Raw genomic sequence first — 40957 nt, 5'->3', positions numbered from 1 at the left:
CCATCGTGGACGCCCTGGGGCGGCGGTTCGCCGAGGATCCACAGTGGCGGCGACTGCTGAGCCCCGACGACACGAAGGCGCGAAGGGCCCGGCGCGCACTGTACGAGGACGTGCGCGGGGCCAAGGAGAGGCTGTCGCGTCACACCAATGTGGACTTCCCGATTCCGCTGCTGGACGCCGACGGCCGCCTCACCCGCGATGAGCTGGAGTCGGAGACCCGTCCGCTGCTGGAGCGGGCGGTGCGCCTCACTCGGGCGGTGATCCGCGCGTCGCGTTTGGACTCCGACCGGTTGTCGGGCGTGTTCCTGGTCGGCGGGGCCAGCCGCATGCCGCTGGTGGCCACCATGCTGCATCGGGAACTCGGCACCGCTCCCGTAGTGCTGGAACAACCCGAACTCGTGGTGGCCCAGGGGGCGACGCTCGCGGCCGCCGAGCCGACGGCGGACCTGCCGCCTCCCGTGCCAACGCCCCCGCCGTCGCCGATCCCCCCGTCCGAGACGCCGCCCGAGCCCGTCACTCCCCCGCCGTTCGTCGCGACGCTCCCGCCACCGACGACAGCCGAGCGGGTCCCCTGGCAGGTGCGGTGGGCTCGCGGCATCATGTGGGCGTATCTGTTGTGGACCATCGTCGCCGCCACGAACGCCTACACCGTCTCCGAATACCTGGTACCGCAGTCCACCTCGGCAATGGAGGTCGCGCTCCTGCTGCTGGCGGGTTGGATCGGACTCATCGTGACGCCGTTCGCCATGGGGCTCAGCGCTTTCCTGCTGCGCAGGCGCAGCTTCGCCGTGTGGGCACTGGCAGTGGCGACATTGGGCGCCCTCGCCGCGGGCGGGGTGTTCTACCTGGTCGCGGCCACTCCGTCCATGCTGGACACGGCTCGGACCAGCACCTCGGGCGCCACGGCGAATATCGTGATGACCCTGATCCTGCTGACCCCCGCGATCGCGGCGATCGTCCTGCTTTCGCGCCCCGACGCTCGACAATGGTTCCGCGGGCCCGGCGCCGCGCTTCCTCCGCTGCCCGCGGGCGCCAGGATGCCGTCGACGGCGCGAGCGGCGAGTGTCCTCATGTGGGTGTCCATCGGACTCGGGGCGGTGCTCGGCATCGCCGTCGTCGTCATGATCGTCAACGACCTGAACTCCGCCTACCACAACCCCGATCCGATCGACTACGTCATGGACTTCGGGTACACGCCGCTGTTCTGCCTCCTGGTGCTGGTGGCGTTGCCGATCGGCGCGGTGCGTCTACACAGTCGTCGCGAGGCGGCGCGACGGTACGCCCTCGGCATCTCCTGCGCCGTGGCCGCCTACTACGGCATCACCGTCGTGCTGATTCTGAGCGACGGCCTGCTGTCGCCCATGGGATTGACGATCACCCTCGTCTACATCCCGCTGGGCCTGGTGACCGCCTACCTGCTGGACCGCCCGTCGGCACGTCGCTGGTTCACCGCCGCGCCGCGCTCCTTAGGCGTCCAGTTCGGCCATGACCTCGTCGGACACGTCGAAGTTGGCCCAGACGTTTTGCACCTCGTCGCTGTCCTCCAGCGCCTCGATCACCTTGAGGACCTTGCGGGCGCCGTCGGCGTCCAGCGGCACGGTCACGCTCGGGACGAAGCTGGCGTCGGCGGAGTCGTAGTCGTGCCCGGCGTCCTGAAGCGCCGTGCGGACCGCGACCAGGTCGGTGGCCTCGCTGATGACCTCAAAGGACTCGCCAAGGTCGTTGACCTCCTCGGCGCCCGCGTCCAGCACCGCCATCAGCACGTCGTCCTCGGACAGGCCGTCGGCCTTCGGCAGGATCACCACGCCCTTGCGGGTGAAGTTGTAGGCCACCGAGCCCGGGTCGGCGAGCTGGCCGCCGTTGCGGGTCAGGGCCGTACGGACCTCGGCCGCGGCGCGGTTGCGATTGTCGGTGAGGCACTCGATGAGCACCGCGACGCCGCCGGGCGCGTAGCCCTCGTAGGTGATCGTCTGATAGTCGGCGCCGCCGCCCTCGGCGCCCGAGCCGCGCTTGAGGGCGCGCTCGATGTTGTCGTTGGGGACCGAGTTCTTCTTGGCCTTTTGAACGGCGTCGTAGAGGGTGGGGTTGCCGTCGATGTCACCGCCGCCCGTCTTGGCCGCCACCTCGACGTTCTTGATGAGCTTGGCGAAGAGCTTGCCGCGCTTGGCGTCGATGGCGGCCTTCTTGTGCTTGGTGGTCGCCCATTTGGAGTGGCCGCTCATCGGTCCCTTGTGTCCTTATCGTCGTCGGATTGGTCGCATGCGGCTCGCACCAGCTCGGCGAAGGCGCGGTGAATCCGCTCGTCCCCCGTCACCTCAGGGTGGAACGCGGTCGCCATCACGTTTCGGGCGCGCACCGCGACGATCTTACCGTCCGCCTCTCCACCGCTGATTCGGCCGATCACCTCGACGTCGGGGCCGACCTTCTCGACCCACGGGGCGCGGATGAACACCGTCCGGAAGGGGCCGCCGTCGATGCCGTCGAGGACCACGTCGGTCTCGAAGGAGTCGACCTGGCGCCCGAACGCGTTGCGGCGCACGGTCATGTCGATGGCGCCGAGGCTCTCCTGATCGCCGCGTCCGTCCAGGACGTTGGACGCCAGCATGATCATGCCCGCGCACGAACCCAGCGCCGGCATGCCCGCGGCGAGGCGGGCGCGCAGCGGCTCCAGCAGCTCGAAGGCCACCAGGAGTTTGCTCATGGTGGTGGACTCGCCGCCGGGGATGACCAGCGCGTCGACCGCGTCAAGTTCACGGCGGCGGCGCACCGCCCGGGCGTCGGCGCCGAGGCGGCGCAGGGCGGCCAGGTGTTCGGCGACGTCGCCCTGCAGCGCCAGTACCCCGATCACCGGCATCGGCTTCTCACTTCGCACATAGGGAAAATTTAAGCCACTCTTCACTTACTAACTTGTCAGTAAGCATGCTAACGTGACGGAAACCTCATCGTTTCGAAACGGTTCCCCCACCAAATTCATATCGAAACTTATGGAGGCTTCGATGGTTTCCCGTCGTTCCCTGCTCGCGGCCACCGGCGTGACCGGTGTGGCCGCCGCCACCTCGCCCTTGTGGGCGCGGCCCTTCATCGCCCACGCCGACGAGGCGACCCCCGACACCTGCGAGCTCGTGCTGGAGAACTCCGGCGGCGGCAATCTCAACGCGTACATCACCGGCCACGAATTCGGCACCGACAAGTGGCTGCTGGTCAAGGCCGACAGCTCCAAGTATTACCTCCAGGACACCTCGACGCCGCAGACCCCGCTGCCGGAGGACTGTTCGATCCCGGTCGGCGCGTCCACCTCGGTGACCCTGCCACGGATGTACGGAGCGCGCATCTACTTCGTGCGCGACGACAAGCTCGAATTCTTCGTCAATCCCGGCCCCGCCCTGGTGGAGCCCGCCTTCGCCACCTCCGCCGACGCCAACTTTCACAAGGTCTGGTCGTTCTGCGAGTTCACCTTCAACGACCAGCAGCTGTTCGCCAACATCAGCTACGTCGACCTGGTGACCGGGCTTCCCATCGGCATGACCCTGGAGGGCGACGGCTCCCACACCGTCGACCCGCTGCCGGGCGACGCGCTCGACAAGATCGCCTCCGACCTGAAGGCCCAGGCGTCGGCCGACGGCAAGCCCTGGGACAAGCTGATCCTGACCGGCGACGGCGGCGGGCTGCTGCGCGCCGTGTCGCCACAGGGCCTGGGCTCGGACAACTTCGGCGACTACTGGAACTCCTATGTGGACCAAGTCTGGCAGAAGTACGCCGGCGAGGACCTCAAGGTCGACATCCAGGGCGGGGGCGGCGTCTTCACCGGACGGGTCAGCGGCGACACCCTGACCTTCAACGACGGCTACGCCTTCGGCAAACCCAACACCGCCGACATCTTCACCTGCAACTCGGGACCGTTCGCCAACAACCCGTCCGATCCGGACCCCAAGAAGGGCATCCTGGCCCGGCTGGCGGCGGCGTTCAACCGCTCCACGCTGCTGGACTTCCCCGACCAGCCGGGCGGCCCGGCGCCGTCCGACTTCTACAAGGGCGACATCACCAACCACTGGGCCCGCATCGTGCACGCCCACTCGCCGATCGGCTACGCGTTCCCCTACGACGACGTGGTCGGCGACGGCGACCCCGACCAATCCGGCGCTGCGAACGACGGCAACCCCCGCCGTTGGACGGTCAAGGCCGGGTGAAAGGAAAAGTCATGAACATATTGCCCAAGAGGAGACGACGGTGGCTGATCGCCGCCGCGACCGGACTGGCCCTTGTGGGCGGTCTGACGATCGGCGGGTCCGCCTTCGCCGACGACCACGCCAAGGCCACCTGGGCCGACGACTTCGACGGGGCCGCCGGTACCGCCCCCGATGGCGCGAAGTGGAACCACGAGGTCAACGGTGACGGCGGCGGCAACCAGGAGCTGCAGTACTACACCGACTCCACCGACAACGCCGCGCTCGACGGCAACGGCAACCTCGTGATCACCGCCCGCAAGGAAAACCCCAACAACTACCAGTGCTGGTACGGCACCTGCACCTACACCTCGGCCCGGCTCACCACCGCCAACAAGTTCACCCAGCAGTACGGACACGTCGAGGCGCGCATCAAGATCCCGCGCGGCAGCGGCATGTGGCCCGCCTTCTGGATGCTGGGCTCCGACATCGGCTCCAACCCGTGGCCCAACTGCGGAGAGATCGACGTCATGGAGAACATCGGCTCCGAACCGTCCACCGTGCACGGAAGCCTGCACGGGCCGGGCTACTCCGGAGGCAACCCGCTCACCGGCAGCTACAACCTGCCCGGCGGCGGCGTGTTCGCCGACGACTTCCACACCTTCGCGGTCGACTGGGCGCCCGACCACATCGCCTGGTCGGTGGACGGCCAGGAGTACGAGCGCCACACCCCGGCCGACACCAACGGAAATCCGTGGGCCTTCGACCACCCGTTCTTCATCATCCTGAACGTCGCGGTCGGCGGCGGCTGGCCCGGTTCGCCCGGCGGCGACACCCAGTTCCCGCAGACCATGGTCGTCGACTACGTGCACGTCAGCGACTGATCCATTGACTCGAGGGGGGCGGGCTACCGGCAGCCCGCCCCCTTCGGCATGAAATTTTAAGGAATCTAAATGTTTCGAAATCGAATTGTGATCTCCACCGCTTACTGACAGGTCAGTCACCTGCTAGCGTGTCGTGCATCCGGCATGAGACGCGTATCCCATTCACCCTTCGGCGATCGGAATCGGCCCTCATGAACCACCCCGACGCGCTCATCGAGCGCCAACTGCGAGCACTGTCCCTCGGTGACAAGGTCCGGTTGCTGACCGGAGAGACGCCCTGGTCACTGTATGCCCTGGACGACATCGGCCTGCGGCCGTTGGTGATGTCGGACGGACCCGCCGGGGTGCGCGGGGTGAGCGAGGGGGAATCCGAGACCGGGGCGTCGATGCCGTCGCCCAGCGCGCTGTCGGCCACCTGGGACGAGGACCTGGCGCGCCGGGTCGGCGTGTTGTTCGCCGCCGAGGGGCACCGGCACGGGGTGGACGTGGTGCTGGCGCCGGTGGTCAACCTGCAACGCACGCCGGTGGGCGGGCGGCACTTCGAGTTCTTCTCCGAGGACCCGCTGCTGTCGGGGACGATCGCGGCGCGGCTGGTGGAGGCCATGCAGGCCAACGGGATCGGCGCCTGCGTCAAGCACTTCGTGGCCAACGACTCCGAGACGATGCGCACCGAGTACGTCGCCGCGCTCGACCCGCGCACGCTGCGCGAGGTGTATCTGGCTCCCTTTGAGACGGTGGTGCGCGAGGCCGGGGCCTGGATGGTGATGGCCTCCTACAACGGCGTCGACGACGGCGTGGAGGCCAGCCCCGCCACCGAGCACCGGCGGCTGTTGACCGGCCTGTTGAAGGAGGAGTGGGGCTTCGACGGCGTCGTGGTCAGCGACTGGACGGCCGCGACCACCACGGTGGCCACCGCCCGCGCCGGTCTGGACCTGGTGATGCCGGGCCCGGGCGGACCGTGGGAGGAGACGCTGCTGAAGGCGGTGCGCTCCGGGGAGGTCGACGAGGAGACCATCGACGACAAGGTGCGCCGCCTGCTGCGGCTGGCGGCCCGGCGGGGGGCGCTGGAGGGGACCGACGCACCCGCCGCCCCGCCCCGGGTCGACTCCGAGGTGCTGCTGCGGGAGTTCGCGGCCCGGTCCACCGTGGTGATCAAGGATCGCCAGCGGATGCTGCCCGTCGCGGCGCGGACGGTGTCGTCGGTGGCGCTGGTCGGCCCCAACGCGGCCGACGCCTTCCTGCAGGGCGGCGGGAGCTGCTTCGTGCGGCCCGACCACGTCGTGTCCCCCCTGGAGGGACTGCGGGAGTTTCTCGGCTCCGACGTGCCGGTGTCGCTGCATCGCGGCGGCTACGCCCGTCCCCACCTGCCCGAGCTGGACCTGAACCGCTGCGCGCAGCCCGACACCGGCGAGCCCGGGGTGCTCATCGAGTTCCTCAACGGCGACGGCCGCGTGCTGGATTGCCTGCGGGGCATCGACTTCAACGGCTGGGTGCGGCACGTGGTCCCCGAGGGCGCCGCCACCGCCCGGCTGTCGGCCCGGGTGCGGCTGGACGAGGTGGGAACCCACTACCTGGGCGTGGGAACCGTTGGGGTGCATCGCATCTGGATCGACGGGGACGAGGTCGCCAGCGGCGACGTCCCGGCCGGCGGCGAGGTGGTGCTGAACTCCAGCGTCAACGCCCCGCCGTCCGTCGACCATCCGGTGAACGCCGAACAGCCGCGCGACGCCGACATCGTGGCCGAGCTTCAGGTGCTGGACGCCTACGGCTGGGGGCGTTTCGTGCGCGCCGCGCTGCGCCACTGGCTCCCCGGCCCCACGGTGGACGCCGAGATCGCCGAGGCGGTGGCCGCGGCGCGCGACGCCGACCTGGCCGTGGTGGTGGTGGGCACCAACAGCGAGGTGGAGTCGGAGGGCTGGGACCGGCCCAACCTCGACCTGCCCGGTCGCCAGGACGAGCTGGTGCGCCGGGTGGTCGCGGCCAACCCGAACACGGTCGTGGTGGTCAACGCCGGCGCCCCGGTGCTGCTGCCCTGGCTCGACGAGGTGGCCTGCGTGCTGTGGACCTGGTTCCCCGGACAGGAATGCGGCCACGCGCTGGCCGACGCGATCTTCGGGGTCACCGAGCCGTCGGGCCGGCTGCCGTGGACCCTGCCGCGCGACGCCGCCGAGGTGCCGGTGCCGCACGCGATCCCCGACGACGGGGTGCTGGAGTACCACGAGGGAATCCACATCGGATACCGCTCCTACGAGCGCGACGGGATCACGCCCGCGGCCTGCTTCGGGCACGGCCTGGGCTGGACCGACTGGCGCTACGACGATGTGGAGGTCCGCACCGGCGACGACGGCGGGGCCGAGCTGCGGGTCGGCATCACCAACACCGGCCCGCGCGCCGGGCACGAGGTGGTGCAGGTGTATCTGAGCGCGGCCGACGCCTCCCCCGAGCGCCCCGCGCGCTGGCTGGCCGGCTTCGCCGCGGCCGCCGTGGATTCCGGGGAATCGCGCACGGTGACGGTACGGGTGGCGCCGCGGGCCTTCCAGGTCTGGGACGAGGCCTCCGCCGCCTGGCAGACCCCGAACGGAACGTATACCCTCCACATCGGACGCTCCATTGGTGACGTCCGCCTCACCTCACTGATCGCCCAAGGAGACACAAGATGAAACGACGCTCGGCCTTCCAGCTGATGGGCGCCGCAGCCGCGACCGCGATGGTCGGCGCGGGTTGCGGCGGCCCCTCCTCGTCCTCCAATGTGCTGACCGTCGGCATGCCCAACGGCCCGCTGACGGAGAACAACAACCCGTTCAGCCCCACCTCGACGTCCAACTCGCTGGGCTACCGCTGGGTGATATGGGAGCCGCTGGCGCAGGTCAACCTGCTGGACCCCGACGGTGAGCCCACACCGTGGCTGGCCAAGAAGTGGGTGTGGGCCGAGGACTACAAGTCGGTGGAGCTGACGATCCGCACCGGGGCCAAGTGGTCGGACGGCAAGCCGCTGAGCGCCGAGGACATCGCGTTCACCTTCAACATGATCAAGGACAACGAAGCGCTCAACCTCGACGCGGTGTCCTACAAGGACATCAAGGCCTCCGGCGACAAGGTGACCCTGACGTTCGACTCCTCGGAGTTCGTCAACAAGGGACGCGTCCTGGGCACCATTCCGATGGTCCCCAAGCACGTCTGGTCGAAGGTCAAGGACCCGGCGAAGGACCCGGTCAAGAAGCCGATCGGCAGCGGTCCGTACACATTGTCCAACTGGTCCTCCCAGGCGATCACCCTGAAGCCCAACGACGGGTACTGGGGCGGCAAGCCCCAGGTGCCGCAGCTGCGTTACACCTCCTACAACGACAACAGCGCCCAGTCCACGGCGCTGGGCAACGGCGAATGCCAATGGGCGTACGTCTTCCTGTCCAACTACAAGAAGGTCTTCATCAAGAAGGACCCGGAGCACAACCGGCTGTGGTTCCCCTCCGGCCTCGGCATCCACGTGTTGTTCATCAACACCGAGCGCAAGCCCTTCGACTCCGTGGAGCTGCGCCAGGCCATGAACCTGGTGATCGACCGCGAGGCCGTGTACAAGCAGGGCGAGTCGGGGCTGTACCCCATGGTGGACAGTCCCACCGGGATTCCGCGCCCCGTTGGCGACAAGTTCATCGCCAAGAAGTACGCCGACGCCAAGCACAAGGTGGACGTCGCGCAGGCCAAGAAGCTGCTGAAGGGGGCGGGCTTCACCCTCTCCGACGGCGTGCTGTCCGATCCGGACGGCAAGCCGGTGAAGCTGAAGCTGGTCGACCCGTCGGGCTGGAACGACTACCTGGCGAGCCTCCAGATCATCTCCGACGACCTGAAGCAGATCGGGATCGACGCCACGGTGGACACCATGACGGTTGACCGGTGGAACAACGCCATGGCCACCGGCGACTTCGACGCGAGTCTGCACTGGACGAACACCGGCGCCACCCCGTGGGACATGTACGCCGGGGTGATGGACGGCAAGCAGTACAAGAAGCTCGGCAAGAACGCCTCGTGGAACTTCGGGCGCTTCAAGAACGACGACGCCACGGCCGCGCTCGCCAAGTACGCCAACACCTCCGACGACGCCGAGCGGGCCAAGGCCCTGGAGACCCTGCAGGACGTCATGGTCAACGAGGTCCCGGTGATCCCGCTGGTGGCCGGGCCGATCGGCGCGGAGTACTCCACGAAGAACTGGACCGGCTGGCCCAATGAGGACGATCAGTACGCCATGCCGCAGCCGACCCAGCCCAGCGCTTCCCAGATCCTGATGAAGCTCAAGCCCGCGAAGTGACTGTCACCCCATGACCGCGATCGACAAGAACGACACTCCCGCCGCCGCGCGGACCGGCGGCGCGGTGTTGGCCGCGCGCGCCCTCACCAAGCACTTCAAGGTGCGGGGCGCGCGGGGTCGACGCCGCGAGGTCCACGCGGTCGAGGGCATCGACCTGGAGCTCCACAGGGGACGGGTGGTGGCGCTGGTCGGCGAGTCCGGCTCCGGCAAGTCCACCGTGGCGCGCCTGCTGGCCCAGCTGTATCCGGCCACCGACGGGCAGGTGTTGCTGGAGGGCGAGCCGGTGCGGGTCTCCTTCGGCAAGAGGTTTCGCGCCTACTGCCGCGACGTCCAGATGATCTTCCAGGACCCCTTCGCCTCGCTGAACCCGATCCACACGGTGGGCTACTCGCTGCGACGTTCGCTGCGCATCCACCAGGGACTGAAGGGCGGAGAGCTGGAGAGCGGGCTGGGGGCGCTGCTGGAGATGGTGCACCTGACGCCCGCCGCCCGCTACGTCGACAAGTTCCCGCACGAGCTGTCGGGCGGCCAACGGCAGCGGGTGGCGATCGCGCGGGCGCTGGGCGCCCGGCCGAAGGTGCTACTGGCCGACGAGCCGGTGTCGATGCTCGACGTGTCGATCCGTCTGGGGGTGCTGAACCTGTTGGCGGAGTTGAAGGACGAGTTCAATCTGGCCATCTTGTACATCACCCACGACATCGCCTCGGCGCGATACTTCGCCGACGAGACCGTGGTGATGTACGCCGGGCGGATCGTGGAGCGCGGCGGCAGCGAGGACGTCACGCAACGCCCCACCCACCCGTACACGAAGCTGCTGTTGGCCTCGGCGCCCAATCCCGACAGCCAGGAGACGCCGGAGGCCGGAAACGGTCCCGCCGAGGCGCCCAGCCTGGTGTCGCCGCCGTCGGGCTGCCGCTTCCATCCGCGGTGTCCACAGGCGATGGACCGCTGCCGCGTCGAGGTGCCGCCGTTCTTCTCCGCCAACGACGACCAGCTCAGCGCCTGCTGGCTGTACGCCGGGGAGGACGCGTCGTGAAGTATCTGTTGCGCCGCGCGGCGTTCTACCTGGTGACGGCGTGGGCGGCCATCACGCTGAACTTCTTCATCCCGCGGATGCTGCCCGGCGACCCCGTGAAGGCGCTGTTGAACCAGTATCACGGGCAGCTGAGCAGCGACGCCACCCACTCGCTGTACGTCCTGTTCGGACTCGACAAGCAGGCCGGACTGTGGCAGCAGTACCTGGAGTACTGGGGCAACATCCTCCACGGCGACTTCGGCCTGTCGTTCTCGTTCTTCCCGACCCCGGTGTCGGAGGTGATCTCGCAGTCGCTGCCGTGGACCCTGGGCCTGGTCGGACTGTCCACGGTGATCAGTTTCGTGCTGGGGACGCTGGCCGGGGTGTACGCCGGTTGGCGACGCGGCAGCTGGCTGGACGGGATGCTTCCGGTGTCGACGTTCTTCTCGGCGGTGCCGTACTTCTGGATCGCGCTGATCGCCATCGCGGTGTTCGCCGAGGGCGCCCAGCTCTTCCCCGCCAGCGGCGGCTGGGACCCGGCCCTGATCCCGTCGTTCGACGGCGCGTTCATCGGATCGGTGGTCTCGCACGGCATCCTGCCCGCCCTCACCATCGTGGTGAGCTCGGTGGCGGGCTGGATCCTCGGCATGCGCAACATGATGGTCACGGTGTCCAGTGAGGACTACGTGACGGTGGCGCACGCCAAGGGCCTGAAGGAGCGCACCGTGATGTTCGGCTACGCCGCCCGCAACGCGGTGCTGCCCAACGTCTCCAACTTCGCGTTGTCCCTGGGCTTCATCGTGTCGGGGACGCTGGTGACCGAGATGGTGTTCTCCTACCCCGGCATCGGCTACGTGCTGTGGAAGGCGGTGGGGTCCAAGGACTACCCGCTGATGCAGGGCGTCTTTCTGATCATCACGCTGTCGGTGCTGGTGGCCAACATGATCGCCGACGTGGTGTACACCATGCTCGATCCGCGCATCCGCAGGGAGGCCTGAGAAGATGGTTACCACCACAGTGGAGACAACCCCGGCTCCGGCCCGCCGCGCCTCCAGTCGGCTGCTGTTCTTGAAGAACCGCAAGACCCAGGTGGGTCTGGCGATCCTCGGGTTCTTCGTGCTGCTGGCGCTCGTCGGCGACCTGCTCGCCCCCTACGACCCCGGCCACACCGGGCCGGACGTCCTGCGACCCCCGTCGGGGGCGCACCTGTTGGGCACCACCAACACCGGCCAGGACGTGCTGTCCCAGCTGCTGGTGGGCACCCGGGGCGTGCTGGTGGTGGGCCTGTTGGCGGGGCTGCTGGCCACCGTCCTCAGCGTCATCGTCGGTGTCACCGCCGGGTTCCTGGGCGGCGTGGGTGACGAGCTGCTTTCCCTGCTGGCCAACATCTTCCTGGTGATTCCGGCGCTGCCGCTCATCATCATCGTCGCCGGTCAGCTGCCCGACGCCGGCGGCATCACCGTGGCGCTGGTGATCTCCCTGACCGGCTGGGCGTGGTGCTCGCGGGTGGTCAGGGCGCAGACGCTGTCCCTGCGCCGCAGGGACTTCGTGGAGGCGGCGCGCGCCAACGGCGAGAGCCTGCCGCGCCTGGTGTTCTTCGAGATCCTGCCCAACCTGACCGCGGTGATCACGACGAGCTTCATCGGGACGGTGATCTTCGCGATCCTGTCGGAGATCACGCTGGCGTTCATCGGCGTCACCAGCATCTCCGACTGGAACTGGGGCACCATCCTGTTCTTCGCGCAGAACAACCAGGCCCTGGACCAGGGCGCCTGGTGGTGGTTCGTGCCCGCGGGGCTGTGCATCGCCGCGGTCGGCACCGCGCTGACCCTGATCAACTTCGGCATCGACGAATTCGTCAATCCCCGGCTGCGCACCACCGGGCGCGACGCCAAGCTGTTGCGCGCCAAGCGTATCCGGGCGAGGGTCGGCTTCACGCCGGTCTATCGGGGAACCGACGGACGGGAGGGGTCATGAACGACCCGGTACTGCACATCGACTCGCTCAGCGTCGACTACGGGTACGACGACAACGCCGTGCACGCCCTGCGCGACGTCAGCCTCACCCTGCACGCGGGCGAGGTGCTCGGTCTCGCCGGCGAAAGCGGCTGCGGAAAGTCCACGCTGGCGTACGCGGCCACCCGCCTGTTGCCGCCGCCGGGCGTCATCACCGGCGGCGAGGTGACCTTCACCTCCACTCGGGATGATCGGTCCCTGAATCTGTTGCGCGCCAGCGACTCCGAGCTGCGTGCCAGCCGCTGGGACGACACGGCCATCGTGTTCCAGGGCGCGATGAACTCCCTGAATCCGGTGTACCGCGTCGGACGGCAGCTCACCGACATGATCGCCACCCACCGCCCCAAGACGTCCCGCGCCCGCTCGCGCGCCCGCGCGGTCGAACTGATGGACATGGTGGGCATCTCCCCCGACCGCCTCGACGACTACCCGCACCAGTTGTCCGGCGGGATGCGGCAGCGCGTCATGATCGCCATGGCGCTGGCGCTGGAGCCGCAGGTGGTCATCATGGACGAACCCACCACCGCCCTCGACGTGGTGATGCAGCGCCAGATCGTCGAGCAGATCATGGAACTGCGGGCTCGGGCGGGATTCTCGGTCATCTTCATCACCCACGACATGTCCCTTTTGGTGGAACTGGCCGACCGGATCGCCATCATGTACGCCGGGCGCATCGTCGAGGACGCCCCGGCCCGCGACATCTACTCCGCGCCCCGCCACCCCTACACCGAGGGCCTGCTGTCGTCGTTCCCGCCGCTGCACGGCCCGCGCCGCAAGCTGGGCGGGATTCCCGGCTCACCGCCGGACCTCCAGGCCCTGCCGTCCGGCTGCGCCTTCGCGCCCCGCTGCCCCGTGGCCTTCGACGCGTGCGGCCACGAGCGACCGGACCTGACCGCGACCGTCTTCGGCGACGACGAGCCGCGGCGCCGGGTCGCCTGCCTGCACCATCGACGTCCGCTGGAGGACCTGCCCGCTCACCTGAGGCGTCAGTGACTTCCGAGCCCACAACGTAAGGTGACTACATGGCACGTTCCGAACCGGACGATCGACGGCGGCAGCGCGAGGAGCGCACCGCCTTGCGCCGCAAGGAGATTCTGCGCGCCGCCACCGAGATCTTCGGCACACGCGGATACAAGAGCGGTTCGCTGACCGAGATCGCCGAACAGGTCGGCATGACCCACGCCGGCATCCTGCACCACTTCGGGTCCAAGAACCAGCTGCTGTTGGCCGTGCTGGACTACCGCGACGAACAGGACGTCCAGGACCTGGAGGGCAAGCACCCGCCCGAGGGCATGGCCCTGTTCAAGCACCTGGTGGCCACGGCCCGCTACAACGCCAAGCGCCCCGGCATCGTGCAGACCTACGCGGTGCTGTCGGCCGACTCGGTCACCGAGAACCACCCCGCCCAGGACTACTTCCGCGACCGCTTCACCGAGCTGCGGGTCATGCTGATCCGTTCGCTGCGGCAGATCTGCGACCCGGAGAGGATGCCCTCGGAGTCCGAGCTGGACACCGCCGCCTCGGCCATCATCGGCGTCATGGACGGCCTCCAGGTGCAGTGGCTCCTGGACGACGGCGCGGTGGATCTGCCCCAGTCCACGGCGTTCGCCATCGACGCGATCCTCGCCGCGCTCGTGGCGGGCCGCACCGGCGATCGGCTCGCGTGAGCCGGGTCGCATTCAGGTGTGCGACGTCCACCCGATAACCTGCACAGCGCCCCACGTGACATTCGACAAGGAGATCGGCCCATGGCCAAGCAGCTCAACCCCATGCCGCCCTCGGCGAAATCGGCGCGGCGGACGTTGTGGGTGCAGGCGCTCCTGGCCGTGCTGGTGGGCGGCGGCTTCGCCGCGATCCACAAGTACAAGAACGCCTGGGAGCCGAACCTGGTGACGGCGCACCACCCGTATCGGATCGCGATCGGCTTCGCCGTCGGCGGCGTGGTGCTGTTTCTGCTCACCCTGCTGATGCGCTACCAGTGGCGCTGGCTGTGGCTGCTTCTGGTGCTGATCGAGGTGGCCAGCCTCGTGGGACTGGTGTGGGTCGGGGTCCTGGGGATCAACTGGTGGGTCGTGGGTGTGGCGGCCGCGGTGTCCCTTTTCGCGTTCGCGGCGCTGTTGGGTCGGGTGGCGCGTCGTTGGTTCCACCACTGATCTGGATAATCGACGGCCATGAGTCTCTTGTCGCCGGATAAGTTCTCCGGCTCCGATGCGTCGAACATTCCCACGCCCGTCAAGATCGCCCGGATCCTCATGTACGTCCAGGCGGCCCTGTGCGTGCTCGGCGGGGCCTGGCAGGGCTTCACGCTCGTCCAGGTCGGCAGGATGTCCGACGCCAAGGTCTCGCAGCTCACCAGCGGCAAGATCAAGCACGTGGCGGACTACCCGTTCCCGCAGGCGTGGACGTACACGATCCTGCTGGCCGTGCTGGGGCTGGTGCTGGCGGCTCTGGCGCTGCGCTTCGTCACCCGCCAGAAGTCGCTGCGGTTGATCACGATCGTGGCCCAGTGTCTCCTCGTGCCGATCAGCTATCTGAACGCGGGCATCCTGGCCTGCATCGTGATCCTTCCCGCCATCGCCGCGCTGGCGATGCTGACGCAGCCGGCGGCCAAGTTGTGGTTCAGGCCCGAGTCCGCCGCCGGAGGGTCCGACAAGGACGACTAGGCCGTCTGGCCGACGATCGCGGGCAGCACCTCTCCCACCCGCTCGCGCAGGACGGCGTCGGCCCTGTGGTCGAACGGCGTGGGTTCGGCGTTGCAGATCACCACCCGCGCGCCCGCCTCCAGCGCCACGTCCACCAGGCCCGCGGCCGGGTAGACCGTCAGCGAGGTGCCCACCGCGACGAACACCTCGCAGTCGGCCGCCGCCTCGGCGCTGTGCCGCAGCACCACCGGGTCCAGGCTCTGGCCGAAGAACACCGTCGTCGACTTCAGCATCCCTCCACAGTCGAGACACTGTGGATCTTCCTCGCCCGCGTCGACCCGGTCCAGGGCCTCGCGCATCGAGGTCTCGGCGCCGCACTTCAGGCACAGCACGCCGAAGATGTTGCCGTGCACCTCCAGCACCCGGTCGGGGCTGGTGCCCGCCTTCTGGTGCAGGCCGTCGATGTTCTGGGTGATGAGCCGGTTGAGCTTTCCGCGTTCCTCCAGGCGGACCAGGGCGCGGTGGGCGGCGTTGGGTTCGACGGTCCAGGCGGCGTGGTCGCGCCGACGCGCCCAGGAGCGCTTGCGGATCTCGGGATCGCGCACGTAGTAGTCGATATCGACGTACTTGGCGGCGTCCGGGTCGACGGTCCAGGTGCCCGAGGGGCCCCGGTAGTCGGGGATGCCGGATTCGGTGGACACCCCGGCACCGGTGAACACCGTGACCTTGTCCGCCGCGTCGATCCAGTCGCGCACCTGTGTCAGGGTCATGCCGCCACGATACGCACGCGCGGGGGCGACGGGCGAGCCGTCTTATTACCGGCGGGTAACATGGCGGCATGGCCGACTACGCGCAGGAGTACATCGACGGCGACGGGTTCCGGCTCGGTGTGCACCGCTACCGGTGTGACGACGGGCCCGCCGTGGTCATGCTGCCCGCGATGGGGGTGCCCGCCGGGTACTACCGCCGCTTCGCCGTGGCGCTGGGCTCAGGCGGCGCCGACGTCACCGTGGCCGACATGCGCGGCACCGGTTCGAGCATGCCGCGCCCCGCCCGCGCGGTCGACTTCGGCTACCAGGAGCTGCTCGACGACATCGACGCCCTGTGCGACCTCGTCCGGGACGAACTGGCCGGGCGGCCCGTGCTGTTCATGGGGCACAGCCTGGGCGGGCAGCTGGCCCTGCTGCACCTGGCCCGCCAGCGCCCCACGGGCCTGGACGTGCGCGGCGTGGCGGTGCTGGCCTCGGGGCTGCCGTACGGCGCGCTGTACGGCCCGCGCGGCGTGATGGTGTCGGGTCTGGCGCGCGTCATGACCACCACGTCCGCCCTCTATGGACACTGGCCCGGCTACGGTTTCGCCGGACGTCAACCCCGCCGGCTGATCGGCGACTGGGCCCACACGGTGCGCACCGGCAGGTTCCCCCGCCTCGACGGCCGCGACTCCGAGGCGGGACTCGCGGAGCTGAAGCTACCGGTGCTGGCGGTGACCATGCAGGGCGACAAGCACACCCCGGAGGTCACCAGCCGTTTCCTCACCGCCAAGCTCGCCTCGGCGCGGGTCGAGGAGTACCGCTACCGCCGCGACACGGCCGGGACCGAGCTGGACCACTTCACCTGGGCACGCCACAGTGGACCGTTGATCGAGCGGCTGCGCGCCTTCATCGACGGCTTGTGAGCCGCTGGACGTCCGCGTCCGAGGGCGCGCGGGCGCCCCTTCCGGCCAGCGCACCGGCCACGGCCGTCAGCGCCAGGCCCGCGATGGTGAACGCCGAGGGCACCCGTCCGCCAGCGATGTCGATCGCCAGGGCGCCGGCCAGCTGGCCCGCGAGGATGCCCAGCGCCATGCGCAGTACGCCGATCCGCTTCACCGCGATCACCGAGCACAGCAGCAGGGCGGAGCCCAGCAGCCCGCCCAGGTACAGCCACGGCTGGGGCGGGAATCGGAAGTCGCCGAACCCGACGGCCAGCGCCAGCACCCCGATCACCAGGTACAGGGCGACGGTGCCGACCGTGAAGTTCACCAGGCCCGTCGACAGTGGATTGCCCGCGATCTCGTTGACCCGCCCGTTCAGGGCGGCCTGGAGCGACAGGCCGATGCCGACCACCACGACCAGCGGCACCAGCCACCACGCGGCGGCGTGCAGCTCCCGCCCGGCCTGGGCGACGGCCACCGCGACGATCGCGGTGATCGCGCCGGTCAGACGGAAAACGGTGATGCGCAGCCGCCCCGACGGGCCGAGTCCGACGGCGTCGCAGCCCAAGGCGCCCATGGTGTTTCCGCACACCTGGGCCACCGTGAACAACGCGACGCCGATCAGCGGGGCGGCGTAGGCCCCGGCGAACACGAAGAACGCGCCGAACAGCCCGCCGCTGTACATCCACAGTGGAAGCCGGTCGCGCCAGATCCGGCCCAGGCCGGTGCGCACCCGGGTCAGGGCCAGCGTCGCGATGATGAACAGCAGGCCGCCGAAGGTGTTGGACACCCCGGCCGCCAGCACCGGCGAACCGAGCCGCTCCCCCAGGTGCCCGTTGACGGCCGCCTGCGCCGCCCCGCAGCCGCCCCCGGCCACCGACAGGGCGAGCGCCAGCCACACCGGGATCGTCCGGCGTGGCGACCGCGGGCGGACAATCACGTTCATATCCGGCAGGCGTGGATGTCGGTCACCAGGATTCCCCTGGCCCCCAAGGCATACAGGTCGTCCATGATGCGGTGGATCTCGCCGCGCGGCGTCATCGACTCCACCGCCACCCATCCCTCACGTTGCAGCGGCGAGATGGTGGGCGACTCGATGCCCGGCGTCAGGGCGCAGGCGCGCTCCAGGTCCTCGGCGTGCACGTCGTAGGCGAGCATGACGTAGCGCCGGGCCACCAGCACGCCCTGGAGGCGGCGCACCAGGTTGTCGACGGCCGCGCCGCCGGCACCGCCGTCGCGGGCGATCAGGATCGCCTCGGACGTCATGATCGGTTCGCCGAAGATCTCCAGACCCGCCTGGCGCAGGGTGGCCCCGGTGGACACCACGTCGGCCACCGCGTCGGCGACCCCGAGGCCCACGGCGTTCTCCACGGCGCCGTCCAGGTGCACCACGGTGGCGGTGACCCCGCTGGCCTCCAGGTTGGCCGCCACCACTCCCGTGAAGGACGTGGCGATCCGCTTGCCCTGAAGATCCGACACCGCGGCGGCGGTGCCGGGCGCGGCGGCGTAGCGGAAGGTGGAGCCGCCGAAGCCCAGCCCCATCACCTCGGCGGCGTCGGCCCGGGAGTCCACCAGCAGGTCCCGCCCGGTGATGCCCAGGTCGAGGTCGCCGGAGGCGACGTAGGTGGCGATGTCGCGGGGCCGCAGGTAGAAGAACTGCACCCCGTTGGGCTCGTCGGTGGCGGTCAGGTCGCGGGCGGCGCGGCGTTGCCGGTATCCGGCCTCGATCAGCATCGCCGAGGCGGCCTCCGACAGCGCGCCCTTGTTGGGTACGGCTATGCGCAGCATGGGTGTCTCCTACAGGTACCGATAAACGTCTTCAATGGACAAATCGGAGGCGAGCATCAACACCTGCAGGTGATACAGCAACTGCGAGATCTCCTCGGCGGTGCGCTCGCGGCCCTCGTGCTCGGCGGCCATCCACACCTCGGCGGCCTCCTCGACCACCTTCTTGCCGATGGCGTGGACGCCCGCGTCCAGGGCCGCGACCGTACCGGACCCGGCGGGCCGGGCCTCGGCCTTGGCGGACAGTTCGGCGAACAACTGCTCGAATGTCTTCACGTGTGATCGGTACCCCTGCTTGTCTGGTGAGATCACGTCGCATCCTATCCGCGACCACCTGGCCAAAGCCCCCGCGTCGGGACGATGTGATCGCCGCGTCCCGCGCGCCGCCCTGTCATCCACAGTGGCCGATTGGGCGCGAACGCCGTTTGCGTTGCGTCACTAGCCGGATACCATGGAGGTAACGCATCGTCCTCACTCGAGAGGAGTCGAAATGCCCACTGAAGGTGTCGATTACTCCTACGACCGACCCTCACCCTCCGGTCTGTCCGATTACGGCGCGAAGTTCGCCGTGCGGTACCTGTCGTACAACGACGACAAGAACATGTCCAAGTCCGAGGTCGGCAAGCTCAACGACGCCGGCCTGTTCGTGGTGTCCAACTGGGAGAACGAATCCGGCGATGCCCTGAAGGGACGCGACTCCGGGGCCACGTTCGCCACCGAGGCCGATCGCCTGCACAGGGCGGCCGGCGGCGGAGACGACAGGCCGATCTACTTCTCGGTGGACTTCGACGCCACCGCCGACCAACTGTCCACCTGCTATGCGTATCTCGAGGGCGCCGCCTCGGTGATCGGCAAGGAGCGGGTCGGCGTGTACGGCGGCCGACGCGTCGTGGATTACATGGCGGGCAAGGGAATCCAGTGGCTGTGGCAAACCTACGCCTGGAGCGGATTCCCCTCGGAAAGCGCGCGCAAGGACCCTGACGACCCGCATTGGCGCCAGGGCCTCAGCATGCAGCAGTACGACAACAACGTCACGATCGCCGGGGGCGCCTGCGATCGTGACCGCGCCATGTCCGACGACTATGGACAGTGGAAGATCGCAGACGCCGGGTGATCACTCCAGAGCGCGGATCGTCAGCGCGGCGTCCAGGGCCGCCACCGTCGAGCCCCAGCCCTTGTCCTCACTGGAGTCGGCGAAGCCCGCGCGGTCGCGGGCCTGGGCGTCGGTGTTGACGGTCAGGACGCCGTGCGCCACCGGGGTGGATTCGTCCAGCGCCACCCGGGTGAGGCCCTCGGTGACGGCCTTGCACACGTAGTCGAAGTGCGCGGTGTCGCCGCGCACCACCACGCCCAGCGCCACCACCGCGTCGCAGCGGCGCGCCAGGGCCTGGGCCACCACGGGAAGCTCCACCGAACCCGCCACCCGGGCCACGCGGACGTCGGTGACGCCGCTGGCCTTGGCGGCGGCCCGAGCGCGGTCCACCATCTGGTCCACCAGGTCGGCGTGCCAACGCGTCGCGACGATGCCGAGCCGCAGTCCCGCGGCGTCCGCGGCGACCTCGGCGGGTGCGCCGTATCCGGCCATCAGACGGCCTCCAGGTTCTCCAGCAGGTGGCCCATGCGGTCGCGCTTGGTGCGCAGGTACGCGAGGTTCTCGGGGCGCACCGCGCCGGGCAGCGGGACCCGGCCGTTGACGGTGAGTCCGAAGCCCTCGATGCCCGCGCGCTTGGCGGGATTGTTGGTCAGCAGCCGCATCGACGTGACGCCGAGATCAGCGAGGATCTGTGCCCCGGTGCCGTAGTCGCGGGCGTCGGCGGGCAGACCCAGATCCAGGTTGGCGTCCACTGTGTCGCGTCCGCCGTCCTGGAGCTGGTATGCCTGGAGCTTGTGCAGCAGGCCGATGCCGCGCCCCTCGTGGCCGCGCATGTACAGCACCACGCCGCGGCCCTCGGCCGCCACCGCGCGCATCGCGGCCTGCAACTGGGGCCCGCAATCGCAACGCAGCGAGCCGAAGGCGTCGCCCGTGAGGCACTCGGAGTGCACCCGCACCAGGACGTCGGCACCGTCGCCGATCTCGCCGCGCACCAGCGCGATGTGCTCGCCGCCGTCGATCTCGCTCCGATAGCCGATGGCGCGGAACTCGCCGTGCGCGGTGGGCAGCTTGGTGTCGGCGGCCCTGGTGACCTGCTGTTCGGTGTGGCGGCGGTAGGCGATCAGGTCGGCGATGCTGATCAGGCGCAGGCCGTGCTCGTCGGCGAATTCGCGCAGGTCGGGTAGGCGCTTCATGGTGCCGTCGTCGTTGACCAGTTCGCACAGCACGCCCGCGGGACGCAGGCCCGCCAGCACCGCCAGGTCGATGGCCGCCTCGGTGTGGCCAGGGCGGCGCAGCACGCCGCCGTCCATGGCCCGCAGGGGAACCATGTGGCCGGGACGGGTCAGGTCCTCGGGTTTGGTGTCGGGGTCGGCCAGCAGGTGGATGGTGTGGCAGCGGTCGGCGGCCGAGATCCCCGTGCTGGCGGTGTCGCGGGCGTCCACCGTCACGGTGTAGGCGGTGCCGCGCCGATCCTGGTTGGTGTGGAACTGCGGCGGCAGCCCGAGGCGGTCGGCGTCGGCGGTGGTCAACGGCGCGCAGATGTAGCCCGAGGTGTAGCGGATCATGAAGGCCAACAGTTCGGGCGTGGCCTTCTCCGCGGCGAAGATCAGGTCGCCCTCGTTCTCGCGGTCGGCGTCGTCGACGACGATGACGGGCTTGCCCGCGGCGATGTCCGCGATCGCGGAGGCGACGGTTTCCACAGTGGTCATGCCGCGGCTCCCATCAGCTTCTCCACGTGCCGAGCCAGCACGTCGGTTTCCAGGTGGACGCTGTCGCCGCCTTGCTTGTGCCCCAAGGTGGTCAGCTTCAGGGTGGTCGGGATCAGGCCGACGCTGAACGAGCCTCCGTCAACCGCGGTGACGGTGAGCGACACGCCGTCGACGGCGACCGAACCCTTCTCCACGATGTACTTCGACAGTCCATCGGGGATGGAGAAGGTGACGGTCTCCCACTCGGCGGCGGGTTCGCGCGACAGAATCCAGCTCACGCCGTCCACGTGGCCCTGGACGATGTGACCGCCGAGCCGGGCGTCGGCGCGCACCGCGCGTTCCAGGTTGCAGACGTCGCCGCGCTTCAGCGTCTCCAGGGCCGTGCGACGGTAGGTCTCGCCCATGACGTCGACGGTGAAGACGTCGCCGTCGACGGCGACGACGGTGAGGCACACGCCGTTGACGGCGATCGAGTCGCCGTGGCGTGCGTCTGAGGTGACGAGCGGGCCGCGAATCGACAGCCCGCCGGGGACGATCTCGACGATCTCGCCGAGTTCTTCGACAATTCCGGTAAACATTCCTCGTGTTCCCTTACCTACGGTATGGGCACACGGCAGGCGGGGAAACAGCGAGTCGCGTACACATCGGACGATGCGTACACTCGCGCGCCAACTACCATCCGGACTCTCACCGTCGGCCCCGGAATCTCACCGAGTCAACCGATCGCTGGATGCGATCGGGTCGCGGGCTTTAACCGCCGGTTCGGAATTTCACCGACCCCGCCAGCGCGCATGCTGGTCATCCAGAAGTCTGCCACGCGACGGCGGTCGCGAACCCGCCAGGTGCCCGAATTCACAGTCCCCCCGAAACCCGCTTGCGCCCGGCGCCGGCGACGGCGTATCGTCTCGCGGCGTGGGAGAAATAGACATCAACGGCCAAGCGCTCGCCGCCTGGTCCCACGCGCTCGTGGCGCGTCCGCGGGCGGCGGCGTAGGCTTCGGCCGCGACGCCCCGCTTTCGTTTATCTGACGGCGTCTGCCGACCGATGGGTCGCGCGGTCGAGGCCCCTTGAGGCAACCATTCATCTCAAGGCGGGCCGCTTCATTCTCCCGATTTCCACACGCGACTATCGTGTCCTTTGTGGCCTGCCTGTCTTCCAAAAGGGACTCAACGCATGTCACGCAATCGCCGACACCTGTCGCAAAACTTCCTCACCGACCCGGCGGTGGCCGCCGCCGTGGTGCGCCTCGCGGGCGTCACCCGCGACGACCTGATCGTCGAGGCGGGACCCGGCGACGGCATCCTCACCCGCGCCATCGCCCGCAAGGCCCGCAAGGTGCTGGCCTACGAGCTCGACCCGGCGCTGTCGCGCCGCCTGCGCCACCGCTTCGCCGACGACCCGCGGGTGCACTGTGTACACCGCGACTTCCTGTCCACCTCGCCGCCGCGCGGCGACTTCGCCGTGGTGGCCAACATTCCGTACTCCCGCACCTCGTCCATCGTCCAGTGGTGCCTGGAAGCGCGCGCCCTCACCGGCGCCACCCTGGTGACGCAGCTGGAATACGCCCGCAAGCGCTCGGGCGACTACGGGCGCCACAGCCTGCTCACCGTGTCCACCTGGCCGCGCTTCGAATGGGAGCTCGCGGGCCGCGTCGGGCGCGAGAAGTTCGACCCCGTGCCGCGGGTGGACTCGGGAATCCTGCGGCTGACGCGCCGCCCGCTGCCGCTGGTGCCCCGCGAGGCGCTGGGCGAGTACCGGCGCTTCGTGGAGCGGGGATTCTCGGGGGTCGGCGGCAGCCTGGCCGCCTCGCTGCGCCACCCGTACGGTTCCCGCGCGGTGGGCGCGGCGTTTCGACACGTCGGCGTGGACCCGCGGGCCGTGGTCGGCTACGTCACTCCCACGCAGTGGATCGGGCTGTTTCTTGAGGTGGCGCGGATATGATCCGCCAATGTCGGCGTACCTGAGAGAAATGTTCGGATTGGACGGTCGCGTCGCCCTGGTCACGGGCGGCAGCACCGGAATCGGCTTCGCCATGGCCGAGGCCCTGGGCCGCGCGGGCGCCAGGGTCGCCATCGTGGCGCGGCAACCCGAGGGCCTGGCCGCGGCCGTCCAACAGCTGGAGGCCGCGGGTGTGACGGCGCGGGCGGTGTCGGCCGACCTGGCCGACCGCTCCCAGGTGGCCCGCGCCGCCGACGAGGCCGTCGCCGCGGTCGGCGAGCCCGACATCCTGGTGTGCGCGGCGGGCGTCAACCCCCGCCCGCACATGGACGAGCTGTCGGCCGACGACTGGGACCTGTGCATGAGGGTCAACGTCGACGCCGCTTTCCTGCTGGGCCAACGCTTCGGGCCCGGGATGGCCGAGCGCGGCTGGGGACGCGTCATCAACGTCGGCTCGCAGCAGGCGCACCGCGCCTTCGGCAACAGCGGCGCCTACGGGGTGTCCAAGGCCGCGATCACGGGCCTGACCCGGTCCCAGGCCGAGGCGTGGTCGGGGCGCGGGGTCTGCTGTCACACGGTGGTCCCCGGCTTCGTGCTCACCCGCCTGGGTCACGTGCACGTCGCCTCGGGCCGCGCCGACGCCCTAGCGGCGCGGACCATGGTGGGCCGCAACGGATTGCCGCAGGACTTCGCCGGCACCACCGTCTTCCTGGCCAGCGCGGCGTCGTCCTATCTCACCGGACAGGAGATCTACGTGGACGGCGGCTTCTCGGTGACCTGACGCCACCGAGCCCCGCTGTCAGGACTGCTGCTTGGCCTCGGGTTTGGCGTCCACACCGGCCTCCTTGCGCTGCTGCGCGGTGATGGTGGTGGGGGCGCCGGTCAGCGGGTCGTGGCCGCCGCGGCTCTTCGGGAAGGCGATCACCTCGCGGATCGAGTCCGCCTTGGACAGCAGCGTGCAGACCCGGTCCCAGCCGAAGGCGATTCCGCCGTGCGGCGGCGGGCCGTACTGGAACGCCTCCAGCAGGAAGCCGAACTTCTCGCTCGCCTCGGCCTCGTCGATGCCGAGGGTCTCGAAGACCCGGCTTTGCATCTCGGCGTCGTGGATACGGATCGAACCGCCGCCGATCTCGTTGCCGTTGCACACGATGTCGTACGCGTACGCCAGCGCCTCGCCCGGGTCGTCCTGGAAGTTGGCGGCCCAGTCGGAGTTCGGCGAGGTGAACGGGTGGTGCAGGGAGGTCCAGCCGCCCTCGTCGGTCTTGCCGAACATGGGGGCATCCACCACCCAGCAGAACGCCCATTCGTCCTCATTGATGAGTTCGCAGCGCCGTCCGATCTCCAGACGGGCCGCCCCCAACAGTTCCAGGGCCTCGATCTTGTCGGCGGAGGCGGCGAAGAACACCGCGTCGCCGGGCTTGGCGCCGGTCGCGGCGGCCAGTCCGTCCAAGTGCGCCTGCGACAGGTTCTTGGCGACCGGGCCGCGCGGCTCGCCGGTGTGCTCGTCGAACAGCACGTACGCCAATCCCCTGGCGCCGCGGGCCTTCGCCCAGTCCTGCCAGCCGTCGAGCTGCTTGCGGGTCTGCGAGGCCCCGCCGGGCATCACGACCGCGCCCACGTGTCCCCCGGCGGCCAGCGCGCCCGAGAACACCCGGAACTCGCTTCCCTCCAGATAGGACGACAGGTCGACCAGCTCGACGCCGAAGCGCAGATCCGGCTTGTCGGAACCGTAGCGGCCCATGGCCTCGCGCCAGGTGATGCGCGGGATCGCGCCGGTGATCTCGTGGCCCGCGAGGTTCTTCCACAGCGCGGTCACCACCTTCTCCCCCAGCGCGATGATGTCGTCCTCCACCACAAAGGACGCCTCGATGTCCAGCTGGGTGAACTCCGGCTGCCGGTCGGCGCGGAAGTCCTCGTCCCGGTAGCAGCGGGCGATCTGGTAGTACCGCTCGAACCCGGCCACCATGAGCAGCTGCTTGAACAGCTGGGGCGACTGCGGAAGCGCGTACCAGGTGCCCGGCTGCAGGCGCACCGGCACCAGGAAGTCGCGGGCGCCCTCCGGCGTGGACCGGGTGAGGGTCGGGGTCTCGATCTCGACGAAGCCCTCGTCGTGCAGCAGTTCGCGGGCGATCCGGTTGGCCTCGCTGCGCAGCCGGATGGCGGTGGCGGGGCCGGTGCGGCGCAGGTCCAGGTAGCGGTGCTTGAGCCGGACGTCCTCGCCGACGTCGACCTTGTCGTCGATGGGCAGCGGCAGCGGGGCCGCCGACGACAGCACCGTCAGCCGGTCGGCCACCACCTCGATCTCGCCGGTGGGCAGCTCGGGATTCTCATTGCCGTCGGGCCTGCGCGACACCACGCCGGTCACCTGGACGCAGAACTCGTTGCGCAGCTCGTGTGCCTGCTTGGCCGCCTCGGAGTCGCGGAACACCACCTGGGCCACACCGGACGCGTCGCGCAGGTCGATGAACTCCACGCCGCCGTGGTCGCGGCGGCGGTCCACCCAGCCGGACAGCGTGACGGTCTTGTCGACATCGGCGGCGCGCAGCTCACCGGCGCGGTTGGTGCGGTACACGGTTTTCGGCTCCCGGTTTGGCGAGGAAGTTAAGGCAACGCCGATTATCGTACGCAGCCCGATGGGGCCCGCGATCAGGCGGTGGCCGCGGCGGGCCGGGGTTCGGCCGGGGTGTCGCCGCGGTCGCGGGTGCGCGCCAGCAGGGCGGCGCCGCCGGTGGCGACCAGGGAACCCGCTCCGGCGGCCACGAAGCCCCAGGGGGCGCCGATGTGGTCCACGGCCAGGCCCACCAGGGGGGCGCCGATCGCCGAGCCCAGCGTGATGGCCGAGCCGTGCATGCCCATGGCCTCGCCGCGCACCGACGGCGGCGCCAGTTTGGACACCCGGTCGACGCTGGCGGCGATGCTGGGGGCGGTGACCAGCCCGGCGGGGATCAGGCCGAGGCCGAGCAGCCACCAGTTGCCGAGCAGGCCGAGCGGGATGGTGGCGGCGCCCATGACGGCCAGCAGCACCAGGGGGTTGACGTGACGGTCGGTGGTGCCGAAGGCGAAGCCGCCCAGCAGGGAGTACAGCGCCCACACCGCCATCACGGCCCACGCCTGCCCCATCTCGGAGTGGCTCTCCAGGGTGGACACGATGGCGACGTCGGAGCCGCCGAGGGTCACGGTGGCGCCGACCCCGGCGATGAGCATCGCGATCATGGGGCCGGTCAGCCATTGGCGGCGCGGGGGCCGCACGGCGTCGGTGGTCTCGTGCTCGGCGCGGGTGCGCGGGTTGACCCACCACAGGAAGGCCCCGGCCAGGGGGGCCCACAGGCCGATGGCGATCGGCATGATCTGTGGCGCGGCCGCCGCCGACATCACGGTGGCCAGCGCGGGTCCGATCATGAACGTGATTTCGACCAATGTGGAGTCCAGCGCGTAGGCGGTGCGGCGCTGCGCCTCGGGGATCATGGCCGCCAGGGGCTGACGCACCACGATGAAGACCGGGAGGTTGAGCACCCCGGCGAACAGCGCCAGGCCCAGAAGCACCGGATACGGCATCAGCGGGACGGTGAGCCAGAAGGCACCCATCGCCACCGACGTCAGTGCCAGCACCGGGCGGATGCCCGCGCGGTCGGCGACGCGTCCATGCACAGTCGAGCCGATCGCGGCACCGATCACGAAGGCCGCGCCGACCAGCCCGGCCTCGAAATAGCCCTGGTCCAGGCCGAAACGCACGAAGAGGGTGAGCGACAGTCCCATGGCCGCGTACGGCACACGGGCAAGGAAACCGCCCAACAGGAGCCGCCTGACTCCGGGCTGGGCGAGCACCGCACGGTAAGGGCCAAAGGACATCTCGCTGATCACACCTCCGCGCACCATAGTGACGGACGGGTGCGACAGTGGCGATCACCAGGCGGGGTGATTCCGCCGACAGCACCGGTCGGTCCGCGGATTCCCTCGGGGGCGAGGATGGACGGCATGAGACGCATCGGGGTCATCGGAGCGGGAGAGATATTCCGGCCTCCCCGCGGCGCCCTGGCGGGTCTGCGGCTGGACGGCAACCGAATCGTGGTCAATGTGTCGGCGACGACGACCTGGTGAGGGTCGTCCCGCTGCCGTCGCCGACGCGACCTTCAACGTCCTGTCGGCGCTGACGGGGACGCCGACGACGCACTACGCGTATCTCGCCACGCTCGCGTCGTGGGTCGTGGGCCACGGCATCGCCGCTGATGACGCCGAACGGCAACAACGCACGCATCCGCGCCACCTGGTTCGATCACGCCAACTTCGAGGCGCCGGCCTGCGCGCTCGACGTCTCGCGTGGGGCCGCGACCGATCAATCGGTGCCCGGGGGCCGCCAGTCGTCGGTACCCGGGGCGCCGCGTCCGAACCAGTGTTCGCCCGTGGCGCGGGCCAGGCGGTTGCGGACGGCGGCGGGCAGCTTGCCGCGCGAGCCGAACACCGCGTCCATCCGGTGGGCGGCGCGGAACAGCTTCACAACCCGCAGCCGGCGCTCGGCCTCGTAGCGGCGCAGCCCGTCGGCCACGCCTCGGCCGGTGAGGCAGATTCCCAGGGTCACGGCGTCCTCGAGGGCCAGCCCGCCGCCGAGACCCCGGTCGGGGGGCAGGGCGTGGGCCGCGTCGCCCACCAGCGCCGCGCCCGAGGCGTCGTCGATGTGGGTGAAGTGGCGGGGCAGCGGCTGCAGCTGGGACAGCTCCGTCTGGGTGATCTCCTCGGGGCGGGTGTTCTTGATCAGATCGCCGATGGGGTCGTGCCAGTCGGCGAACCAGCGGGCCAGCAGCTCGTGCCGCACCTTGGCGGGCTCCGGACGCAGGCCGCCGCGCACCACCGCCATCCAATAGATGCCGCGCTTTCCCATGGGCACGAACAGGAAGCGGCGTCCGCCGGTGCCGCGGGTCTCGCCGCCGAGGTCGGTGAGTTCCTGGCCGCGGTGAGTCGGGATCATCGCCTGGAACGCCACCTGCGCGGTGCCCCGCACCTTGCTGGCGGCGTCGAGGCCGGCGCGCACCGCGCTGCCGATTCCGTCGGCGCCGATCAGCAGGTCGGCCTGCCAGCGGCGGTGGCGGTCGCCGGCGGCGGGGTGCACCAGGTCGATGTGGGTCGCGGTGATTCCGGTGTGGACCTCGACGCGGTCGCCGAGCGCGGCCACCAGCGCCTCGATCAGGTCGGCGCGATGCACGGCGACGGTGCGGGCGCCGGGGCGGTCGAGGGTCTCGGCGTCGGCGGCGGCCAGGACGTGTCCGTCGCTGCGGCGCAGCCGCGCCTGGGCCACCGGGGTGGCGATGGCGTCGAGCGCCAGGCCCAGATCCAGCGACCGCAGCGCGCGAACCGCGTTGGGGCGCAACAGGACCCCGCTGTTGTCGCCGCGCAGTCGGTCCCCGCGTTCCAGCAGGGCCACCCGCCAACCGGCCTTCTCCAGCGCGATCGCCGTGGCGAGACCGGCGATGCCCGCCCCCACGATGACCGCGCGACGCTGTGCCGACATCGCCGCCTACTTTTTGGCGTCGTCGGCGACGGCCTCGGACTCCGCGTCGGCGGGGGCCTCGTCCGCGTCGGCATCGTCGTCGGGATCCGTGGGGGATTCGGCGTTCTCGTCGGTGTCGGCGTCGGTGTCGGCGGCCGCGGCGTCCTCGGTGTCGGGCGCGGTCCATTCCTTGCCGGGCCGGTACTGCTCCCAGTCCACCAGGTGCAGCGTGCCGTCCGCGTCGGGCATCAGTGCCTGGCGCTTGCCCTGCACCCGGATCAGGTAGATGATCGCGCCGACCACCATGGCCACCGACATCCACTCGTTGACCCGCAGGCCGAGGAACGCGTGGGCGATGTCGATGCGGCGGCTCTCCACGATGAAGCGGCCGACGCCGTAGCACAGCACGTAGATGGCGAAGGCGCGTCCGGCGCCGAACTTGAAGCGGCGGTCCAGCCACAGGATGAGCCCCGCGATGCCCGCGTCCCAGATCAGCTCGTACAGAAAGGTCGGCTCGTAGGCGGCGGCGCCGGTGAACTGGCCGGGGATGTCGGTCTGGTGGATCGGGTCGATCTTCAGGCCCCACCAGTGCGTGGTGGGCTTGCCGAACAGCTCCTGGTTGAACCAGTTGCCCAGTCGCCCGATCGCTTGCGCCAGCGGCAATCCCGGGGCCAGGCTGTCGGCCACCATGGAGAACGGCACCTTGGCGAGGCGGCAGGCGATCCACACGCCGACGCCGCCCAACAGCACGGCTCCGGGGATGCCGAGCCCGCCGTTCCAGATCGCGAAGGCGTTCCACGGATTGGCGTCGGGGCCGGAACCGAAGTAGGCGTCCGGCGAGGTGATCAGGTGGTAGATGCGTCCACCGATGATGCCGAACGGCACCGCCCAGATCGCCAGGTCGAAGATGAAGCCACGCGGGGCCCCGCGCTTACGCAGCCGCGCCTCGGTGATCCAGCAGGCGACGATGATGCCCGCGATGATGCACAGCGCGTAGGCCCGGATCGGAATATGGTCCACGCCCAAAATGGAGAAGGGCAGCGGGATGTCCCACTCGCTTTTCGGGGGGCTGGGGATGTACGCGTAGTCCACGGCGAGACACGTTACCGGGTCACGTGGAGACCCGTGACACGCCGTCGGCCAGGTCGGTGGTCAGGGTCCGCAGCGCCTCGAGACCGGCGGCGGGGCCGTCGGCGTCGGCGAGGCAGGAGACCATCGCCGAGCCCACGATGACGGCGTCGGCGTAGCCGGCGACCTCGGCGGCCTGGTCGCCGTTGCGCACGCCCAGCCCGACGCCGATCGGCAGCTTCGTGGCCGCGCGGGTGCGCTCCACCAGGGCGGGGGCGGCGCTGGAGGTGCTGTCGCGCGCGCCGGTGATGCCCATGATGGACTGCGCGTACACGAAGCCGCGGGTGGCCGCGACGGTGCGGGCGATGCGCTCGGGCGTCGACGACGGCGCCACCAGGAACACCCGGTCCAGGTCGTGGGCGTCGGAGGCGGCCAGCCATTCGTCGGCCTCGTCGGGGATCAGGTCGGGCGTGATCAGACCGGCTCCCCCGGCGGAGGCGAGGTCGCGGGCGAAGGCGTCCACGCCGTGCTTCTCGACCGGGTTCCAGTAGGTCATCACGAGCACCGGGGCGCCGAAGGACGCGGCGGACTCCACGACGCGCAGCACCTCGCGGGTGCGGGTCCCGTTGGCCAGGGCGGTGGCGGCGGCCTTCTGGATGACGGGGCCGTCCAGCACCGGGTCGGAGTAGGGCAGGCCGACCTCGACGATGTCGCAGCCGGCGTCCACCATGGTCTTGATGGCCGCGATCGAATCATCCACTGTGGGATATCCCGCGGGCAGGTAGCCGACCAGGGCGGCGCGGCCGGCGGCGCGCGCGGCGGCGAAGGCGGACGCGACACTCACCGGGCGTCTCCCGTCAGTCCGAAGTAGTCGGCGGCGGTCTCCATGTCCTTGTCGCCGCGGCCCGACAGGCACACCACGATGGTGGCGTCGGCACCGTGCGTCTCGCGCAGCCGCGGCGCCAGCCGGATCGCCCCGGCCACGGCGTGGGCGCTCTCCAGCGCGGGGATGATGCCCTCGGTGCGGCACAGCGTCTTGAAGGCGTCCATGGCGTCGGCGTCGGTGACGGCTTCGTAGGTGGCGCGGCCGGAGTCCTTGAGCCAGGCGTGTTCGGGGCCGACGGACGGGTAGTCCAGGCCCGCCGAGATCGAGTAGGACTCGATGATCTGCCCGTCGTCGTCCTGCATCACGTAGCTGCGCGCGCCGTGCAGGACGCCGGGGCTGCCCAGCGCCAGGGTGGCGCCGTGCTCGCCGATGCCGGTGCCGCGTCCGCCCGCCTCGAAGCCGTACAGGCCCACGTCGGCGTCGTCGACGAACGCGTGGAAGATCCCCATGGCGTTGGAGCCGCCGCCGACGCAGGCGGCCACCGCGTCGGGCAGCCGCCCGAACTGGTCCAGGCATTGGGCGCGGGCCTCGGTGCCGATGCCCGACACCAGGTCGCGCACCAGCGCCGGGAACGGGTGGGGCCCGGCGACGGTGCCCAGCAGATAGTGCGTGGTGTCGACGGTGGACACCCATTCGCGCAGCGCCTCGTTGATGGAGTCCTTCAGCGTCTGCGAGCCGTTGGTCACCGGGATCACTTCGGCGCCAAGCATTCTCATGCGCGCCACGTTGAGGGCCTGCCGACGGCAGTCCTCGGCACCCATGTAGACAGTGCACTCCAGATCGAGGTACGCCGCCGCGGTGGCCGAGGCGACGCCGTGCTGTCCGGCGCCGGTCTCGGCGATGATGCGCGACTTGCCGAGCAGCCGCTTGGTGAGCAGCGCCTGACCCAGCACGTTGCGGATCTTGTGGGCGCCGGTGTGGTTGAGGTCCTCGCGCTTCAGCAGCACCCGCACGCCGAGCTCGTCCGACAGCCGCCTCGCGTGGTACAGCAGGGAGGGGCAGCCGGCGTACTCGCGCAGCAGCGTGGCGAACTCGGCCTTGAAGGCGTCGTCGGTCAGCGCCTTTTGATGCGCCGCCTCCAGCTCGTCGAGGGCGACGACCAGCGCCTCGGGGACGAAGCGGCCTCCGTACCGTCCCCAGTGGCCGAACGCGTCGGGCCGCGGCGCGCTCATCGAACCGGGCGGGGCGTGGACGGGTGGCTTCCGGCGGTCACCAGGTCGGCGACGGCCTCGCGGGGGGTCTTGTTGGTGACCAGGCCCTCGCCGACCAACACGGCGTCGGCGCCCACCGACGCGTAGCGCAGCAGGTCGCGGGCGTCGCGGACGCCGGATTCGGCGATCTTGACGACCCCGGCGGGCAGGCCCGGGGCGACGCGTTCGAACACCGACTTGTCGACCTTGAGGGTGCGCAGGTCGCGGGCGTTGACGCCGATGACGCGGGCGCCGGCGGCCAGGGCGCGGTCGGCCTCGTCCTCGTCGTGGATCTCGACCAGGGCGGTCATGCCCAGCGACTCGACGCGCTCCAGAAGCGACACCAGGGCGTTCTGTTCGAGCGCGGCCACGATGAGCAGCACCAGGTCGGCGCCGTGGGCGCGCGCCTCGTGCACCTGGTAGCTGGAGATGATGAAGTCCTTGCGCAGCACGGGAACCCGCACCGCGGCTCGCACCGCGTCCAGGTCGTCGAGGTTGCCGCGGAAGTAGTTCGCCTCGGTCAGGACGCTGATCGCGCGGGCCCCGCCGGCGGCGTACTCGCAGGCCAGCTGCGCGGGGTCGGGAATCTCGGCAAGCTCCCCTTTGGACGGTGAGGAGCGTTTCACCTCGGCGATGACGCCGACGCCGGGCCCCTTGAGGATCGCGAAGGCGTCCAGGGGACCGGGGGTCTTCTCCGCAAGGGCACGGATCTTATCCATCGGAACTCGTCGCTGGCGTTCGTCCACGTCGGCGGCGACTCCGGCGATGATTTCGTCGAGCACACTCACCGCGCGCACTCCTCTCCCGGCGCCGTTTCGCCGATACTAAGCGAGGTCGGATCTACTCCGTTATCGAGGGCGTCCCACATCGCCGCGGGGTCGTCTGCTACGGCGGCGCGCGGCTTGGCCTCGGCGCGGTCGTAGCGGGCGGACATGGTGGGCCACGACGGGCCGCGCTGCCACGCCACGACCGCCACGGCCAGCACCGCGATCCCCGCGATCAGGGTGACGACGGGCCAGACGCCGGTGTCGGTGACGCTGCCGTAGCCGCCCGCGGCGACGCAGCCGATTCCGGCCAGCCCCACGCACGCGGTCACGACGCGTCGGGCGGCGCCGCCGGTGGCGATCAGCGCGATGACCCCGGCCAGGCCCACCACGGCGGCGGGGACCGACCAGGCGGCGAGTTGGCCGCCGGTCTGGGTGATGGTCTCGGGCGGCAGCGGGGAGGGGCGCGCGTGGCTGGTGTGGCTCCAGACGCGGGTCGCGGCGTACAGCGCGGCCCCGGCGGAGGCGAGCCCGGCGAGGATCGCGATCGTCATGACGCGCTTCGGGTTGCTCATGACTCCTCCCCCAGCGGCAGTTCGCGCCCGGTGAAGCAGGTGCGGGTGCCGGTGTGGCAGGCGGGGCCGGTCTGCCGGACGCGCAGCAGCACCGCGTCGCCGTCGCAGTCGAGGGCCACCGACATCACGCGCTGGGTGTTGCCGGAGGTCTCGCCCTTGACCCACAGGCGTTGCCGGGATCGGGAGAAGTACGTGGCGCGCCCGGTCGAGAGCGTGCGGTGGAGCGCCTCATCGTTCATCCACGCCAGCATGAGCACCTCACCGGTGTCGTGTTCCTGGACGACGGCGGCGACCAGGCCGTGAGCGTCGCGCTTCAAACGCCCGCTGATGTCTGTCGACAGCTTGGACGGTGATTCCACGATCACTGATTCTCGCCGAAGCCGGGATCGCTCACTCACTCGGGTCAGTGCCGGCGCTTCGGGGCCGCGAAACCCGTGACGCGTCGGACATTCGGCGAACTTGGCCTCGAGCCGACTCGAGGTCGTACGCTTCGCGCCATGACATCACCGCAGCACAAGATCGGTTCGGGATTCGGACGCGACACCACGGCCGCCGAGGTCCTCAAGGGAGTCGACCTGGCGGGCAGGCTCGCCGTCGTCACCGGCGGGTACTCCGGCCTCGGCCTGGAGACCACCCGCGCGCTGTCGGACGCCGGGGCCGACATCATCGTCGGGGCGCGCCGCCCGGACACCGCCCGGGCCGCTGTCGACGGCATCGATCGCGTCGAGCTCAGCGAGCTCGATCTGTCCGATCTCGACAGTGTCGCGGGCTTCGCCGACGGGATCCTGGACGGCGGACGCGGCATCGATCTCATGATCAACAGCGCCGGGATCATGGCCTGCCCCGAGGCCCGGGTCGGCGACGGCTGGGAGTCCCAGTTCGCCACCAACCACTTGGGACACTTCGCCCTGGTCAACCGGCTGTGGCCGGCGCTGCGTCCCGGCTCCCGCGTAGTGGCCGTTTCTTCTGCCGCCCATCGGATGTCGGGCATCCGCTGGGACGACATCCACTTCACCGCCGACGCCTACGACCGGTGGCTGGCGTACGGCCAGTCCAAGACCGCCAACGCCCTGTTCGCCCTGGAGCTCGACAGGCGCGGCGAGGCCGCGGGCGTGCGGGCGTTCTCGCTTCACCCCGGCGGCATCCTCACGCCGCTGCAGCGCCACATGAGCGAGGCGGACAAGCGCGACCTGGGCTGGGTTGACGAGAACGGCAACGCCCGGCCGGAGCTCCAGTTCAAGACCCCGGAGGCGGGGGCGGCCACCCAGGTGTGGGCCGCGACCTCGCCGCGGCTGGACGGCATGGGCGGTGTCTACTGTGAGGACTGCGACATCGCCGAGCCCGCGGTCCAGGAGGGTGCGCGCGGCGGCGTCCACGCCCACGCCACGGACCCCGAGCAGGCCGCCCGGTTGTGGGAGCTGTCGGCGGAGCTGACGGGCGTCGACGCCTTCGCCTAAGACCCGAACCGCAGCGCCGCCAGCTCGCCGAGCCCGCGCACCGCGTCCGGAGTGGACAATGCCGCTCCCAGGCCGGTGACGCGGGCCCCGGCGTCCAGAAAGTCGGTGGCCGACTCCACCGTGATGCCGCCGGTGGCGACGAGGTTCACGTGCGGGAAGGGCCCGCGGATGGCGCGAAACCATGCCGGGCCCAGGGCGTTGGCGGGGAAGGCCTTCAGCCAGGTGCAGCCGTGCGACAGGGCCAGGTGCACCTCGGTGGCGGTGCCCACGCCCGGCAGGTGCGGCAGGCCGGCGGCGGTGCTGGCCGCCAGCACCCGGGCGTCGAAACCGGGCGCCACGGTGAACTCCGCGCCCGTCGCGGACGCCTGGTCCACATGAGACGCCGAGACGACGGTGCCGGCGCCGACGCGCTTGCCGCGCTGACGCCCCGCGGCGACCGTTGCCGCCAGCGCCGCGACCTGCCCGGGCTCGCCGATGGTCACCTCGAGCAGGTCGACGCCCGCGTCCCAGGCCAGGTGGGCCAGCGCCACGGTCTCGTCGGGCGTGTGGCCGCGCAGGATCACCATCACGCGGCTTTCGCCGAACAGTTCGTCGAAACCGGCCACGGGAGGGTGCGTCATGGTGTGCCTCAATCTCGCAGGACCGCGGCGATCTGGGCCGCGCTCGGTATCTGTCCAACGTCGCCGGAAACCCGCAGCGTTCCCGCCGCCAGCAGGTGGCCGAGTCGCAGCCTAGCCGCCGGTGAGGCCCGTCGCAACAGCCCGAACAGGAACCCGGCGGCGAAGGCGTCGCCCGCGCCCACGGGCTCCACCACCTTGACCACCGGCGCCTCCACGAACACCCCCGGCGAGGTGCCGGTGTAGAAGGTCGCGCCGATCTCGGCGTCCTTGACCACGAGGGTCTGCGGGGTGGGCAGGGTCATGCGGATGTCGTCGGGTTTCTTTGTCCCCCATAGCACCTCGGCCTCGTCGCGCCCGACGAAAACCAGGTCCGCGGAGGCGGCGAGGGTGCGCAACACCGACGAGGCGGTGTCCGTCGACCACAGCTGCGGACGGAAGTTGACGTCGAAGCTCATCACCGTCTCGCCGAGCGGGCGGTCCATCAGCGCGTGCACCATCATGTCGAGGCAGGAGTCCGACAGGGCCGCGGTGATGCCCGTCAGGTGAACCAGGTGCGAGGCGGGCAAGCGGGTCAACACGTCGCGCCCCATCCGGGTGGCGGCCGAGTTCTGGCGGTAGTAGTACACCTTGGTGCGGTTGTGCTCGGGGTCCTTGAAGTACACCCCGGTGGGCGCGTCGCCGTCCACCTCCACCACCGAGATGTCGGCGCCCACGGCGGCCAGCTGCTTGCGAATCAGCTCCCCGAACGGGTCGTTTCCGACGCGCCCCGCCCACGAGGCGCGGGCACCCAACAAGGCCAGATAGGTCGCCACATTGGACTCCGCCCCCGCGACACCGAGTCTCAAAGTCGGCCCGTTCCGCAGGGGCGCGGGCGGATCGGGTGCCACCAGCGCCATGGCTTCTCCGATGCTGATGACGTCAAAGACAGGACTGGGGGCCGCGATATTCAACTTGATCTCCTGCGAGAATGGCGCAAGGGGTTAACGATGGCACTGTATCGAATCGCCCGATCCCGTGATGGCGGCATGACGGGTAAGTTTGCCCGATGCGACAGCTTATGGTGGGTGCGTTTATCGGCGCGGTTTTCGGCGCCGCCTTCGTCGTTGTCAACGCCCACGCCCCGCTGCCGGAACCCTTCGGCGTCATCCTGAGCATCCTCGCGATCCTGGCCGTGTGCGCCATCGCCGCGATGTCCGTCGTGATTCGTCGGCGGGATCAGCGGGAGACCCCGCCCGAGCCGGCCTCGGGGGCCTCGATGTTCGGCCGCGGCTACCGCTGGGTGGTGCTGGCCGAGGTGGTGGCCCTGGTGGGCGGCATCGCGGTGCTGCGCCTGCTCAGGGCGCCCGAGGAGGCCAACGTCGCCTGGATCGCCCTGGTCGTCGGCGTCCACTTCATCGCCCTGGCTCCGGTGTGGAAGCGCGTCAGCATCGGCGTGGTCGGCGGGATCCTCGCCGTGGCGGGCGTCGCGGGCCTCGTCATGACCGCGACGCCCGCCGTCGCCTGGGTGCCGATCGTCAGCGGTGTCGCCTCGGGGGTGACCCTGCTGGCGTCCAGCACATGGGCGGTGGCGCGGGTGGCGTCGTCCGCCGGCGCGTCGAGCTAGGCGGTCTGGGCGCCGTCGTAGACGCCCTTGGCGTCGTCGTCGAAGTAGCTGCCGGCCGCGGCGTCGCCGTAGCTGCCGAAGTAGGTGCCGGTCTGGGTGGCGGAGCCGTCGCCCTGGTAGTCGACCACCCAGGCACCGCCGCTGGCGCCGCCGCTCATGCCGTCGCAGTTGTCCATCAGCTGCTGGCTTTGCGGACCGGCGTACGCCTTGCCGGTGCACTGGGTGACCGCGTCGGTGGCGCCCGGGATGCCCACGATGTGGGCGTCGACGCCGATGTCCTTGTTGAACGCGACGCCCGTGGAGCCGACCACGTCGCCCACGGACTTGCCGTCCTGCTGGTTCAGGACGATGAAGGCGTAGTCGTCGGTGATACCGTCGCCGCCGGTGACCCAGCCCGCCGACTTCCAGTCCCACCATCCATAGGGGGCGTTGCCCTGGTTGTAGTTGGGGGCGAAGCGGTAGTTCTTGCCGCCGGAGTTGAAGCCGCAGTGCCGGGCGGTGGCGATGACGGACTTGTTCTGGCTGGAGATCACCGTGGCCGAGCAGATGTAGTCGCCGGTGTCGTCGGAGAACAGCAGCCGCCCGATGGATTCGGTGACGGCCTTGCCGTCGACGGAGGTGCCGGGGATCACCGTCTCGGCTCCCTTGTGGGACTTCGTCGCGATGCCGGAGTCCACCTTGGGTGCGGGCTTGGGTTTGGCGGCGGCGATACGCCGGGGCGTCCAGTAATCGCCGGGGGCGTCCCTTGTGGCCTTGCTCGTCGTCGCGTGCGTGGTGAGTGTTGGGTGGGGTTGGGGATCGGCCGAGGCCGTTGCGGTGTAGGCGATCGCGGTGAGGGCCACCGCGGAGGTCGCCACAATGGCGGCCAGCAGGCGTTTTCGCATCGAGAGTTTCCTCGCTTTCACTTACCGAGTGGTAAGCGACCGATCCTTCCATAGACTCATTGACAATTCGCAATGCTGCGATCGGGCCGTCCGCCCGCCTCACGGCCGATAGGGTGAGCGGCATGCGTACGCGTCAACTCGGCACCACCGGCCCCGTCGTCTCCGCCCTCGGTCTCGGGCTGATGGGGATGTCCGACTTCTACGGCCCCGCCGACGAGGCGGAGTCGCTGGCCACCATCGACGCCGCCGTCGACGCCGGGATCACCCTGCTCGACACCGGCGACTTCTACGGTTCCGGCCACAACGAACTCCTGCTGCGCCGCGCCCTGGAGTCCCACTCCCGCGACGAGCTGGTCATCAGCGTCAAGTTCGGGGCCCTGCGCGACCCCCACGGCGGCTTCATCGGCATCGACACCCGCCCGGTGGCGATCAAGAACGCGCTGGCCCAGACCCTGCGGCGGCTCGGCACCGACCACGTCGACATCTATCGGCCCGCCCGCCTCGACCCCGACGTCCCGATCGAGGACACCGTCGGCACCATCGCGACCCTGGTGGACGAGGGATTCGTCCGCCACATCGGTCTGTCCGAAATGGGCGCAGACACCCTGCGCCGGGCCGCGGCGGTTCACCCGATCGGCGACCTCCAGATCGAATACTCGCTGATCTCGCGCGGCATCGAGGCCGAGATCCTGCCCACCGCAAGGGAACTGGGCATCGGGATCACCGCCTACGGCGTGCTGTCGCGCGGGCTGATCAGCGGTCACTGGAGGCCCGACCGCGACACCGCGCCCGGCGACTTCCGCTCCCACAGCCCGCGCTTCGCCGCGGGCAACGTCGACGCCAACCTGGCGCTGGTGGACGCGCTGCGCGCCGTCGCCGAGTCCTCCGACGCCACCGCGGCGCAGGCCGCGATCGCCTGGGTAGCCTCGCGCGGCGACGACATCGTCCCGCTGGTGGGCGCCCGCACCCGCGAGCGCCTCGGCGAGTCGCTGCGCGCCGCCGAGCTGGATCTGTCCGCCGACGACCTGGCCGCCATCGAGGCGGCGGTCCCCAGCACGGCGGTGGCCGGGGACCGCTACGACGCGGCCCAGATGGCGATGCTGGACAGCGAGAGGCCCGCCTAGGCGCCCAGCCGGTCCGGGTCGGGGCCGAGGCGGGTGTCGCGATTCAGGCCCTCCACGCGGGCCATCTCGGCGTCGGTGAGCGCGAAGTCGAAGACGTCGATGTTGTCGCGGATCCGCGACGGCGTCACCGATTTCGGGATCACCACGTTGCCCACCTGGAGGTGCCAGCGCAGCACCACCTGCGCGGCGGACTTGCCGTGCGCGGCGGCGATGTCGGTGAGCACCGGGTCGGCCAGCAGCCGCCCGCCCTTACCCAGCGGGCTCCACGCCTCGGTGGCGATGCCGTGCTCGCGGTGGTACTCGCGCAGGTCGACCTGGGTGAGCCACGGGTGCAGCTCGATCTGGTTGAGCGCGGGCGTCACCTCGGACTCGGCGGCCAGCCGTTCCAGGTGCGGGATCTGGAAGTTCGACACCCCAATGGACTTGGCGCGGCCCTCGGAGGCGATGCGTTCGAAGGCGCGCCAGGTGTCGATGTAGCGGTCGACGCCGGGCAGCGGCCAGTGGATCAGGTAGAGGTCCACATAGTCCAGTCCGAGCCGGGACAGGGAGGCGTCGAACGCCTTCAGGGCGTCGTCGTACCCCTGGTCGTCGTTGCCCAGCTTGGTGGTGATGAACAGGTCCTCGCGCGCCACGTCCGACTCGGCGATTCCTTGTCCCACACCGCTTTCGTTGCGGTATACCGCGGCGGTGTCGATGCTGCGGTAACCGCTGGCGATCGCGGTACTCACCGCGCCGGCGGCCTCGTCGTCGGGCACCTGGAAGACCCCGAAGCCCAGCTGCGGCATGGGCGCGCCGTCGTTCAGCGTCGTGATGGGTGACTGCGTCACGGCACATCATCCTCTTCGTGTGTTGACGTCAAAATCTCCGCCTCCCAGCATGCATCTCAGACCGCGGCGACCACCTCGGTTTCGATCAGCGCGTCGGGATGGAACAGCCGGGACACCTCCACGGTGGCCGAGGCGGGTGGGGCGTCGGTGACGTGTTCGGCGAGCACCGCGGCGTACTCCTGGAGCCGCGTGATGTCGGTGAGGTAGGTGCGCACGCTGACGACGTTGTCGAACGTCGCCCCCTGCGAGGCCAGGATCGTCGACAGGGACGCGAAGACCTGCTCGGCCTGGGCGCGGAGGTCGCCCGCGCCGATGAACTCGCGCTCGGCGTTGAACGCGATCTGGCCCGCCACGTACAGCAGGGCGCCGTCGCCGATGTCGACCCTCACCACCTGCGAGTAGGCGTTGCGCGGCGTCACGACGCCCGCGGGGTTGTCCACTGTCTTCTTCACGCGTTGTCTCCTTTGTCGGGTGCGGGGCGAAGGTGTTCCGCCACCGTCCACAGTCCTTTGTCGGGTTCGGACGCGGCCGCGTCCAATGTGTCGGCCATGGCCCGAAGCGCCGGAACCTCGCCGGCCGCGGAGCGCACGGCGAGGTGAAGGTCCTTGGCGGCCAGGTAGACCGGGAAGTTGCCGCCGGTGCCGGTGTAGCTGGCGAGGACGCCCGCCAGCGGCGTGGCGCCCAGCAGCTCGACGCGCTGGTCCTCGTCGATGCCCAGGCCCTCGGCGACCGCCGCGACCTCGGCCAGCGAGGTGACGGACGCGATCAGGGCCGCGTTCACCAGCAGCTTGGCCGCCGCGCCCGCCCCGACTTCGCCACAGTGGACGACCGTCCCCAGGGCGTCGAGCACGGGGCGGGCGGCGGCGATGTCGTCGTCGCTGCCGCCGATCAGGAGGCCGAGCGTTCCGGCGAGCACCGCGGGGGTGCTGCCCTTCACCGGCGCGTCCAGCAGGCGGACGGCTTCGGGCAGGGCGCGCGCCAGTCGAGCGGTGGCCTCGGGTCCGATGGTGGACATCTGGAGGACCACCGTGGACGGATCGATGTGAGCCGCCGCGTCGCCCGCGCCGAGGAGGATGTCGTGGACGGCCTCGGCGCCGGCGACGTTGACGATGACCGCCTCGGCCCGGGCGACGGCCTCGGCGGGGCTGGCGGCGACCGCGACGCCGTGGGCGCGCAGCGGGTCGGCGCGGCGGGTGTCGCGGTTCCACGCCGTGATGTCGAAGCCGGCGTCGCGCAG

Annotated in this window: 44 protein-coding genes, 1 pseudogene and 1 riboswitch; of the genes and pseudogenes, 20 read left to right on the top strand and 25 right to left on the bottom strand. The window is 70.2% G+C overall.

All coding sequences use genetic code 11. The features are described from left to right. Positions 1-5 precede the first annotated feature (5 nt). Positions 6-371: pseudogene (locus VE172_RS25585) on the top strand (Hsp70 family protein); the annotation flags it as partial. A 470-nt stretch (positions 372-841) separates the two neighbouring features. Here the strand turns inward: VE172_RS25585 and VE172_RS22530 are convergent. From VE172_RS22530 to pdxT, 3 genes are all read right to left on the bottom strand, one after another. Then, positions 842-1072 (bottom strand): hypothetical protein, encoded by a 231-nt coding sequence (locus tag VE172_RS22530; protein ID WP_324804254.1) that lies wholly within the window; start codon positions 1070-1072, stop codon positions 842-844. A gap of 394 nt (positions 1073-1466) precedes the next feature. Next, on the bottom strand, positions 1467-2222 hold the full coding sequence (locus tag VE172_RS22525; RefSeq protein WP_324804253.1) for a YebC/PmpR family DNA-binding transcriptional regulator: 756 nt from the start codon (positions 2220-2222) through the stop codon (positions 1467-1469). After that, positions 2219-2854, bottom strand: coding sequence for a pyridoxal 5'-phosphate synthase glutaminase subunit PdxT (gene pdxT / locus VE172_RS22520; protein ID WP_349258498.1), 636 nt, complete (start codon positions 2852-2854; stop codon positions 2219-2221). Before pdxT ends, VE172_RS22525 begins: the two co-directional genes overlap by 4 nt. Positions 2855-2996: 142 nt before the next feature. Between pdxT and VE172_RS22515 the strand changes: the two genes are divergently transcribed. The 11 genes from VE172_RS22515 (at position 2997) to VE172_RS22465 (ending at position 15043) form a co-directional block, all read left to right on the top strand. After that, entirely contained in the window at positions 2997-4187 is a 1191-nt protein-coding gene (locus VE172_RS22515; protein ID WP_324804251.1) for a glycoside hydrolase family 64 protein, read from the top strand. An 11-nt stretch (positions 4188-4198) separates the two neighbouring features. Next, positions 4199-5047: a glycoside hydrolase family 16 protein gene (locus tag VE172_RS22510; RefSeq protein ID WP_324804250.1), complete on the top strand. Its 849-nt coding sequence runs from the start codon at positions 4199-4201 to the stop codon at positions 5045-5047. A 191-nt stretch (positions 5048-5238) separates the two neighbouring features. After that, complete coding sequence (locus tag VE172_RS22505) at positions 5239-7707, top strand: beta-glucosidase (protein WP_324804249.1); 2469 nt, start codon at positions 5239-5241, stop codon at positions 7705-7707. Further along, on the top strand, positions 7704-9350 hold the full coding sequence (locus VE172_RS22500; protein ID WP_324804248.1) for an ABC transporter substrate-binding protein: 1647 nt from the start codon (positions 7704-7706) through the stop codon (positions 9348-9350). Before VE172_RS22505 ends, VE172_RS22500 begins: the two co-directional genes overlap by 4 nt. Before the next feature lie 10 nt (positions 9351-9360). After that, on the top strand, positions 9361-10386 hold the full coding sequence (locus VE172_RS22495) for an ABC transporter ATP-binding protein (RefSeq protein ID WP_324804247.1): 1026 nt from the start codon (positions 9361-9363) through the stop codon (positions 10384-10386). After that, a complete protein-coding gene (locus VE172_RS22490) occupies positions 10383-11363 on the top strand; it encodes an ABC transporter permease (protein WP_324804246.1) in 981 nt (326 codons plus the stop codon). The genes VE172_RS22495 and VE172_RS22490 overlap by 4 nt, the downstream gene beginning before the upstream one ends. A gap of 4 nt (positions 11364-11367) precedes the next feature. Then, positions 11368-12342: an ABC transporter permease gene (locus tag VE172_RS22485; protein WP_324804245.1), complete on the top strand. Its 975-nt coding sequence runs from the start codon at positions 11368-11370 to the stop codon at positions 12340-12342. Then, positions 12339-13373: an ABC transporter ATP-binding protein gene (locus tag VE172_RS22480; protein ID WP_324804244.1), complete on the top strand. Its 1035-nt coding sequence runs from the start codon at positions 12339-12341 to the stop codon at positions 13371-13373. Before VE172_RS22485 ends, VE172_RS22480 begins: the two co-directional genes overlap by 4 nt. Before the next feature lie 29 nt (positions 13374-13402). Further along, positions 13403-14047 (top strand): TetR/AcrR family transcriptional regulator, encoded by a 645-nt coding sequence (locus tag VE172_RS22475; RefSeq protein WP_324804243.1) that lies wholly within the window; start codon positions 13403-13405, stop codon positions 14045-14047. 81 nt (positions 14048-14128) lie between these two features. Beyond that, positions 14129-14533, top strand: coding sequence for a hypothetical protein (locus tag VE172_RS22470; RefSeq protein ID WP_324804242.1), 405 nt, complete (start codon positions 14129-14131; stop codon positions 14531-14533). Between the two features lie 18 nt (positions 14534-14551). Further along, complete coding sequence (locus VE172_RS22465; protein ID WP_324804241.1) at positions 14552-15043, top strand: hypothetical protein; 492 nt, start codon at positions 14552-14554, stop codon at positions 15041-15043. Here the strand turns inward: VE172_RS22465 and VE172_RS22460 are convergent. Beyond that, positions 15040-15792: an SIR2 family NAD-dependent protein deacylase gene (locus VE172_RS22460; protein WP_324804240.1), complete on the bottom strand. Its 753-nt coding sequence runs from the start codon at positions 15790-15792 to the stop codon at positions 15040-15042. The two genes, VE172_RS22465 and VE172_RS22460, sit on opposite strands and share 4 nt — an antisense overlap. Before the next feature lie 68 nt (positions 15793-15860). Here VE172_RS22460 and VE172_RS22455 point away from each other — a divergent pair, with 68 nt between their 5' ends. After that, on the top strand, positions 15861-16697 hold the full coding sequence (locus VE172_RS22455) for an alpha/beta hydrolase family protein (RefSeq protein WP_324804239.1): 837 nt from the start codon (positions 15861-15863) through the stop codon (positions 16695-16697). Here the strand turns inward: VE172_RS22455 and VE172_RS22450 are convergent. The 3 genes from VE172_RS22450 to VE172_RS22440 are packed head-to-tail and all read right to left on the bottom strand — an operon-like array spanning position 16681 to position 18776. Beyond that, positions 16681-17661, bottom strand: coding sequence for a DMT family transporter (locus tag VE172_RS22450; protein ID WP_324804238.1), 981 nt, complete (start codon positions 17659-17661; stop codon positions 16681-16683). The genes VE172_RS22455 and VE172_RS22450 overlap by 17 nt on opposite strands. Continuing rightward, the gene (gene hisG, locus VE172_RS22445; protein ID WP_324804237.1) at positions 17658-18503 is read right to left on the bottom strand and encodes an ATP phosphoribosyltransferase; all 846 of its coding nucleotides are present in this window, start codon (positions 18501-18503) and stop codon (positions 17658-17660) included. The genes VE172_RS22450 and hisG overlap by 4 nt, the downstream gene beginning before the upstream one ends. Before the next feature lie 9 nt (positions 18504-18512). After that, a complete protein-coding gene (locus VE172_RS22440; RefSeq protein ID WP_324804236.1) occupies positions 18513-18776 on the bottom strand; it encodes a phosphoribosyl-ATP diphosphatase in 264 nt (87 codons plus the stop codon). Positions 18777-18990: 214 nt separating this feature from the next. Between VE172_RS22440 and VE172_RS22435 the strand changes: the two genes are divergently transcribed. Beyond that, positions 18991-19614 carry a glycoside hydrolase domain-containing protein gene (locus VE172_RS22435; RefSeq protein ID WP_324804235.1) on the top strand — a complete coding sequence of 208 codons (624 nt, stop codon included), beginning with the start codon at positions 18991-18993 and terminating at the stop codon, positions 19612-19614. Here the strand turns inward: VE172_RS22435 and ribH are convergent, their stop codons facing one another. The 3 genes from ribH to VE172_RS22420 are packed head-to-tail and all read right to left on the bottom strand — an operon-like array spanning position 19615 to position 21880. Next, positions 19615-20085 (bottom strand): 6,7-dimethyl-8-ribityllumazine synthase, encoded by a 471-nt coding sequence (gene ribH / locus VE172_RS22430; RefSeq protein ID WP_324804234.1) that lies wholly within the window; start codon positions 20083-20085, stop codon positions 19615-19617. Then, positions 20085-21302, bottom strand: coding sequence for a bifunctional 3,4-dihydroxy-2-butanone-4-phosphate synthase/GTP cyclohydrolase II (locus VE172_RS22425; RefSeq protein ID WP_324804233.1), 1218 nt, complete (start codon positions 21300-21302; stop codon positions 20085-20087). Before VE172_RS22425 ends, ribH begins: the two co-directional genes overlap by 1 nt. Further along, positions 21299-21880 carry a riboflavin synthase gene (locus VE172_RS22420; RefSeq protein WP_324804232.1) on the bottom strand — a complete coding sequence of 194 codons (582 nt, stop codon included), beginning with the start codon at positions 21878-21880 and terminating at the stop codon, positions 21299-21301. Before VE172_RS22420 ends, VE172_RS22425 begins: the two co-directional genes overlap by 4 nt. 85 nt (positions 21881-21965) lie before the next feature. Next, positions 21966-22093, bottom strand: a riboswitch (FMN riboswitch). A gap of 382 nt (positions 22094-22475) precedes the next feature. Here VE172_RS22420 and erm point away from each other — a divergent pair. Further along, positions 22476-23243, top strand: a complete 768-nt coding sequence (gene erm / locus VE172_RS22415; RefSeq protein ID WP_324804231.1) for an ErmE/ErmH/ErmO/ErmR family 23S rRNA (adenine(2058)-N(6))-methyltransferase — start codon at positions 22476-22478, stop codon at positions 23241-23243. Between the two features lie 7 nt (positions 23244-23250). Further along, positions 23251-24021, top strand: a complete 771-nt coding sequence (locus tag VE172_RS22410) for an SDR family NAD(P)-dependent oxidoreductase (RefSeq protein ID WP_324804230.1) — start codon at positions 23251-23253, stop codon at positions 24019-24021. A gap of 18 nt (positions 24022-24039) precedes the next feature. Here the strand turns inward: VE172_RS22410 and aspS are convergent, their stop codons facing one another. Beyond that, positions 24040-25812, bottom strand: a complete 1773-nt coding sequence (gene aspS, locus VE172_RS22405; protein WP_324804229.1) for an aspartate--tRNA ligase — start codon at positions 25810-25812, stop codon at positions 24040-24042. 74 nt (positions 25813-25886) lie between these two features. Continuing rightward, positions 25887-27089, bottom strand: coding sequence for an MFS transporter (locus VE172_RS22400; protein ID WP_324804228.1), 1203 nt, complete (start codon positions 27087-27089; stop codon positions 25887-25889). A gap of 126 nt (positions 27090-27215) precedes the next feature. Here VE172_RS22400 and VE172_RS22395 point away from each other — a divergent pair, with 126 nt between their 5' ends. Next, positions 27216-27338, top strand: a complete 123-nt coding sequence (locus VE172_RS22395; protein WP_324804227.1) for a hypothetical protein — start codon at positions 27216-27218, stop codon at positions 27336-27338. 235 nt (positions 27339-27573) lie between these two features. On the opposite strand, the gene VE172_RS22390 is transcribed toward VE172_RS22395, so the two are convergent. From VE172_RS22390 to hisI, 7 genes are read right to left on the bottom strand one after another with little or no spacing between them, the layout of a single operon-like run. Continuing rightward, a complete protein-coding gene (locus VE172_RS22390) occupies positions 27574-28743 on the bottom strand; it encodes an FAD-dependent oxidoreductase (protein ID WP_324804226.1) in 1170 nt (389 codons plus the stop codon). Positions 28744-28749: 6 nt separating this feature from the next. Then, positions 28750-29814: a prolipoprotein diacylglyceryl transferase gene (lgt, locus tag VE172_RS22385; protein ID WP_324804225.1), complete on the bottom strand. Its 1065-nt coding sequence runs from the start codon at positions 29812-29814 to the stop codon at positions 28750-28752. A gap of 19 nt (positions 29815-29833) precedes the next feature. Next, positions 29834-30634 carry a tryptophan synthase subunit alpha gene (trpA, locus tag VE172_RS22380; RefSeq protein WP_324804224.1) on the bottom strand — a complete coding sequence of 267 codons (801 nt, stop codon included), beginning with the start codon at positions 30632-30634 and terminating at the stop codon, positions 29834-29836. Further along, on the bottom strand, positions 30631-31848 hold the full coding sequence (gene trpB, locus VE172_RS22375) for a tryptophan synthase subunit beta (RefSeq protein WP_324804223.1): 1218 nt from the start codon (positions 31846-31848) through the stop codon (positions 30631-30633). Before trpB ends, trpA begins: the two co-directional genes overlap by 4 nt. Beyond that, on the bottom strand, positions 31845-32648 hold the full coding sequence (trpC, locus tag VE172_RS22370) for an indole-3-glycerol phosphate synthase TrpC (protein ID WP_349258497.1): 804 nt from the start codon (positions 32646-32648) through the stop codon (positions 31845-31847). The genes trpB and trpC overlap by 4 nt, the downstream gene beginning before the upstream one ends. A gap of 2 nt (positions 32649-32650) precedes the next feature. Next, positions 32651-33205, bottom strand: a complete 555-nt coding sequence (locus VE172_RS22365; RefSeq protein ID WP_324804221.1) for a Trp biosynthesis-associated membrane protein — start codon at positions 33203-33205, stop codon at positions 32651-32653. Continuing rightward, positions 33202-33564 carry a phosphoribosyl-AMP cyclohydrolase gene (gene hisI / locus VE172_RS22360; protein WP_324804220.1) on the bottom strand — a complete coding sequence of 121 codons (363 nt, stop codon included), beginning with the start codon at positions 33562-33564 and terminating at the stop codon, positions 33202-33204. Before hisI ends, VE172_RS22365 begins: the two co-directional genes overlap by 4 nt. Positions 33565-33702: 138 nt before the next feature. Here hisI and VE172_RS22355 point away from each other — a divergent pair, with 138 nt between their 5' ends. Next, positions 33703-34662 carry an SDR family NAD(P)-dependent oxidoreductase gene (locus VE172_RS22355; RefSeq protein ID WP_324804219.1) on the top strand — a complete coding sequence of 320 codons (960 nt, stop codon included), beginning with the start codon at positions 33703-33705 and terminating at the stop codon, positions 34660-34662. Here VE172_RS22355 and VE172_RS22350 read toward each other — a convergent pair. Together VE172_RS22350 and VE172_RS22345 are read right to left on the bottom strand one after the other, a co-directional pair. Beyond that, positions 34659-35282 carry a bifunctional 4-hydroxy-2-oxoglutarate aldolase/2-dehydro-3-deoxy-phosphogluconate aldolase gene (locus VE172_RS22350; protein WP_324804218.1) on the bottom strand — a complete coding sequence of 208 codons (624 nt, stop codon included), beginning with the start codon at positions 35280-35282 and terminating at the stop codon, positions 34659-34661. The genes VE172_RS22355 and VE172_RS22350 overlap by 4 nt on opposite strands. Positions 35283-35290: 8 nt before the next feature. Beyond that, positions 35291-36232: a sugar kinase gene (locus VE172_RS22345; protein WP_324804217.1), complete on the bottom strand. Its 942-nt coding sequence runs from the start codon at positions 36230-36232 to the stop codon at positions 35291-35293. 95 nt (positions 36233-36327) lie between these two features. On the opposite strand from VE172_RS22345, the gene VE172_RS22340 reads away from it, so the two are divergent. Then, entirely contained in the window at positions 36328-36885 is a 558-nt protein-coding gene (locus VE172_RS22340) for a hypothetical protein (protein WP_324804216.1), read from the top strand. On the opposite strand, the gene VE172_RS22335 is transcribed toward VE172_RS22340, so the two are convergent. Next, positions 36882-37769, bottom strand: coding sequence for a hypothetical protein (locus tag VE172_RS22335; RefSeq protein WP_324804215.1), 888 nt, complete (start codon positions 37767-37769; stop codon positions 36882-36884). The genes VE172_RS22340 and VE172_RS22335 overlap by 4 nt on opposite strands. 122 nt (positions 37770-37891) lie before the next feature. On the opposite strand from VE172_RS22335, the gene VE172_RS22330 reads away from it, so the two are divergent. Then, positions 37892-38893 (top strand): aldo/keto reductase, encoded by a 1002-nt coding sequence (locus VE172_RS22330; RefSeq protein ID WP_324804214.1) that lies wholly within the window; start codon positions 37892-37894, stop codon positions 38891-38893. Here the strand turns inward: VE172_RS22330 and VE172_RS22325 are convergent. The 3 genes from VE172_RS22325 to VE172_RS22315 form a co-directional block, all read right to left on the bottom strand. Next, positions 38890-39720: an aldo/keto reductase gene (locus tag VE172_RS22325; RefSeq protein ID WP_324804213.1), complete on the bottom strand. Its 831-nt coding sequence runs from the start codon at positions 39718-39720 to the stop codon at positions 38890-38892. The two genes, VE172_RS22330 and VE172_RS22325, sit on opposite strands and share 4 nt — an antisense overlap. Positions 39721-39776: 56 nt before the next feature. After that, the gene (locus VE172_RS22320) at positions 39777-40172 is read right to left on the bottom strand and encodes a RidA family protein (protein ID WP_324804212.1); all 396 of its coding nucleotides are present in this window, start codon (positions 40170-40172) and stop codon (positions 39777-39779) included. After that, positions 40169-40957: NAD(P)-dependent oxidoreductase (locus tag VE172_RS22315; protein ID WP_324804211.1), on the bottom strand; the 789-nt coding region annotated here is incomplete at its 5' end. The genes VE172_RS22315 and VE172_RS22320, both read right to left, overlap by 4 nt.

It is taken from the genome of Stackebrandtia sp., assembly GCF_035643755.1.
Lineage (GTDB): Bacteria > Actinomycetota > Actinomycetes > Mycobacteriales > Micromonosporaceae > Stackebrandtia.
This window is presented reverse-complemented; position numbering and strand designations above follow the sequence as displayed.

Excerpts from the sequence above, each read along its gene's own strand:
- VE172_RS22340 (WP_324804216.1), top strand. The coding sequence starts at position 36,328 with ATGCGACAGCTTATGGTGGGTGCGTTTATCGGCGCGGTTTTCGGCGCC.
- VE172_RS22395 (WP_324804227.1), top strand. The coding sequence starts at position 27,216 with ATGAGACGCATCGGGGTCATCGGAGCGGGAGAGATATTCCGGCCTCCC.
- VE172_RS22335 (WP_324804215.1), bottom strand. The coding sequence starts at position 37,769 with ATGCGAAAACGCCTGCTGGCCGCCATTGTGGCGACCTCCGCGGTGGCC.
- VE172_RS22460 (WP_324804240.1), bottom strand. The coding sequence starts at position 15,792 with ATGACCCTGACACAGGTGCGCGACTGGATCGACGCGGCGGACAAGGTC.
- trpB (WP_324804223.1), bottom strand. The coding sequence starts at position 31,848 with ATGAGCGCGCCGCGGCCCGACGCGTTCGGCCACTGGGGACGGTACGGA.
- VE172_RS22390 (WP_324804226.1), bottom strand. The coding sequence starts at position 28,743 with ATGTCGGCACAGCGTCGCGCGGTCATCGTGGGGGCGGGCATCGCCGGT.
- VE172_RS22365 (WP_324804221.1), bottom strand. The coding sequence starts at position 33,205 with ATGAGCAACCCGAAGCGCGTCATGACGATCGCGATCCTCGCCGGGCTC.
- VE172_RS22350 (WP_324804218.1), bottom strand. The coding sequence starts at position 35,282 with ATGACGCACCCTCCCGTGGCCGGTTTCGACGAACTGTTCGGCGAAAGC.
- VE172_RS22450 (WP_324804238.1), bottom strand. The coding sequence starts at position 17,661 with ATGAACGTGATTGTCCGCCCGCGGTCGCCACGCCGGACGATCCCGGTG.
- VE172_RS22465 (WP_324804241.1), top strand. The coding sequence starts at position 14,552 with ATGAGTCTCTTGTCGCCGGATAAGTTCTCCGGCTCCGATGCGTCGAAC.
- VE172_RS22505 (WP_324804249.1), top strand. The coding sequence starts at position 5,239 with ATGAACCACCCCGACGCGCTCATCGAGCGCCAACTGCGAGCACTGTCC.
- VE172_RS22515 (WP_324804251.1), top strand. The coding sequence starts at position 2,997 with ATGGTTTCCCGTCGTTCCCTGCTCGCGGCCACCGGCGTGACCGGTGTG.
- VE172_RS22455 (WP_324804239.1), top strand. The coding sequence starts at position 15,861 with ATGGCCGACTACGCGCAGGAGTACATCGACGGCGACGGGTTCCGGCTC.
- VE172_RS22480 (WP_324804244.1), top strand. The coding sequence starts at position 12,339 with ATGAACGACCCGGTACTGCACATCGACTCGCTCAGCGTCGACTACGGG.
- hisG (WP_324804237.1), bottom strand. The coding sequence starts at position 18,503 with ATGCTGCGCATAGCCGTACCCAACAAGGGCGCGCTGTCGGAGGCCGCC.
- erm (WP_324804231.1), top strand. The coding sequence starts at position 22,476 with ATGTCACGCAATCGCCGACACCTGTCGCAAAACTTCCTCACCGACCCG.
- VE172_RS22470 (WP_324804242.1), top strand. The coding sequence starts at position 14,129 with ATGGCCAAGCAGCTCAACCCCATGCCGCCCTCGGCGAAATCGGCGCGG.
- VE172_RS22435 (WP_324804235.1), top strand. The coding sequence starts at position 18,991 with ATGCCCACTGAAGGTGTCGATTACTCCTACGACCGACCCTCACCCTCC.
- VE172_RS22400 (WP_324804228.1), bottom strand. The coding sequence starts at position 27,089 with ATGTCCTTTGGCCCTTACCGTGCGGTGCTCGCCCAGCCCGGAGTCAGG.
- VE172_RS22510 (WP_324804250.1), top strand. The coding sequence starts at position 4,199 with ATGAACATATTGCCCAAGAGGAGACGACGGTGGCTGATCGCCGCCGCG.
- VE172_RS22500 (WP_324804248.1), top strand. The coding sequence starts at position 7,704 with ATGAAACGACGCTCGGCCTTCCAGCTGATGGGCGCCGCAGCCGCGACC.
- VE172_RS22530 (WP_324804254.1), bottom strand. The coding sequence starts at position 1,072 with ATGAGGACACTCGCCGCTCGCGCCGTCGACGGCATCCTGGCGCCCGCG.
- pdxT (WP_349258498.1), bottom strand. The coding sequence starts at position 2,854 with ATGCCGGTGATCGGGGTACTGGCGCTGCAGGGCGACGTCGCCGAACAC.
- VE172_RS22420 (WP_324804232.1), bottom strand. The coding sequence starts at position 21,880 with ATGTTTACCGGAATTGTCGAAGAACTCGGCGAGATCGTCGAGATCGTC.
- VE172_RS22355 (WP_324804219.1), top strand. The coding sequence starts at position 33,703 with ATGACATCACCGCAGCACAAGATCGGTTCGGGATTCGGACGCGACACC.
- VE172_RS22330 (WP_324804214.1), top strand. The coding sequence starts at position 37,892 with ATGCGTACGCGTCAACTCGGCACCACCGGCCCCGTCGTCTCCGCCCTC.
- VE172_RS22425 (WP_324804233.1), bottom strand. The coding sequence starts at position 21,302 with ATGACCACTGTGGAAACCGTCGCCTCCGCGATCGCGGACATCGCCGCG.
- VE172_RS22525 (WP_324804253.1), bottom strand. The coding sequence starts at position 2,222 with ATGAGCGGCCACTCCAAATGGGCGACCACCAAGCACAAGAAGGCCGCC.
- VE172_RS22475 (WP_324804243.1), top strand. The coding sequence starts at position 13,403 with ATGGCACGTTCCGAACCGGACGATCGACGGCGGCAGCGCGAGGAGCGC.
- VE172_RS22410 (WP_324804230.1), top strand. The coding sequence starts at position 23,251 with ATGTCGGCGTACCTGAGAGAAATGTTCGGATTGGACGGTCGCGTCGCC.
- VE172_RS22495 (WP_324804247.1), top strand. The coding sequence starts at position 9,361 with ATGACCGCGATCGACAAGAACGACACTCCCGCCGCCGCGCGGACCGGC.
- ribH (WP_324804234.1), bottom strand. The coding sequence starts at position 20,085 with ATGGCCGGATACGGCGCACCCGCCGAGGTCGCCGCGGACGCCGCGGGA.
- VE172_RS22485 (WP_324804245.1), top strand. The coding sequence starts at position 11,368 with ATGGTTACCACCACAGTGGAGACAACCCCGGCTCCGGCCCGCCGCGCC.